This window comes from Paenibacillus camelliae (assembly GCF_023715345.1).
Classification (GTDB): Bacteria; Bacillota; Bacilli; order Paenibacillales; family Paenibacillaceae; genus Pristimantibacillus; species Pristimantibacillus camelliae.
This window is the reverse complement of record NZ_JAMBNY010000018.1, coordinates 1-57,671: the sequence shown is the minus strand read 5'-3', so window position 1 is coordinate 57,671 and position 57,671 is coordinate 1. Positions and strand designations below refer to the sequence as shown.

The following is a 57,671-nucleotide window of genomic DNA, read 5'->3' as shown; positions in this document are numbered from 1 at the left end:
GATCAGGTTTTCATTGTACACCGACAGCGCATATGGCTGCAGGAACGAGTGAGCGGGGGGCGGTTAGAGCTAGTGTAGGCTACAATACGACAGATGAAGAAGTGGATGCATTAGTTTTGGCTGTAAAGGAAATTATAGAACAATACTAATAATAAATTGCTTAACATGGCCTGAAGGAGAGAAACATTTTGGTTACTGAGTACATTGAAATCATAATCATGGCACTTGCAATTGTCATTGTCGTACAGGCTATTATAATGCTCGGAATGAGTAGAAAGTTGAAAAAAATAACCCGTTCCTACCGGTCAATGATGGATGGAACAGGGGTAGAGAACTTAGAAGGTGTTCTCGTGTCATTAAAGGAAGAACAAAGGCAGGAGCAAAAGGACTTAGCTGCGGCGTTTAGTAGAATCGAAGCATTAGAGAAGCGAGTGCCATTACAAAAAAGCAAAATGGCAATTCACCGATATAATGCTTTTTCCAATACAGGCAGCGACTTGAGCTTTTCACTTGCTATAACAAATGACGAGAAGGATGGAGTCGTCCTTACAAGCATACACAGTAGAGAGGGTATGTATTTATACGGAAAACCATTACAAAAAGGTGAATCCAGTTATTCATTAACACCAGAGGAACGTAAAGTGATCGATGAAGCAAAATAGTACAACTACAGCGAGTAGCGTACGTGAAAGGCTAATGAATGCCAGTAGACTGCTCGCTGTTCATATTCATCGAACGTATATGCTTTGATGTAGCGTAGTAAAGACATTGTGATATAATTTCAGACATTGACATAACCAGATGAAGACGTGTGTTTTGCAAAACAAAATACTCCATGAATCCACCGACATTTACGATACCGGTAATATGGATATCTCCTACAGGAGGTAAATCCTTGTTCACTCCTGCTCCAGGACGAACGGGACCTTGCCCTGCTTGAATACAGCCAACACTTGAAGCTTGACCTAAGCATGCATCAATTCCAATAATAAATGGATGGGTGAATTGTTTATGAATCGATGCTAAGGTGTCAGCTAAGTTAAGCGCATGCACAGGCTCAGCAATTGTTCCGAAAACATGCATAAAGCTCGAACGGTATTTAGCTAGGGAAGATCCTACTAACGGCCCCAATGAATCTCCAGTTGAACGATCTGTGCCAATGCATATAACGACGATTGGTTGGTGAGGGAGAGCCAATCCCAACAGGTTCGAAAGCTCTTGCTGCAGCAAACTTCGAATCATTGGAGAGTTATAGGGTAATTTAATAGGTGAGTTCGTTTCCATTGTTTCTTGTAAGTTTCCTTTCTTGAAACAAAATATTAGTATCAGTATGTTACTGAATTGTTTAATTTATACTTCTAGGTGAGAAAGGAGCAGCTTTCATGAACATGCTTATTGCATTTGATTCGACGCAGCAGGCGCTGCGAGCAGAGATGTTATTAGAATATGCAGAGATTGATATTGATATATGTCCTACACCGAAGGAAATTACAGCGGGCTGCGCATTGTCTATACATTTTCCAGCAGCTGAACTTGAGCAAGTGAAGGACATACTAACGAGTGAGCATGTGGATATTCGCGGAATATTTGAACATACTGCTGAAGGATATGAGCAAAGACTATAATGTAAGCGAGATAATAATGTATATGCGGTTGAGCTCAGGAGAATAGCCGTGCTTTCGATTTATTTAGTATAGTAGTACATAAGATGGATGATTTCTTTGTATATAGCATCGTTTCATGAGGCAGGTCAGAAGCGCCTAGAAGAGACAGCAACAAAAGGCAGTAGGTTCTAGGTAAAGAGGAAGAGGATTCTTTTATAAGTGGGACTCGAGGAACACGAAGCTCAACATTATTCTTGTTGAGAGATAAGCTATGAACAGGTGTCTACGACGGATAAGCTATTCCATTGATTAAATGAAGTGTCTATAACTGTGGATACTTTCTGCTATAGGAAGATAAAGATCCACATGAATAAAAATGCGAGGTGATTTCGATATGGAGCGTAAGCAATTCGAGCTTGGGGATATTGTTCAGATGAAGAAGCTACACCCATGTGGATCAAACGAAATGATAGTTATCCGCATGGGGATGGATATTCGAATGAAGTGTGTTGGTTGTGGACACAGTATCTTACTGCCGCGCGCAAAATTCGAAAAAAACATGCGTAAAGTAGTGGGAAAATCAGAGGTATCAGAAGAATAGAATTGGAGAAGCACTGGTTAAGAAATAAAGTTGAATACTGATAGTCATTTATGATATATTAATTTCGTGCAAAAGGAGAAGTACCCAAGTGGTTATAAGGGGACTGACTCGAAATCAGTTAGGCGTCGCAAGGCGTGCGTGGGTTCGAATCCCACCTTCTCCGCCATTCATTCGTCAATAACATTTAGAGGCTCTTAATAAGGAGCCTCTTTTTGTTGTTTAAATATATGGCTTGAATAGTAGTAGTAGCATGTTGTACATGCACTATTACTAAGCTATATGCTGTTCTTCTGTCCAACAATGTTCAATAAATCCACGCTATATTGTTGCCCCGATAAACTCCGCGAGCTCATCATTAGATCGTACTAGAATCGTTATATGTTCATTAAAGGTTTTGCCATCATTGATCCAATAGGTCACACCTATGCGTATGAATGCTTACCAATCATGGAATACAGCACAAAACAGGATAAGGATGACAGCATAGTTGACACCCTCCCTCTGTCGTTATTTCGAGTTTCGCGGCTTCCCGGCTATTAATGACGTTATCACTGAAAAATAGACAAAATTCTGAGTGTTTTATGTCACTTTATAAAACATAAGCTGCAATTTATCAATTTCTTAAGGAAGCGATCATTATACAGCGATATTGTTACAAGTTACGGGAGAAAGGTAAGGAAAAGGATGGCAGAGCTTCAATTTGAATCGTAACTATGAAGCGATATGACATGCACAGACCTACATTTTAAAGTAAGTCGCAATAACAAATTTGCAATTAAAAATTTCAAATAGAGCAGTCCTAACATAGAGCACAGCTCACAGCTGTGTGATTAAACATTAACATTATTACTGTGGAAACCGTCATTGTGGAGTTGTTAAGATTGTTAATAACATTAAAATTTGACTATCCACAGCTATTGATGGCAGCTCTTATTTTTTGAGGGATAACTTTTTCAATTCATTTTGTGTTTTGAGCAGGTTGCCATGAATACCGTGGTAAGCGCTTAAAATGTCATAACACATATTTCCAGGGAAATGATTAAAAGCAGCAACCTTTAAAAAGCGAAGGGATAAATAAGAAGCAGTAAGAAAGTAGAAAAGCCCCATCCCGTCGTCATATGACAAAGGGATGAGGCTTTTTGACGGTGGTTGATTAGTTAGCAAATTCATTCTAGACAAAGAACTGACTTACGAAAACAACTCAGCGTAGGCTAAGGAATAACTCGTATTCATTCAGCTCAATACTTTTTTAAGGTAAAGAGCACACTTCTTTGTCGCAATTAACTGCAAGAATAAGCTTTTTTGAATCTGTTGAACTTAAGCTAGTGAAGTACAACGGAACCACACCTCTCTTCACCGTCAATAATATAGTGCCACATTGTATTTCGTTTTATACATCATAAATAAAAAAAATGAGTTATTTGGTTAGCTATCCGTTTTAGCGGTCCAGAGAGTGAACAGTACAAAGCTTTACGATTGAATTTCATAATAACGCGAATAGTAAACTCAACTGTCATCTCGAATGACTAATAAATGACTTATATAGAATATAGAAGTAATGCTGACTAAAATTCACTTGGTCGTGCACTATTCTCATATTTACTTGCTTATATATGATGCCTAAGATCATTACATGCGTGATTAGTGTTAAGTTATGTAGGGAAATAATTGAAAGTTGATGCAACAGCACCGTTTTATCTTGCCATCGCCCAATTGATTTAGTATAATATACAGATGCGAGCTTAATTGTTCGCTCCTTGCTCCACTTCGTGGGGCCGTTAGTCCAAAAGGAGGTGAAATGTAATGCGCAAATATGAAGTGATGTACATCATCCGTCCGGATGTTGAACAGGAAGCTGTTCAAGCTCTAGTTGAAAAATTCAACAGTGTCATCTCTAACGGCGGTGAGGTTATTAAATCTGATATCCTTGGCAAACGTCGTCTTGCGTATGAAATCAACAAACTTCGTGAAGGTTATTTTGTTCTTACACAGTTCTCGGCAACAGCTGAAATTGTTAGCGAGCTTGACCGCGTGATGAAGATTGCGGATGAAGTTATCCGTGTGTTGATCGTAAGAGATGTAGCTTAAGAAGTGTGAAGGTTTGATTGGGAGGTCATATAGATGTTGAACCGCGTAATATTGATCGGTAGATTAACTAGAGATCCTGAGCTTCGTTATACCCCCGCTGGTGTTGCTGTAACTCAATTTACGATTGCTGTTGATCGTCCGTTTTCTGGTAGTAACGGCGAACGTGAAGCGGATTTTATTCCGGTTGTCACTTGGCGCCAACTGGCAGAAACATGTGCAAATTACTTGCGCAAAGGTCGTTTAACCGCAGTTGAAGGCCGTATTCAGGTAAGAAATTACGAGAATAATGAGGGCAAGCGTGTGTATGTTACGGAAGTAATTGCAGACAATGTTCGCTTCTTGGAATCTAATCGTGATGGCAATCAACAACGTGAAGAGGGTAGCTATGGTAGTGGTGATGGTTATAATGCAGGTGGCAGCTCTAATCGACCAGCTCAACCATCACGCAGTAGCAACGTCGATCCTTTTAAGGATGATGGACGCCCAATTGATATTTCAGAAGATGACTTGCCGTTCTAATATGAACACGAAATTGAATTTTTAATGAAAGGATGGGTTCAAATGAGCTTCAAAAAAGAAGGCGGAGAAGAGCGCAGCGAGCGTAAATTCTCTCGTAAAGGCGGACGCAACAAACGTCGTAAAGTTTGTTACTTCACAGTAAACAAAATTACGCACATTGACTATAAAGATACTGATTTGCTTAAAAAGTTCATCAGCGAGCGTGGTAAAATTCTACCTCGTCGTGTAACTGGTACAAGCGCTAAGTATCAACGTCTATTGACAATTGCGGTTAAACGTTCTCGTCAAATCGCTTTGCTACCATACACTACTGAATAGTAGTTATATATGCAAGAATAGGAGGAGCCTGTCACTACAGGCTCCTCCTATTTATTTTTTGGAGAGTCCGTAGTTTGCGGACTCTTTTTTCGTGATGTAAACTACCTGCTACAATAGAGATGAATGGATAGGAGAACTCATATGGAATATATATTAGCACTAGTCATTATTGTTATATTTACGAAGGTTGCAGGACATCTAGCTGTTATGATTGGTCAGCCTTCTGTGCTTGGAAAGCTGATAGCAGGAATATTGGTTGGACCTGCCGTTCTTGGCTGGGTCGAGCCTAACGAGTTCATTGGTCACTTCGCCGAAATCGGAGTGCTGCTGCTGATGTTTATCGCAGGGCTGGAAACGGATCTTGAGCAATTAAAGGCTAACTGGAAATCAGCGGTTGCTGTTGCACTCGGTGGCATAGTTTTACCGCTAATTGGTGGGTACGGTGTTGCTATCGCTTTAGGGCTTTCACAGACGGAAGCATTATTTATGGGCTTGCTGCTATGTGCGACAAGCGTTAGTATCTCTGTACAAGCTTTGAAGGAGATGGATAAGCTTAGCTCACGTGAGGGTACTACCATACTAGGTGCGGCAGTTGTTGATGATATCGTCGTAGTTATTTTACTTGCAATCATGATGAGCTTCTTAGGTACGGGAGGAGAAAGTGTATCTATTCCGTTGTTGATAGGGAAGAAAGTTATCTTCTTTGCCGTCATTGCTGTAGCAAGTATATGGTTGGTTCCGCTTATTATGAAGCTGGCAGCTAAGCTTAAAGTAACAGAGGCGATTATGAGTGGTGCGATTGTGCTTTGTCTTGGGTTTGCTTACTTCGCAGAATGGTTAGGAGTAGCCGGCATCATTGGTTCCTTTGCAGCTGGGATCGCAATTAGTCAGACGAAATTCCGCAAGGAAGTAGAGCACCGAGTTGAACCAATTACGTATACATTGTTCGTTCCTGTGTTTTTTGTCAGCATCGGATTAAACATTACATTTGACGGGCTAGGCGAGCAGGTTTGGTTTATGGTATTGCTTAGCATTGTTGCGATTATAACAAAGCTGATTGGGTGCGGCTTCGGAGCACGGATAACCGGCTTTTCCATGAAATCATCGCTCGTCATTGGCGCAGGTATGATCTCTCGTGGTGAGGTTGCTTTAATTATTGCGTCTTCCGGTCTTGCGTCAGGCTTATTGCCGCAGCAATACTTTACATCAGTGGTGCTAGTTGTCATTGTGACAACCTTAGTGACACCGCCATTGCTTAAGATGCTGTTCTCAGGTTCATCTAATGAGCCAGTGAAAGCACAGCAAGGCACAACACTGAATCAATAATCATAAAAAAGCACCAGTGCAAAGAGTAGGTTCAGATGTTGATCCCCATATCTCCTTGCGCTGGTGCTTTTCATATATATTCCTATATTCATCTGCTTACGACTACGGACGCTTTGGTGATATAGCTACCGTGCAGCGAGAAACACATAGAAGTCGATCCTGCTCATCGGTAATTTTTATATCCCATACGGCGCTTTTTCGGCCTTTATGAAGCGGGACACCAACGGCAGTTACGATGCCCTCGCGAACGCTACGGACATGATTGGCGTTAATTTCCATGCCCATGGCAACTTCATTCTCTTGGTCGATCGAAGCCCATGCGCCAATGCTAGCTACTGTCTCGGCTAGGACGAGCGATGCTCCGCCGTGTAGAAACCCAAAGGGCTGCCGTGTACGCTCATTAACGGGCATGGTGCATATCACCTTTTCAGGTGTTAGTAATACTGTCTCGATCTGTAGTGCTTCTATAATCGTTCCTGTAGTGTCCATCATGTTCATAAGTAACAACTACCTTTTCATAGAAATTGTTCGACAAGGTATCCAATAATGAAGCTAAACGTCAGCAGTACGCCGAACATTGTGTTGAGCTTACCGGTTGCCTTCATGGCAGGCATCATTTCAAAGGCTACTGTTTTTCCGATGAATTGCTTATAAGCGCTTATCGCTTGTGGTACACTAATCAATACAAGCATTGCCCATGGCGTGACATGCTTCATAAAAACTAAGACGATGATCCAGGCAAAGGCGATCGCAAAAATGGCACCAAGCAGCTGAATTGAAGCAGGTCTTCCAAGCAAAACTGCGATGGTACGTCGACCGTGCTCCTTATCTCCATCCATATCACGAATATTGTTGGATAAATTAAGTGCACCGATTAAAAAGCCAACGCTGATCGACACAAAGAGATGACTCCAGTTTAGATCGCCAGTTTGAATGAAATACGTAATCATAATGATGACTGGGCCCATAAATAAGCCGGAAAACAGCTCGCCAAACGGTGTATACGCTATTGGAAAGGGACCAGCGGTATAAAAGTATCCAACCGCCATAGATAGTAGTCCAATGACCGCGATCCACCAAGAGCTGGAGTAACAAATATATATCCCAATCAGCAACGATATAAAGTAAAATAAAAAGGCGAGATTACGAACAAATTTAGGAGCGACGCCATCTCGGACGATGGTGCCACCAATTCCTACAGAGTTTTCATTGTCCAAGCCTCTGACGTAATCATAGTACTCATTAAACATATTGGTTGCAGCTTGTATTAGCAGTGACGCAATAAGCATAAGCATAAAAAGTATAAGTTGTACGCTGCCATCGTACAATGCCATGGCGGTACCTGTGAAGACGGGTACAAACGAAGCTGTAAGTGTATGTGGCCGCATTAGCCGCCACCAAACATTGCTATTAGCAGCTTGTAGTTGGGTTTGCATATTCACGCATCCTTACTATATAAATTATGTTGTCCTAAAATGTGCTGAAAACCGAACTTTATGAACTTGCACTATAAGTTTAGGGGAATGAACCTATTGTGTCAACGCATGAAACTTGGCAGAAAGTTGACGTTATTCAGGCAGGGGTGTATTCTTGAAACAGATAAAACGGCAAGGTTATGACAAGGGTGAAGAACGTGACTTATAGTATGTTAAGCACGAGCATGAATGCATTAGTGAAAGAAGGAAAGGCCAAGGCCGAACGCCTAGGCAAGCAAGTGTTGGTTAGCTCCGTTATTGAAATCAATCAGACGGATTTGCCAGCCTTTTTTTCTTATCAAGAGCATATGTATCGTGGTAATCGATTTTATTGGTCAGAGCCGGGTCGTGCACTAACCTATGTAGGATTAGGTGCAGTATTAACGATCGAGGCTGATGATAAACAGAATCGTTTTAAATATGTAGATAGCAAGTGGAAGGCTATAGTAGACGATGCGATTGTCGATAAGCCATCTCCATATACAGGTCCTATATTGTTTGGCGGGTTTTCCTTTGATCCGCAGATCGAACAGTCAGAGAAGTGGAGTGATTTTGCTCATACTAGCTTTGCTGTGCCTAAATTTATGATTACCGCACATGATGGACGTTATTATATGACAAGCAATCAGCTCATTGCACCTAACGAAGAACGAGCAGAGGATGCTGAGCTGGATAGGCTGCTTAGCGAGTTGCCTCCGCTGGTTGACAGTGAGGTACTCGATGCACCTCATGATTCCATGATTCATGAGGAAATTGCACCCTCTGATTGGATGACTGCGGTTGAGCAGGCTGCTGCTTCTATACGTGAGGGGAATTTAGAGAAGGTCGTACTTGCACGAACTGTCATGCTCCAGTCTGATGAAGCATTTCGCACGGAGGCTGTATTACGAAGCTTGCTTAAGGAGCAGCTGAATACGTACGTATTTGCAATTGATAAACCGAATAGCTGCTTTGTAGGGGCAACACCTGAGCGTCTTATTAGACGTGAGGGACAGCAGCTGCTTACACTTTCGTTAGCTGGATCGGTGGCACGTGGGCAAACGTCACAAGAGGACGAGGAGCTCGCGAGCTTTTTGCGTCACGATCTTAAGAATCTACATGAGCACCGCTTAGCTGTAGATATGATTGTAGCAGCAATGCAGCAGCTTTGTGTCCATGTCGATGCACCGGATGCGCCTATTATTCGTAAGCTGAAGGATATCCAGCATCTTGCAACACCGATCAAGGGCAAAGTAAAGGAAGGCGTGTCGCTGCTGCAGGCAGTAGAAGCGCTTCATCCGACTCCAGCACTTGGCGGTATGCCGAGAGAGCGAGCGCTTGAAGCTATTCGAACACTCGAGCAGATGGATCGTGGCTGGTATGCCGCTCCGATTGGGTGGATGAATACTGATTCCGATGGAGAGTTTGCAGCAGCCATTCGTTCAGCATTGCTGCGCGAGGAGCTTGCTTATTTATTTGCAGGCTGCGGGATCGTAGGAGATTCTGAGCCGCTGAGCGAGTATAAGGAAACATCACTTAAATTCACACCGATGCTTAAAGCATTGGATGCGCTTCATACAAGCAGCAAGCAATAATCGCATCATAATAGAAGTATGGATCGTATGATTATGATGAATGAATAGAACATGCAATGAGGAGGAGCGAGATGACCAACGAGGGTACAACCTTATATTTAGGCGCGTTTGTAGATGAGCTGGTACGTTCGGGACTGAAGCATATTGTCGTAAGCCCTGGATCACGCTCAACTCCAATTGCGATATTAGCAGCAGAGCACCCTGAGCTGAAGGTATGGATTCAGATCGACGAACGCTCTGCTGCGTTTTTTGCGCTAGGACTTGCTAAGAGCAGCAGACAGGCTGTTGCTCTGCTATGCACGTCCGGTACGGCTGCAGCAAATTATTATCCTGCGATAGCTGAGGCTAACCTATCACGTGTTCCACTTATCGTACTAACCGCTGATCGTCCGCATGAGCTAAGGGATGTAGGAGCACCACAAACGATCGATCAGCTGGGGATGTACGGTAGTCATGTCAAATGGTTTATGGAGATGCCTCTCCCAGAGAAGTCGCCAGCGATGCTGCGACATGCGCGTGTAATGGCTTCACGTGCTGTGATGACATCTCAGAGTGCACCACGCGGCGTTGTGCATCTTAATTTTCCGCTACGAGAGCCATTATTGCCTGATATTGAGCATCCTCAGCTGTATAATAGTGAGCGGACAAGCGGGACAAGCTACACATCAATCTATGCTGCGAAAGCTGGGCTTGATGCTCATGAGCTCAATAAGCTAGCTGATGCGTTGATCGAAGCAGAGCGTGGCCTTATCATATGCGGACCGCACGATGATCCTGCACTAGCACCGCTCATTGTGGAGCTAGCAGAACGACTGGGCTATCCAATAGTAGCTGACCCTTTGTCGCAGCTTAGAAATGGCGCTCACAGCAAGCAGCTTGTCATAGACAGCTACGATTCCTTCTTGCGCGTGGAGGCGGTGAAGGAGGAGCTGGTACCAGACGTATTGCTGCGCTTTGGAGCGATGCCTGTATCGAAACCGCTCCTACAATATATGAATAAGCATACGGAGGCTCGTCATATCGTCATTGACGAAGCGGGCTGGCGCGACCCAACGCTGCTTATATCCGATCGTGTACTAGCTGAGCCGATAACGTTGTGTGAGCAGCTTAATGATTGGCTGACGCAGCATGACACTAATCGTAGAGCTGCTGATTCCAGCTGGCTGAAGCGCTGGCAGCAGGTTCAGCTGACAACAGCGCAGGTGCTTAGTGAAGCAGCAGAGAAGGAATATAATTCAGAGCTGTTCGAAGGGACAGCTGTTGCAGAGCTTCAGCAGCTGATGCAGGATGGAAGCACGCTATTCGTCGGCAACTCGATGCCGATTAGAGATGTCGATAGCTTCTGGCGTAATGATGCTCGAAGCATTCGAGTTATGGCTAATCGTGGGGCGAACGGAATTGACGGACTCGTCTCGACGGCGATGGGAATTAGCGCGCTTGAGGAAGGAACGGTGCTGCTGCTCGGTGACTTGTCATTCTATCATGATCTGAACGGATTGCTAGGGGCAAAGCTGCATCAGCTGAACATTACAATCGTCGTTATTAACAATGATGGCGGAGGTATATTCTCCTTCCTTCCGCAGGCTGGAATGGATAAGCATTTTGAGCTACTATTTGGCACTCCGATTGGGCTGGACTACGAGCATGCGGCAAAGCTATATGATGGTGCATTTACACGTGCAGGCAGCTGGGAGCAGTTCAGAGCTGCATTTATCGAAGCACAGCAAGCCGGCGGACTTCATATTATTGAGATTCCAACAACGCGTGCTATGAATGTTACCCACCATCGCGGCATATGGCCAGTGCTGGAGCAGCGACTTCAGCAGCTGAAGGGCTAGGTGATGGCATGAAGTCAGACGTTCAAGGAACAGATCAAGGAACAACGAATGGAACCATCTATAGCATTCGTGGTGTAAGCTATAACGTACGGTGCATCGGAAGCGGTGAGCCACTGCTGCTTATTCATGGCTTTACTGGCTCAATTGCGCAGTGGGAGCCGCTCGCAGCAAGCTTATCTCGAACATATCAGTTAATTATGGTAGATATGCTTGGACACGGCAGCTCTGATGCACCGCTACAGGTAGAGCGATACTCTACCTTTGAAGTAGTCGAGGATTTGGCTGAGCTGCTGCAGATGCTCGGGCATAAGCAGGTTCATGTGCTGGGCTATTCGATGGGCGGAAGAATTGCGCTTTCCTTTGCGATGCAAAAAAGGGAACTGGTGCGCTCACTAATTATGGAGAGCAGCTCGCCTGGACTTGCAAGTGAAGAGGAGCGGCTGGCACGTACCAAGAGCGATCAGGCGTTAGCCAAGCGAATAGAGCAGCAAGGCATTGAATGGTTTGCAGACTATTGGGGTAAGCTTCCATTGTTTAGCTCCATGCTGCAGCTGCCAGAAGCGAGGCAGAAGCAGCTACATGAGTTAAGACTGCGCAATCGTCCATTCGGTCTTGCCCAAAGCCTGCGAGGGATAGGGACAGGCGTGCAGCCCTCGTGGTGGCAGCAGCTTGATGAGCTGATGATACCTGTGCTGCTCATTGCAGGTGAACTTGATACAAAGTATTGTCATATTGCAAAGCAGATGCAAGGCAGGCTGCCACAAGCACAGCTGGAAATTGTGCCAGGTGCAGGTCATAATGTACATGTGGAACAGCCGCATTTATTTGATACAATAATAAAGAGGTTTCTAGATAAGAAAGGGATGGTGTAGGCATGGCAGTAGTACCTTGGGTTAAGCAAGGCGAGTATGAGGATATTATTTATGAAACATATGAAGGCATGGCCAAAATTACGATCAATCGTCCAGAGGTGCGCAACGCATTTCGTCCAAAGACAGTTTCGGAGCTAATCGATGCTTTTGCATGGGCGCGCGATGACGCCAGTATTGGTGTTATCATTCTGACAGGTGCAGGCGATCTCGCATTCTGCTCAGGCGGCGATCAGAAGGTTCGTGGTCATGGTGGCTATGTTGGTGAGGACCAAATTCCTCGATTGAATGTGCTTGATCTTCAGCGCTTGATTCGCACAATTCCTAAACCAGTTGTAGCTATGGTTGCTGGCTACGCGATTGGTGGAGGTCATGTATTACATATTGTATGTGACTTGACGATTGCAGCAGATAACGCTCGTTTTGGACAAACAGGTCCAACCGTAGGTAGCTTTGACGGTGGCTACGGTGCAGGCTATCTTGCACGCATTGTTGGTCATAAGAAGGCAAGAGAAATCTGGTACCTATGTCGTCAGTACAATGCTCAGGAAGCACTGGACATGGGTCTTGTAAATACAGTAGTGCCGCTAGATCAGCTGGAAGCTGAAACGGTGAAATGGTGTCAGGAAATGCTAACGAAAAGCCCTACGGCGCTTCGCTTCTTGAAGGCAGCATTTAACGCAGATACGGATGGTCTTGCGGGAATTCAGCAGCTAGCTGGTGACGCAACGCTGCTTTACTACACAACAGAAGAGGCGAAGGAAGGCCGTGACGCGTTTAAGGAAAAGCGTACACCGGACTTTAAGCAGTTCCCAAGATTCCCATAATGTATAATATGTGATCATTAAGTCCTCGAGTTCAAGCTTCGAAGCCTGCCGAATGAAACGTTCAGCATGACAAGAGTGATCCTGGGGACTTTTTGAACTACCTCTTCAAATAAGGGTTCATTAAGCTCGGCCGAATTCAAGATTCGATGACGAATAAAGTCTCAGTACTGCTTCGTGACCAAAGCCAGACTTAATGAATTACCTCTAGAGGGAATGATGAAAAAGGGGGGTTACTATGCAAATACCCATCTGGCTGGAAAAGCGAGCTTATCTAACCCCTGATCGAATAGCTGTTGAAGCTGCAGAAGGAACAATCAGCTTCGCCGAGCTGCGCTTGCAGGCAAGAAATGCTGCAGCGAATCTGCTGGAGCATGTACAGGCTGGAGATGTTGTCGCTTGCTTAAGCGAGAGCAGTATGGCTTTTGTTACGCTTGTGCACAGCATACCTTATACGGGTGCACAGCTGATGCCGCTTAATACTCGCTTAACAGAGCATGAGCTGCTGTATCAGCTGCGAGACAGCCGTTGCCGCCTGCTTGTATATAGTGAAAGCTATGCAAACATAGCAGAAGCGCTTCAGCAGGAGCTCGAGCAGCTTCATATCGTATCGATAACTGAATTGCAATCCGATGCAGCAGCTGCCCCAACGCAGCTGCTGCATGACGTTGAGGAGCAAGCAGTTTATACGATTATGTATACATCAGGTACGACGGGCTATGCGAAGGGTGTGCTGCAAAGCTATGACAACCACTTTAGCTCGGCTATCGGTTCGATGCTCAATCTTGGTTTGTCAGAGCAAGACAAATGGCTAGCTGCTGTGCCTTTATTCCATATAAGCGGTCTATCGATTCTGCTGCGCAGTGTGATTTACGGCATTCCAATTGTGATACAGGAGAGGTTTTCGCCTAAGTCAGCGAATGCAGCCATTATGCATCAAGGGGTAACGGTCATGTCAGTCGTTAGTAATATGCTGCTTCGTATGCTAGAGGAGCTGGGAGAGCAAAGCTATCCAGCAAACTTTCGCTGCATGCTGCTTGGTGGAGGTCCAGCACCATTACCTCTGCTTGAAGCCTGTGTTGCTAAGCAAATTCCAGTCGTACAAACGTACGGAATGACGGAGACCTGCTCGCAGTTCGCAACGCTTCATCCTGAGTATATGCTGACGAAGCTGGGCTCAGCTGGTAAGCCATTGTTTCAAGGAGACCTTCGTATCGTACAGAATGGTAACGTTCAGCCGGCTGGTGAAGCAGGTGAAATTATCGTGAAGGGGCCTAACGTAACAAGAGGCTATCTGAATGGTGCCGCAGCGGACAGCTTTGATGAAGGCTGGCTATATACAGGAGATATCGGATATGTTGACGAGGAAGGCTTTTTATTCGTGCTGGATCGGCGTAAGGACATGCTGATCTCTGGCGGTGAAAACGTATATCCTGCAGAAATCGAGTCTGTATTAATCGGTCATCCCGATGTACTAGAGGCAGGGGTTACTGGAGCGGAGCATGAGGTATGGGGGCAATGTCCGATTGCCTTTGTCGTTATGCGGCCAGGTAAGATGCTGAATGAAGAAGAGCTGCTAAGCTATTGCCGCGCTCGTCTAGCTAAGTATAAGCTGCCTACAGCCATCTATGCGGTAGAGGAGCTGCCGAGAAATGCTTCCAACAAGCTGCTCCGTAGAGAGCTGAGCAAGCTGCTGCCGATGAATTAAACAAGGCTGCAGAAGCAACGAGTAGGATGTGATGGAATGAAGATTGATTCGGTCATACTGCATCGCCTCCGGATGGAGCTGGTGTCACCGTTCGTAACGTCATATGGCGCCTATACAGATCGTGAGACGATTATTGTTCAAGTCATAGATTCAGATGGTCATGTCGGCTGGGGTGAATGTGTCGCTTTTGCTACCCCTTGGTATACCGAGGAAACGGTGCAAGGTGCCTGGCATATGCTCCAGCAATTTATTATACCGCCCTTACTACAGCAAGAGATTAAGCATCCTCGTGAGCTCACGCAGCTGTGGAGCGGGATTAAGCGTAACGCAATGGCGAAGGCAGCTGTTGATATGGCTGTATGGGATGCCTATGCAAAGCGCCAAAACAAGCCTCTGTATCAGCTAATTGGTGGTACTCGTCATGAGATAAAGGTTGGCGTAGCTATCGGTTTGCAGCCTACCATCGATCATTATTATGAGCTTATCGATCAATATCTTGAGCAGGGCTATGAACGGATAAAAGTAAAAATTAAGCCGGGGCAGGACCTTTCGTTAGTTGCCGCACTTCGAGAGCGATATCCGCAGCTGCCACTAATGGCTGATGCGAACTCAGCCTACACGCTCGAACAGACGGAAGAGCTGATGCAGCTAGATCCATACAATCTGATGATGATCGAGCAGCCGCTTGCAGCCGACGACATAATTGATCATGCACAGCTGCAGCAGCACTTGCAAACACCAATCTGTCTCGATGAGAGCATATTGCACGCAGAGGATGTGCGCAAAGCGATACAGCTAGGCAGCTGCAAGGTTGTAAATGTGAAGCTTGGTCGTGTTGGCGGCTGGAATGAAGCCTTACGTATTCATCAGCTATGCCGTGATCATGATGTACCGTTATGGTGTGGCGGGATGCTGGAGACAGGCATTGGCCGAGCGCATAATATGGCGCTCGCTACGCTGCCAGGGTTTACAATACCGGGAGATATATCTGCTTCCTCGAGGTACTGGCAGCGCGACATCATTACACCAGAAGTGACTGTGGATCAAGGTAGCGTACGCTTACCAGATCAGCCAGGTATAGGCTTTGAGGTTGATGAGCAGTATGCTGAGAGCCTGTCACTAGATAAGCTAGTGATGCGTTGAACATAAAAGTCAGGTAAGAGAAAAACAATACAGGTACAGTATGAGACAGGTACAGTATGAGCAATTTGCAATTTGCAGTATTAGCGGAATTAATAGAATTAGCAGCAAAAAACAAGAGCAAGCAGACTCACTGTAGCATGACAGTGGCTGCTTGCTCTTGCTTTTGTTAACCAATAAGAATATTGTCTTCTGGATAGCTGATACGTGATTGCTGCTTGCGTGTAGCGAGTGCATAAGCGAGAGTTAATGGACCGAGTCTGCCGATAAACATCGTGATGCTCACAATGATTTTACCGGGTAACGATAAATCCTTCGTTAACCCCATCGATAGACCTGTGGTGCTGAAGGCTGACGTTGCTTCGAATAGCACCTCGAGAAAGTGATCCTCTAGCAGATCCTCGGTAATCGTAAGCGCCAGAGCTACAAGCAGTACGACCATAATCGAGCTCATTACGACCGCAAGTGCGCGAAGGATCGAGCCATCTGGGACGCGTCTGCCAAAAGCATGTACTTTGCCTCCGCCTCTGAAGGTCGTTATGGTGGCAAGGATTAGCACGACGACTGTGTTAATCTTTACACCGCCGCCCGTACCACCAGAGGCTGCACCGATGAACATAAAGATAATAAGTAAAAACTGAGATGCAGGCAGCATGCTTGTAATATCTATGGTATTAAAGCCCGAGCTGCGGGGCACAAGGGTTTGGAACCAAGCCGCCTGAAAGCGTTCGTTACCATTCAATAACCCGAACGTGGAAGGATTCATCGATTCGAGTAAGAAGAGAATGCTGAAACCAATGATCGATATAATGAGAGATGAGGAAAGCACAATTTTCGTGTGCAAAGAAAATTTGCGCCATCTTCTTTTTTGAACAAGCTCAATTATAACGATGTACCCCAGACCACCGGCAACAAACAGGGTAATGACAACGAAATTGACAATCGGATCACCGACATAAGCTACAAGTCCTTCAGACCATAAGGCAAAGCCTGCATTGTTAAAGGCAGATATCGAGTGAAACAGACCGTAGTAAAATGCATTTCCCCAGCCCATGCTCGGCTGCCAATGTACAGTCAGAATAAGCGTCGCAATGGATTCAAATGCGAATACGATGATCATAATATAAATACAGAGCCGGACAAGCCCTTGAGCGCTTGTCGATTGAGTCGTTTGCTGAATGAGCAGACGATCCTTTAACCCAATGCGCTTTCTCATAATAATCGCAATAATTACGCTGATGGTCATAAAGCCGAGACCACCGATCTGAACAAGAATCATGACGATTGTTTGTCCTGCCACAGTGAAGTCGTCACTTAGATCAAGCACACTTAAGCCATTTACGCATACAGCGGATATGGCAGTAAACAGTGCATTAATAAACCCAATGGAATGACCAGATGTAGAGGAAAAGGGCATCATAAGCAGCAGCGTACCGCACCCGATCAGTAGTGCAAATATAACAATGATCATTTGCGGAGGGTTTAGCTGGTATCGGAATGCTAACAGCCCTGCTTTTTGGTTTAATTTATTTTTTTCGTTCATAATACTTCTCCAGCTGCAGCACTTGCTCCTGGCTACCGATAACGAGTAGAATGTTGCCAGCCTCGATCTTATCATCGGCGCTTGGTGCAATGTTCATGCGCTGCTCCGTTTTAATGGCGAGAATGGTGCAGCCGAAGCGGGCGCGAATATTAAGCTTTTGAAGTGAAAGTCCGATCATGGCAGCTGGCGCGAGCATCTCGACAATATTATATTCATCGGATAGCTCAATATAGTCGATAATGCTGTTCGAGCTAAGCTGATTCGCAAGCCGCACCGCCATATCGCGTTCAGGGTAAATGATCTTGTCAGCGCCTATTTTTCGAAGCACATTGCCATGCATCTCATCGCGCGCTTTTGTAATAACGATCGGAATATTCATTTCCTTAAGCATCAACGTCGTTAAAATACTTGCCTGCAGATCATCGCCTATAGCTACGATGGCATGAGTAAAATTACTTACGCCGAGCTGCTTAAGCACAACCTCATCTGTACAATCCGCTTGGACAGCATGGGTCGCATAAGGGGCTATATCCTGTACTAGCTCAGCATCCTTGTCCACAGCAAGCACCTCGTGACCGTTATCAACTAAGGTACGCGTCATGCTGCTGCCGAATCTTCCGAGTCCAACGACTAGAAATTGTTTTTTCTTCATCCATGGTCACTTCCTAATAATATTCCAAATAATAACTGCCTACGAAGAATGATAAACATCGAAAAACGATAATGCAATAACAATATTCAATCACGATTATGTACCAAGTGATTCCTAATGCGGCATCGTCCGACAGGGTATAATTTATGTTATAATATAATATAGTGTAAATCACGTGATACTGACTTCTCAGAGGTGAATTTTTTGAAAACGGGAAAGAAGCCGATACTATGGAGCTTGATTGCTCTAGTGCTTCCATTATTAATGGTTATACCGGGGTTGAACATTGCGGCATTACTGCTTATGTTGGTTCCATATACAGTACTTTATACGCTGCTAAATCGAAATTCGAGCATTGTTCATACGCTGGCCGTGCTCGTTATCGGAAGTTTAATTTTAGATCCGATCCTTTATTTAAGCTTTAGTTGTATGGCTATCATTCCGAGCATTGTTCTAGCTAACTATTATAAAAAAGGTCTAGCTTCGAGCTCTATTGTTCCGAAAATGATCGGCCTTGTTGTCGTCATGTTTATGCTAGGCTTGTTGATGCTTGAAAACATACTGAACATTTCGATCATATCGGATATGAGCAATTACATGACAACAATGCTCAACGATGTTGCCGCACAGGGCATGTCGCCTATCGCATGGAGCTCCGAGATGACAGATAGCTTCGTCACCATTATGACGAGCATGATTCCTTTAGTATTCTTTATTATGGCGCTGCTTGTCGTCGCATGCTCCCACACCATCGCTCGCAGAGTGGTTCACGCCGAGGGACTGCAAGTGACAGCCTACCCGAAGGCTAAGGATTGGAGGCTGCCACGCTTTCTAGTTTTTGTGTATTTTATTGCCTATTTACTCGAGCTAACGATTGACCCTACAGATGGTTCGTTTATGACACTGGCGATTATGAACCTTGTACCAGCATTAAGCATCATCTTTGCAATACAAGCTGTAGGCTTCTTTTACTATATTGCCGACAATCGCGGCTGGGCGAAGGTTATACCATTCCTGATTGCTTTTCCGGTACTTTTGCTACCACCAGCAAGCATTATTGGTCTTTTGGATGTAGCTTTTCCACTTAGAAAAATGTTTTCTAAGCAACAATAGGCACAGGAGCGATAATCATTATGCCAAATTTTTTATCTAAACGCTGGCATGGGCTTCACAGTGTATTGGCCCTGCTTATCGTGCTATTACTATCAGCGCTGCTTAGCTATTTTTCATGGATAGCAGGACTTGTAGGACTGCTGCTTGCTATTGGTACAGCGATCTATATGTATATCGCTGAGCGTGCCTTTCGCAAGGACTTCAAGCAGTATGTTCAGACGCTGTCCTACCGTTTAAAGACTAGCGGTACCGATATTATTCAACAGCTGCCATTCGGCATTATCATATATAATGATGAGCAGCTCGTTGAGTGGCACAATCCGTATATTGGCCAAATATTCAAGGAGGATAACTTAGTCGGTGAGTCAATTAGCAAACTATTTCCGGCGTTATCTCAATTGAAGGAGCCTGACACTGTAGCAGAGGTTATGCTGCATCAGCACATGTATCGTTTAACCTTCAGGGAAAAAGCACAGGTTGTCTATGTGGAGGATATTACAGAATCATGGGCATTGCATAAAAAGTACGATGAAGAGCGTCTGTCGCTAGGAATTGTCATGATCGACAATCTCGAAGAGGTGACGCAGGGCTTAGATGATCATCAACGAAGCTCACTGCTATCCAAGGTGACGGGGCTGATTACGGACTGGGCTCAGCGGCATGAGGTGCTGATCAAGCGGCTTACCTCTGATCGTTTTATGCTCATTACTGATGTGCATACCCTTCGTATATTGGAGCAAACACGCTTTGATATATTAGATGATGTGCGAGAGATGACTAGCGATCAGAAGATTCCGATTACACTAAGCATTGGCTTTGCTGCGGGTGCTGAGCATATTGTAGAGCTTGGTCAATGGGTGAATCGAAGCTTAGATATTGCGCTAGGCCGAGGAGGCGACCAGGCAACGGTTAAGCTTGGAACGCGCCAAACCTTCTACGGCGGCAAAACGAATGCAGTAGAGAAGCGGACAAAGGTCCGTGCACGTGTCGTCGCACACACACTGCGTGATCTCATTAAGGAAAGCTACAATGTCATCATTATGGGACATCGTACACCTGATACGGATTCAATTGGCGCCGCAGTAGGTATACTGAAGGCCGCACGCATGCTCGGCAAGGAAAGCTATATCGTGCTAGAAGGTGTGAACCCGTCGATCGACCGTATGATGGAGCTGCTGCGCGAGGACGAGAAAATTGCGCAACGATTTATTACGCCTGATCAAGCGATTGCACTTATGAACAGCCATACGCTGGCTGTTGTTGTAGACACGCATAAGGCATCGATGGTTGCAGAACCGAAGCTGCTTAGCATGACGGAGCGCATTGCGGTCATCGACCACCATCGTCGCAGCGAGGAGTTTTTAAGTCATGCGACGCTCATGTATCTTGAGCCTTATGCCTCGTCAACGTGTGAGCTCGTGACAGAGCTGCTTCAATACATTCATGATCGTATCTCACTCGACGTGCGTGAAGCAACATCTCTGCTGGCTGGTATTACTGTTGATACAAAAAGCTTTTCGCTGCGGACTGGTGCAAGAACGTTCGAAGCGGCATCGTTCCTTAGACGCAACGGCGCTGACTCGTCTATGATTCAGCGGATGCTGCAAGAGGATCTGAATGGCTATATTACGAAATCCGAAATTATTAAGCATGCAACGATACTGTACGACCATATTGCGGTTGCAGTTGTTGCACAGGGAGAAGTTAAACCGCAGCTGCTTATCGCGCAATCGGCTGATACACTGCTTAACATGTCCAATATATATGCCTCCTTCGTTATTGCAGAACGACCAGACGGGATCGTCGCGATCAGTGCACGCTCGTTCGGTCAGATTAATGTACAGGTCATTATGGAGCGTATGGGTGGCGGTGGACATTTAACGAATGCAGCAGCACAGCTCGAGTGTACGGTAGATGAAGCAGCTGATAAACTAAAAGCAATACTGAAACAAATTGATGAAGAAGAGGGGTTATTTGAATGAAGGTAATTTTTTTACAAGATGTAAAGGGCCAAGGTAAAAAAGGTGAAATTAAAGACTTGTCTGAGGGCTATGTTCGTAATTTTCTACTTCCAAAAAACCTGGTTAAAATTGCTTCTGAAGGTAACGTAAAAACTCTTGATATGCAAAAGGCTTCCGAAGATAAGCGCAAGCAGCAAGAGAAGGAAAATGCGATTGCTCTAGGCAAAAAGCTAGAGGAGCTTGTCGTTATCGTAAAAGCAAAAGCCGGCGAAGGCGGGCGTTTGTTCGGTGCGATTACAAGCAAGCAAATCGCTGATTCACTTGCTAAGCTAGGCTATAAAATTGATAAGCGTAAAATTGAGCTTGATGAGCCGATTCGTTCGCTAGGAACAACACAGGTACCCGTAAAGCTTCATCCAGAAGTGAAAGGTACACTAAAGGTGCAAACTGTCGAAGAATAATTAATATGCAGCAAAGTAACGAGAGGAGTGTGCTAGGGCGATGAACCCAGAAGCTATTTTCGACCGTGTACCACCGCAAAACATGGAAGCAGAGCAGGCAGTTATAGGTGCAGCATTGCTTCAGTCGGAAGCGTTAATTACTGCGATGGAACGGGTTAAAAGTGAAGATTTCTACAGCACCGCCCACCAATTGATCTTTGAAGCAATGATCGAGCTGGGGGAAAATAATCAGCCGATTGACCTCGTTACGCTTACTGCTCATTTGCAGGATAAGGGTTCACTGGAGGAAATTGGCGGTGTAAGTTATTTGGCAAAGCTGGCCAATTCCGTTCCTACAGCTGCCAATGTAGAATACTATGCTCAAATCGTTGAAGAAAAATCGATGCTGCGTAGACTTATACGTACAGCAACGAACATTGTCTCTGACGGCTATGCAAGTGCAGATGATGTGACCAGCTTACTGAGTGATGCAGAGAAAAATATACTGGAAATCTCCAATCGCCGTTCCAGCAGCGGCTTTGTCTCGATTCGTGATGCATTGATGGAGGTTTTCGAGAAGGTTGAGTTTTTATATGCCAATCGAGGTGGGACCTCGGGTATTCCGTCTGGGTTCGTTGATCTGGATCGGATGACCGCAGGCTTTCAGCGCAGTGACCTCATCATCGTTGCTGCACGTCCATCGGTAGGTAAAACAGCCTTCGCCTTGAATATCGCACAGAATGTAGGCGTGCGTGCAAAGGAAACGGTAGCGATCTTCTCACTGGAGATGTCCGCCGCACAGCTCGTTCAGCGTATGATCTGTGCAGAGGCCAACGTTGATGCGACACGTCTGCGTACCGGTAATCTGGAGGCAGACGATTGGGAGAAGCTGACGATGGCGATTGGTTCGCTATCGGAGGCGAACATTTTTATCGATGATACTCCGGGGATTATGGTAGCTGATATCCGTGCGAAGTGCCGCCGCTTGAAGAAGGAAAAGGGGCTAGGTATGATTCTTATTGATTACTTGCAGCTCATATCTGGACGCGGTAAAGCAGGGGAAAACCGCCAACAGGAAGTATCTGAGATCTCTCGTACGCTAAAGCAAATTGCTCGTGAGCTTGATGTACCTGTTATTGCACTGTCCCAGCTTAGTCGTGGTGTCGAGCAGCGTCAGGACAAGCGTCCAATGATGTCCGACCTTCGTGAATCTGGATCGATTGAGCAGGATGCCGACATTGTATCGTTCCTGTATCGTGACGATTACTATGATAAGGAATCCGAAAAGAAGAATATCATCGAGATTATTATTGCCAAGCAGCGTAACGGACCAGTTGGTACCGTCGAGCTAGTGTTCCTGAAAAACTTCAATAAGTTCGTAAATTTAGATAGAAATCATCAAGATCCATCACAGGCCTCATAAATAACCGAACGATCACCAAGCGAACAATTTTATTGTTCGCTTTTTTGTTTGACTTTTAATGGGTCGATTGCTAAAATAATTATGCTGTTTTTGTGGAAGCTTAATCGGTATATGGTTTCATTGAATGATAAATTTTTCGATGGTTTACATCGAATGGAGGTATGGTTATGTCAACAGTAGTAGTTGTTGGAACACAATGGGGAGATGAAGGGAAAGGTAAAATAACTGACTATCTTGCAGAAGGTGCGGATGTCGTTGCACGCTACCAAGGCGGTAACAACGCTGGTCACACGATTCTGATCGAGAATAAGAAGTACAAGTTAACGATGATTCCTTCCGGCATATTCAATCATAACAAAACATGTGTAATTGGTAACGGAATGGTCATTAATCCAGAGGCTCTAATTGAGGAAATCAACTATATTCACGAGAATGGCTTTTCAACGGACAATCTCGTTATAAGTGATCGTGCCCATGTCATTATGCCATACCATATTAAGCTTGATGAGCTAGAAGAGGATCGCAAAGGCGATCAAAAAATCGGAACGACTCGCAAAGGGATTGGCCCTTGCTATATGGATAAAGCATCTCGTAACGGTATTCGTATCGTAGACTTAATGGATGCAGAAGAATTTGAAGCACGTGTTCGTGCAATCGTATTAGAGAAAAACAAGCTTATTCAACAAGTATACGGTGCAGATCCAGTTGATGCGGATCAGATCATTAACGATTACCTACGTTTTGCGGAAGTACTGCGTCCGTATGTAACCGATACGTCTGTTGTGCTGAACGACGCAATCGACAGCAATAAAAATGTATTGTTTGAGGGTGCACAGGGCGTGATGCTGGACATCGATCAAGGTACTTACCCGTATGTTACATCGTCAAACCCATCTGCAGGTGGAGTATGCATCGGCTCAGGTGTTGGTCCATCTCGCATTCAGCAGGTTATTGGTGTTGCTAAAGCGTATACGACTCGTGTAGGTGATGGTCCATTCCCTACGGAGCAGGACAATGAGATTGGACAGCTTATTCGCGATAAAGGCCATGAGTATGGTACGGTTACTGGTCGTCCGCGTCGTGTGGGCTGGTTCGATACAGTCGTTGTTCGTCACGCACGTCGCGTAAGCGGCATTACAGGCTTATCTCTCAACTCCATCGACGTACTGACAGGGCTTGAGACGGTTAAGATCTGCACAGGTTATAAATACCGCGGTGAAGTGATCTACAACTATCCAGCAAGCTTGAAGGCGGTTGGCGAGTGTGAAGCGATCTATGAAGAGCTTCCAGGCTGGAGCGAGGATGTTTCTGGCGTTAAGCGTTTAGAGGAGCTTCCGACGAATGCGCTGAATTATGTTCGCCGCATCGAAGAGCTAACAGGCATACCGATTGCTATCTTCTCTGTTGGCCGCAACCGTGAGCAAACTAATCAAGTTTTACCTATCTATGTATAGGCAGCTCTATCTCTAGAGCAGCTAGCTTTATAAGGCTTCGCGCGGACCGCTATCGGCGGCACGGCGAAGCCTTATTTTATTGTTTTCACCCTATAGGAAGAATGGGTCTCTTTTTTTCTGTCCATAATGATAGAGAAGGGGTGAGAGAGAATGGCTTGGAAGATTGGATTATGGATGACAAGAATTGTAGCTATTGTTGTTATTGCAGCCTTATTGTCGATATGGACGACGGGATATGTTGTGACGAGTTACGTTTCAGCACTGCTAAAGCAGTATGAGATTCCGATAGAGGTAGAGCCGATGGCTCTATCAGATGTTTGGAGTATGATATGGGGTACGAATAAGTCCGCGGCGATCGCAGCTAATACGCCTGATGATAGACAGCAGCAGGATCAGATAGATAAGGTAGATCACGATGATATTCGGCAGGGGCAAGTGTCGGGCGAAATAGATGGTACAGATGAACAAACAGATATAGAGCAATCAGATACGGAGCAATTAGACGAGCTTACAGAGGGAACAACAGGGCAGCAGGAGGAAGAGGATATCTGGGAGCAGGATACGCTGGACGTGCTTGCACCTGTAGAAACAGGGGGCCAATCAACGATTACACCTGAGGATATTGACGCCTCGAAGGAGTTGTTAGCAACGGAGGATAAGGAGCGGCTGTTCGAGCTGTTAATGCTCAAGCTACCTTCCGAATCGTGGCAAATGTTCTCGACCTACATAGAGGATGGCCTTACAGAGCGGGAGCTTACCGACATTCAGCAGGTCATGGCGCAGCATTTATCGAAGGAAGAATATGAAGAATTAATGGTAATTCTAAAAAAATATTAATGTGTCATAGTTTTGGCAAAGGTTGCCCGTATTTATGACCGTGTGTTAAAGTAAAAGGCAGGTGATCCGACAGGAGCATGTGTCTTTTTTCCTGTTCCGACACCGACACTAACAGCAAAAGTGCGAAAAGGAGAATATCATGGCCGGATTCGGGGACATGAGTCGTTTGAAGGCGTATGCTTCAAGCTTAGTCAATAAGCTAAAAGGTAGCTCTTCATCAAAGGACTCAGACAACGAGCATGTACAACAAAACGATGCAACCGATGCAGTGATACGTACAACACCACTTTGGCGTAAAAAATCCACAATCATTGGTGGAGCCATTATTGCAGTAACCGCTTCAGTTATTATTGGTGTTCAACAATATCAACAATATATTAAAACGAATACTTTTGAAATTTTTCATGTATATCAAAACGGTGAATACGTAGGTACGGTTAATCATAAAGATGAGGTTCAGCAATTCATCGAGGAAGAGGAACTGGAGCTTGCTAACAACAATCCTGGCGTCTCGATGGAGCTTGAAACAGGCGAGCTTACATACGAATCAGAGGTAGGATTTAAGATCGCAGCAGATTCTGAAGCAACATTAAGCAAGCTAGAGCAATCTTTCGCTTCACATGCAGTAGGGGTTGCGATCGTTGTAGATGGGAAGACACTTGGCTATGTCAAGGATGAGGTTGCAGCTACGAATATATTGAATCGACTGCAGAGTCAATATGCACCACAGGCAGCATCGGTGCAGGAATCAAGACAAATTCAATCCCTTTCCTATAATGCGAATGAGGAAGCAGCAGATGATAAGGCTTCTTCAGAAGCTAATGCATCATCAGAGGATGAATCGCTTACGATTAAAGATGTTGGATTTGTAGAGAAAGTCGATATTACGTTGGATCAGATCGAGCCAACAGCTATACTAGAAGAAGAAGATTTATATAAGAAAATAGTAGATGGCAGCACGAAGCCTACGAAATACGTTGTGCAAAAGGGCGATTGCATCGGCTGTATTGCACAAAAATTTGGTATCTCAGAGCAGGTTATTTATGAAAACAATCCTTCGATTGAAGGAGATAGAATTACAGCAGGCGATGAGTTAGATTTAACTGTACGTATGCCTGATATTACTGTTCGTTCCGTAGAGGAGCTTGTAGAGATTGAAGAAATTGCAATTCCGATTCAATACGTAGAGAACGATGAAATGCGTGAAGGTGAGCAAAAGACGATTCAAAACGGTTCACCAGGCAGTCAGCGCCTCGTATACGAGGTAACGAAGGAAAACGGATATATTCTATCCGAGGAGCTTGTCGCTCAGGAAGTGATTGAGGAAGCAGTGCCAACGATTATTGAGAAGGGCACGATGATTATCGCAGGAACTGGATCAGGCTCGTTTGCTTATCCGGTATCTAATTACCGAATCTCCAGTAAGTTCGGCAAGCGTTGGGGACGACTGCATGCTGGTGTAGACTTTACGGGGAATAAATCAATTAAAGCGTCTGACGCTGGTGTCGTTGAATTTGTTGGCAATAAGAACGGCTACGGCAAAACGATCATTATCGACCATAAAAATGGCTATAAAACATTGTACGGACATTTAAGCTCGTATGATGTAAGCAAAGGCGATAAGGTTGCAAAAGGCGATAAGATTGGTGTAATGGGCAACACGGGACGTTCGACCGGCGTTCATTTACACTTTGAAATTTTGAAAAACGGCGAGGCGGTTAATCCGCTAAGTTATCTATAAAACAAAGGCTGAATTAGTAGGAGTAAGAGCTCCTAACTGATTCAGCCTTTTATTATGAAACGAGTAAGGTACAAGCGACTCGCCTATGGTAAAATAGAAGTACGATGATTAAAGGCGGTGTTGACACATGTACGGAAAAGTTTTAGTAGTAGATGACGAGCAGCCTATTGCAGATATATTGAAATTCAGCCTTGAAAAGGAAGGCTATGAGGTGATATGCGCATTTGATGGAGCGGAAGCTGTATCATTGGCATTTTCGGAGCAGCCCGATCTTATTCTGCTGGATCTGATGCTGCCTGTGAAGGATGGAATGGACGTGTGCCGCGAGGTCCGTACAAAGCTGAATATGCCGATTATTATGCTAACTGCGAAGGATAATGAAATCGATAAGGTGCTCGGACTTGAGCTCGGAGCGGATGATTATGTTACGAAGCCATTCAGCACAAGAGAGCTGCTTGCACGTGTGAAGGCACATCTGCGGAGACAGAAAAAGTCTAGCCAAGAGCAACAGCAGGTTGTCGAGGCAGGACAGATTGAGCATGAGCCGGAGCAGCAGGGCTTCAAGCTGTTTAATCTATTTATCGATACCGATATGTATGTGCTCTACAAGGACGGTGAGCCTGTTGAGCTGACGCACCGAGAGTTCGAGCTTGTACATTATATGGCTCGCAATAGCGGCAAGGTGATGACACGCGAGCATCTACTGCAGGCCGTATGGGGCTTTGAATATTTTGGAGATGTGCGCACGGTAGATGTTACAATCAGGCGCCTGCGTGAAAAGATTGAGGATGATCCTAGTCGTCCTGAATATATTCTTACGCGCCGTGGCTTAGGCTATATGATGCGCAATCCGAAATTCGGGAGTTTAGGATGAAGCTGAGGTGGAAGGTGAAGCCGTTCTTCCAGACGGTGCAGGTTAAGCTTGTTATCATCTATGTCCTGCTTATTTTAGTAGCGATGCAGCTCATCGGGGTTTATTTTATTAGCACGGTGAAAACATCGCTCATTAACAACTTCACGAATAATTTAAAGGAGCAGGCTGATATTTTGGCTAAATTCGCCGCGCCTAGCTTATCGCCGACGATGGATAGTGATGGGGATGCGACAGAAAGCACGAATGAGGATCTCAATCTTGTCGTGCGTAATTTGTTCAGTATAAGCGGAGCAGAGGTGCAGGTGCTCGATAACAACGGTAAAATCGTGGCCACCTCTCTGCAGCTTCATCAGTCATATATTGGGCAGAAGAATAAATCGCTGGCGGTCAGCCGTGCGCTGCAAAATATATCTGACAATGAAGAAGAGTTTATTGATGAGGACGGAACGCGCAAGAAAATGATTGCTGTTCCCGTCACCTATAATGAGAAGGTCGTCGGAGCCGTTCATATCGTTGCATCGATGACTGAAGTATATAACACGATGGACCGCGTCAATCAGATCTTCTTCTCAGGTACAATTATTGCATTATGCTTAACGGGTGTGCTTGGCGTTGTGCTCGCCCATACCATTACTCATCCGATTCAAGGCTTGACGCGTCAGGCTGAGCTTGTTGCAGAGGGGCACTTTGATATGAAGGCACCTGTACTCGGCAACGATGAGATTGGACGGCTAAGCATGGCATTTAACGATATGACAATTCGTCTAAAGGAAGCATTGTCTGCTAACGAAGAGGAGAATGAGAAGCTAATCTCCGTTCTATCTAATATGAGTGACGGTGTACTTGCTGCAGACGAAAGCAATACGGTTATCGTCTGGAATAAACGCGCACTTGAGCTGCTAGAGCTAGGTACGCTGCAGAATACTCAGCTTCCAGCAGTGCTTGGCCTTAGTGAGGAGCAGCTTGCTGAGCTGCAGCAGGGTCGCACGCAAATCTTCATTATGAGCAAGGAGCATTATGATGAAGCGGATATGGATGAAGAGGAAACAATTCTAAAGGTGACTTTATCACCTATTCATCGACGTGACCGCGGCATCACTGGCTCGATTGCGGTGCTGCAGGATGTTACCGATCAGGAGAAGCTGGAGTATTCACGCCGGCAGTTTGTTGCCAACGTATCGCACGAGCTTCGCACACCGCTTACGACGATAAAAAGCTATGCAGAGGCGCTTAACGAAGGGGCGCTTGACGAAAGAGAGCTGTCGGAACGCTTTGTCGGTGTTATACGCAATGAGACGGAGCGCATGATTCGCTTAGTTAGTGACCTGCTGCATTTGTCGCGACTCGACTCGAATCAGGCACCGCTGCGTCGTCAGAAGACGAACATTCAGGACATGCTGGATGAGGTAGCGGATCGTTTTTCATTCCAGCTGCGGCAGAAGGCTATTACTGCTAAAGTGAAGGTCGATCGCAGCGTGAAGCAGGTATTGCTTGATCGGGATCAAATCGATCAAGTGCTAGATAATTTAGTATCCAATGCGGTTAAATATACGACGGATGGTGGCAGTATTATCATTACAGCGATGCGCTCCAAGGATAAAGCCTATGTGGATATTAGCGTACAGGATACCGGGATTGGTATTCCGGGCAAGGACCTATCACGAATATTTGATCGTTTCTATCGCGTAGATAAGGCGCGATCACGTAATCTGGGCGGTACGGGACTTGGCTTGTCTATTGCCCGGGAAATCGTTAAGCATCACGGTGGTAAGATTACACTGGAGTCAGAGCTGAATGTGGGAACGACGGTTACATTTAGTCTGCCGCTGCTGTTGGAAGGGGGCAAAGCTAAATGATCGAGCGAGCAAAAACAGGCATATTGATTCTGCTGGTGGCGCTTAGTCTTGTGCAAACCTATTTTCTTGCCTATCGGATGCCATGGCTTGGCACAACGACACGCTCTGATCAGGATTATGTGAACACGGAGCTGCTAGGTCAAGGCAGCAACGTCGAGCAGGTAGTTTTTCCAGAGGAGCTTATTCTTCATCTTGGCAGCGATGAGCACGCGATGATCTATCCGAACACGCAGTTTTACGAGCTAATTGTGCGACAGCGTCTAGCAAGCCGTGAATTCAAGGGCTTTCAGGTGCTTGTTAACCCAGGGCTAAACTGGGAGGAGATCAGGCGTGAGCATAAGGGAATTGAGCTTTCCTTTACGAAAGGGATTTCCTTCGAGCTGTTGAAAAAGTTAATGAAGCTTGATACAGAAGGCGGCGTTCAGGACAGCGTTATGCTGAGCGGTGTACTGATCTTTGCACAGGAAGAATCGGAGGAAGTGCTTGCCTATTTCTTCGATCAGAACGGATCAACCGTATATCAGGCACTTCATGTTGATTTGACGGTGAAGGATATTGGCGATTATATAGGGTTCGGCCAGTATTTGCCGCGCTTTACGTATATGCATGGTCAGCTGTACGTCGCGAATGAGCCCATTCAAGCGACGGAGTATCTATATAGCTATGAGGTGTTTACGCCTGAGCAGATGCAGCGCAGCTTATTCTTTGATTCGAGTACGACACGGGCCATCGTCAATCGATCTGGCTCGCAAATCTATACCGATGGTAAACGCGGCTTAAAGGTGGAGCAGAACGGACTATGGATTAGCTACACGAACTCTGTCGCTTCACAATCTAGCAGTGCAGCGTTTAATGAGAATGTGTACTTGGCTGTTGACTTCGTTAATCAGCATGGTGGTTGGGATACGACGTACCAGCTTGTGAACATTCCGACGGTGGAAGAGCGCTATGTTCGTTTTCGTAAATATATTGACCAGTATCCGGTTATTGATATTAGTCCATTCCATTATGGATATGTTCATCTAGGTGTGCAGCAGGGGGTAGTCGTTGAGTATGAACGCTCACTCATTAAGCTGCCACAGCAGGAGGAACGTAAGGAAATACGCTGGCTCTATGGCGGTAATCTGTTGCAAAACCAGCTGGAAACGTATGGTCGAACGGATGAGATCGTGACGATCTATCCTGCGCTTAAGGTTGTTCCACAGCAGGAGCAACGGATAGAATTTCTGCCAGTGTGGGCCGTGTTATTAGAGGATGGCAGTGAGGAAGTGCTCATGGACGCTATGCCAGCGGGATATGAGCCAAAGCATACGGTAACGACAGAGACGAAGAAAGAGACAGAGGACCAAGAGCAGCAAGAGAAACAAGAGCAGGAAGAGCAACAGCAGTAGCAAGCAGTAGCAACATTAGTAACTGTAATAACAAAAACAGTAGTAACAGTGGCGGTTGTAATAGCAACAGAATGAGCATGTCCTTAATGGCTAAGTGCGTGGTAGGTGCTATGGATCATAAGAAAAAGAGAGGTGAAGCGAGTTGGACTGGAGTAGAGCAAAGACCGTAATGATTATTTCGTTTCTGCTGTTGAATATATTGCTAGGCTATCAGCTATGGAGTAATGTCAGGGCTCAGCTTAATGCGAATGCCAACTCTGCTGAGCTTCCTGCCGACAAGCTGCAGCTGATGCAGCAGAAGCGGATTACGCTGAATACGAATCTACCGTCCGAAACACCGATGATGGGTGACTTAACGTATTTGCTAGAATCAGATAGTATGGAAAACCGTAAGCCTACCCTAATCGTGCCGGCGGTAGATAGTGCTGTTGTCTTTAATGAAAAGCAGCTGGAGCGTACGCTTGGCACATTTATTCCTGATCTAAGTGAATATGTATACGATCTGCATAGCAGCAATAGCACCGAGGGTGTATTCGTTATGCATCGGGTCGTTGACGGACGGCCAATGTTCCATACGAAGCTTGAGCTGTACAATAGCAACTTAAAAATTACGGCCTATCTGCAGGATCGCGTAGAAATTACGCGCACAGGTGAAAAGCAGCAGGTGCTGGCTTCTTCCAAGATCGTATCGAGCTTAATCGAGACGTATTTGGAGCCAGGTGCTGTCATTATAGATATTCAGCTCGGCTATTACGGGCAGATCTTTGACTCGGAGGTGCAGGTGGCAACGCCTGCATGGCGAGTGATGCTGGATGACAGCAAGGTATACTATGTGGATGCAATTAGTGGAGAGGTATTAACTGACAATACGGAGGACAAGCTATAACAGCTCCTGTCAGCCAGGAGAAGGGAATTTAGAAGAATGGGATTACGTTTTACAGTTTTAGCAAGTGGATCTACGGGGAATGCAACAATTATACAAGGTAATGATCAGACGATTATGATTGATGCGGGACTAAGCGCTAAGAAGCTGGATGAGCTGATGAAGCAGCAGGGGATATCGGGACATGAGCTCGACGCGCTGCTCGTCACACATGAGCATTCAGATCATATTAAAGGCTTAGGCGCCTTCGCACGCAAATATAACTTACCGATCTACGCGAATGAGCCGACATGGGATGCACTAGAGCGGCATGTCGGCACGATCAGTCAGGACAAGCGTATGGTGTTCCAAAGCGGGGAAGACCTATCATTCGGTACGATGCGCGTATCAACATTCCATATCTCGCATGATGCTGCAGAGCCAGTAGGGTACACCTTCGAGCAGGATGGCCGCAAGCTGGGGGTAGCAACAGATCTAGGCTATATGAGTGAAAAAGTAAAAGGCCATATTATCGATTGTGATGCACTTATACTAGAATCGAACCATGATACGGAGATGCTGCGCATGGGTCGCTATCCTTGGAACATTAAGCGGCGCATATTAAGCGACATTGGACATCTATCCAATGTTGCTGCAGGGGAAGCACTCATCGAGCTAATGACGGATCGCACGAAGCGGGTCTACCTCGCTCATCTGAGTCAGGACCATAATCAAATGGATCTAGCGATGCTAACCGTTAATTCTATATTGGAGAACAACGGAATATTTTATAAGCGAGAGGAGTTTCCGCTTCGTCCTACTTTCGCTGATCGGCCAACGCCTTGGGATGAGCTAGGTCGGCAATAAGCTCTTCAAGTGTACGATCAATTCGCTGCATCATACGAGTCAGCTCACCATCATTGACGATGCCTTTACTTGTGAGGATCGCGAGCAATCCATTCAAGGTAAGCAGGGTCTGGTAATGCTCCTGTTTTAAATCAGCGAGCTGTGCGGCGAGCTGCACATGCTCATACGTGCGGGAAGTTGTCATATAAATAAAGCCTCCTATATGTAATTTATGGTAAAATACAAATGAAGTAATTGAATGCTATTACTAGTTTAGTCTAATCTCGCAAAAACATTCCTAATTTTGTATATCAATATAGAAGAAAGATGAAGGGGGTCGCAGTTCATGAGCTTATTCGATGATGATTTTTATTCCTCGAAGGTGTCTCGCAAGGCAAAAAGAGATCTTCAAAGCGGTCACAGTCGGGGGAACAAATGGTTTTCGGGTGTAAGAAATCAGAAGCACCTACAGCTTGTTATACTTTCATCAGTAACGACCGTTATCGTCATGACCGTATTATATGGACTCATTTTTGGCTTTAACCCTTCATCTAAATCGTCAAATCTAGATCTTTCTGCGCGTGCTGTGCAAGCAAGCGACCATATTCGCCCCGCAGTCGTCAGCATCATTAATGAACAAAAGTTCTCACTTGGCCTTAATGGTGGTGTGCTGGAGCAGGATAGTGACGAAGGCGGCATATATCGCGAAACAGGTGTTGGCTCTGGCGTTATTGTGCAGAAGGATAAGGAGTATGCTTATATTGTGACCAACTATCATGTGGTCGCGTCAGCACATCGCGTGAAGGCGGTGCTGACGACCGGCGAGCAGCGTGAGGCTGAGGTCGTTGGACTTGATCAGATTACCGATCTTGCTGTATTGAAGATGAAAGCTGCCGGTATCGATCAGGTAGCAGAGATCGGAGATTCCTCCAGTCTGCGAGCAGCGGAGTTCGTCATGGCGATGGGCAATCCACTCGGTATGGGCGAATCAATTACCTTCGGTGTAGTGAGCGTCATTCGCGAAACTGTGCCGGTGTCGCTTGGGCAGAACGGCATGCTGGACTGGGAGCAGGAGGTTATTCGTGTAGATGCTGCGATTAACCAAGGTAACAGCGGAGGCCCGCTCGTTGATCTGAATGGTCGGGTAGTAGGCATCAACAGCATGAAGATTAGCAACTTCGGTGTGGAAAGCATTGGCTATGCAATTCCGATCAATAATGTTATGCCCATCGTCGGTGAGCTTATTGAGCAGGGCTATGTATCACGCGCTTACCTAGGCGTCTATATGCTCGATCTGCAGCAGTACTGGAATAGGCAGGAGCTTGATGCGGATGGCTCAGACGGTGAAGGCTCACTAAGCTTGCCGAAGGAAGTGTACGAGGGCATTATTGTACTGGAGGCACTTGGGCCTGCGAAGGAAGCGGGTCTGCAGTATAACGATGTTATCGTTAAGCTGGACGATACGAAGGTAGGAAGCACACGCGAGCTGCGGAAGTATCTGTACAATCATAAGCGCATCGGAGACAGCATCGTCGTGCATTACTATCGTGGCAACGAGCTGCGTGAAGCGACTGTTACGCTGGGCGAGAATATACCGGAAGAGTAAGGCTGGATCATATAGATGGTGAATGGGGAGCCGCAGAAAGCGAGAATGAAAAGTTACTCGCTGATCCTGCGGCTTTTGCTGTATCGAATAACGAATTGTGATATGCTAACACTATAAAAAATATGACACTCTAATGATAAAGGAAGAGACATTATGTATTGTGTATGTAAAAGCTGTATTGAGCATGCGATAGAGCGCTTTGTTGATGAATATGAGGATGCACCGGATATGGTTGATTTGAAAGAAACGGAATTCGCCGACTGGGACCCGCCGCGTAAGTGTGATCTATGCGAGGATGCTGCGGAAGTATTGGTGGTCTAGATGCATATCGGCATTGTAGCTGTAGGCAAGCTGAAGGAAAAGTATCTTGTGATGGGTATGGCTGAGTATGCAAAGCGCCTCGGCCCGTACATAAAGCTGACGATGAACGAGGTGCCAGATGAAAAGGCACCAGAGACGATGAGTGAAGCGGAAGAAGAGCAGGTGCGAGATCGCGAGGGCGAGAAGATACTTGCTCATATTAAACCGGAAGCGCATGTGATCGCCCTAGCGATCGACGGCCAGCTATGGTCGAGCGAGGAGCTGGCCGAGCAGCTGGACAAGCTCGCGACGTATGGCAAGAGCCATGTCGTGTTTGTGATTGGCGGCAGTAACGGACTGTCGCAGGCAGTGCTGAAGCGGGCGAATCAACGCCTAAGCTTCGGCCGTATGACACTGCCGCATCAGTTGATGCGGCTTGTGCTTATTGAGCAGGTGTATCGTGCGGTGAAGATAAATCGGGGGGAACCTTATCATAAGTAAAGGAGAAATTTAAAAGATAGTAACATTTTATAAATAATATTCAAAAATAACTTTTATATGGTAATATGTATATAAACGACAACGTTCTATGACGGCTGTCGTTTTCTAGTTTATATGTGGTTGTCGAATTAGGTCACTTTTTGAAATCTGAGAGGAAAGGATGTGGTTGGGATTATGTATTTTAAAGAAACCCCCTGCTTTATTGAAGGAAATGTAAAACTTCGCAAGCCTCAATTGGAGGCTTACTTAAAAATTCAATCTCATTTTCTATCAAGTCCACAGGAAGAAGCATTAGTTGTACTTCCAACTGGTACAGGGAAAAGTGGATTAATCGCCATAGCTCCTTTTGGTGTTTGTGAGGGAAGAGTACTAATTATTACACCGGGGCATGTAACAAAGAAAAGTATTGCGAAGACTATGGAGGCGCTAGACGAAAATTTTTGGATTAATACAAATGTTCTGTTTGATATTCAAGATAATCCTGTTCTAGTTTCATTTGAGAATGAAATTTTAGATAGTGAGTTAAGTAGTGCCAACATTGTTTATACTAATGTTCAACGGATAAACTCTACTAACGGTTTGTTAAACAGAGTACAAAGAGACCATTTTGATATGATAATTATTGACGAGGCACACCATGCACCTGCAGAGTCATGGCAGACTGCATTAAACTATTTTTCAAATGCTAAGGTATTGCATGTGACTGGTACACCATATCGTGGGGATGGTGTCGCTGTTCCTGGGAAGAAAATACACGAAACAAAATTATCTGAAGTAATGGAGAGTAGATATGTAAAGTGGCTTAGAAACAAAACTATAGAGACTAAGGAAATAACGTTTTATCTAGAAGATGGAAGTATACTTTCTCTTAATGAGGCTAAGGAATTAAAAGACGAAGCATGGGTGCAGAAGTCAGTTGCGATGTCGGATGCTTGTTCATTAGAAATAGTAAAAAAAAGTATTGATGAATTAGATCAACTAAAGAGAATATCTCCTCAAGTACCTCATAAAATTATGGCTTCTGCCTGTAGCATAAAACATGCAGAAAAATTGGAGGAGTTGTATAATTCAGAGGGCGTGAGTGCTGTGTTGATTCACAGTAAAATGTCGCGTGAAGAACAGGACATTAAGTTTCAACAAATTGAGCACCACAAATATAACGTAGTAGTAAATGTAGATATGATGGGTGAAGGGTATGATCATAGATACTTGACTATTGCTGCATTGTTTCGTCCATATAAAAGTTTAAATAGATTCGCACAGGTAATTGGAAGAGTATTAAGGGCGATACCTGATAACGAGATAACGCGTTACGAGGTTGATAACAATGCACTAGTAATTTACCATGATGAGCTAGGGTTAGATGAACTATGGGAGTTCTTCAAAAAAGAAGTTGATGATATTAGTCGATATAAAAAAGTTCGAGAGATTGAAATTGGTGATAATGAATATGAAAAGAGAGAAACTATTTATGGACAAGCTGTAATACGTGGAGAGTCTATTGAGCAAATTGACTCATATAGTGGACTTATTGATTTTCATAATGAATTCGAAATAGCGAGGAATTTAATTTTAGAAGAAACTGAAGCTAAGAGACAAGAGTTAAAATCCATAGGTTTAGATGATGAGCTTATCGAAGAAACACTTGAAAAAATGTTTAGAAAAAAAATCAGGGATAAAACTGACGAATTTAACCATATTTACAATGAAAAAAGACCTCTTGAAAGAAGAAAAATGATCAGAAAAATACTCACTGAAAGAATTCAGTTAGTAGCGGTTGATTTGCTTGAACAGTTTAACATTGAGCCAAAGGAAAACACACTCTATTCAAAGTTAAAACGTCTACTACCTAAATTTACTAAACCAACTACAAATAATGATGGTGTACTGGTTATTTTTATTAATACAAAAATCAAAATAAAGTTTGCAGGAAGAGACGTAATGGAAATTGAAGATTTAATAAGAGCACAGGAGTATCTGGATGATAATTTAAAACCAGAACTGGAGAGGATATTACATGGAATTTGTTAATGAATTAAAAATAAAAGTGGAGGAACTAGTTCATTTCGAATTGAATCAAGGAGTATCCCCTATTGAGTTGGCAGCTAGCATTTATGACGAAGACTATACGGAAATAAAGATAAAAAAACTATTTGAATGTATTCAATGTACTGTTCAATTTATCGATAGAGAATTTTTTAGTGAGAAAAAAGTAAAACATGAGTATCGGTACATTTATGACCGTAATAACTATCTTCAAGAAATTCATCATGATATTAATAAAGGAAGCAGTCTACTCTGGTCTAGAGCTATTGAAAGAGAAAAGTTACTTAATGATATAGCTAGAATTGCAAGCCAAACTGATAAAGTACAATTAGCTAATTTCTCAATAGAGAAACTTTCTAAAGAAGCCAGAGATTATTTAAAAAGTGTTATGTGAGAAAATCATAAATATGGAGAGTTTAGTTTTTTAATTCTAAAAAAGATCAGGGATTTTTGAGAGAGAATTGTAATACATTTCAGGTAGGAACTTCCACTTATTTTACTGATCTTAGCGTTTTATGAGTTGTATAAAAATGGATAAGAAATGTCTTTTTTATAGTTTTAAATATTGAATATTTTTCTAGTAGTAAAAAGAATATTATAATGGCTCAATAGGGAAAGTTTAATTCTGTTGAAGCATGTCCCTCATAACAAGAAGCGTTATTGAAGGGGAGTATCTTACGAAAAAACATAGTATGAGATGCAGGTCTTCCATAGTTTATGTATTATATTTATTTGTTATATATGTAAATTAACAAAATTCTCTTCATGGGGGTATTCAAATGATATTTTTTGAAGAGCTTGACCTACTACGTAGTATAAATGATCCAATACACGGAGTAATCCGAGTGTCAATGAATGAGATGCAAGTTATCCAAGACCCACTTTTTCGCAGGTTACATCATGTCAGACAGAACTCATTTTTATATAAGGTCTTTCCTTCAGCTAAACATACTAGATTTGAGCACTCTATCGGAGTAATGAATTATGCACATCAAATGTTTCTCGCTATTTTAGAAAATGGATATACAGCAAGAATACGCGGAGATATTGCAGAAAGCAGTGAGTTTTATGGTGCTCTGGATTTGGGAGTTGGTGTTGATTTAAGCCAATCACTATCTCAGAATGGAGATACATTAAAACAGACATTTATTGAGCTTCGATTAGCGGCATTACTACATGATATCGGGCATGGGCCGTTATCTCATTTGTTTGATGCATTTGCTCCTAATATTGAAGAATTTATGTTAATTTTACGAAGTGATGAAATGATAAATAAAGATACCAAATTTATTCAGAGAATGGAAGTTCTACTTGAAAAATATGTAGAAAAGCAACTTGAAAAAGGTAATAAAGATATTAGGATAGAGCATGAGCATGTATCATCTTATTTTACATATAAAGTTTTAAATAGGACTGTAGGAGTCACAAAGGAACAGATTTATAATATTTTAACTATTTTAAAGCCTGAATTAAGTTTAGGTAAGCGCTTAATATCTATTTTTGATAGAGAGTTTGATGTGCTTCCTATATTGAATGATATTGTAGCGAGTGCACCGATTGATTGCGATCGAATGGATTATCTTAAGCGAGACAGTTATTTCGCTGGTGTACCATATGGTAATTACTCTGAATCAAGAGTATTAAAATCTATGTTAGCGTATGCTAAGAATGATGGAAAAATCAGGTTAGGCCTTAAACGAAGTGGGTTACATGCAATTGAAAATTTTTTACAAGCTAGATATGAAATGTACGTCCAGGTTTACGGTCATAAAACTAACGAGGCATGCAGGGCAATGTTGAATTTTGTAACAGAGGAGAACGGACTAAATTTCGTTAAATGGTCTAAGAAGTCGTTAACAGCTAATGATTTTGAAGAACTATACACTTCATTAACTGATGAAGAATTCGTTAACCACCTAATGAGTGAGTTGGGAGAAGAACGTAGAAGTGCTCTTCGGGATATAAAAGACAGAAACTTATGGAAGAGGGTATACGAGGTAGAAGAGTTTATTGATCAGAAAGACAAAAAGACTCTCTTAAGCGAATGCTTTTCAGAGAGTTTTGATAAAATGAAGGAAGAATTCGGTGAAGAAAAATTCAAGATATATACAGACGAGAGATTTCCTTTAAAGGATATGGATGCTGGTGCTCAGCTTTTGGAGAAATCAACAAGGGGATTCTATGTTATTTCTCCAGTTAAAATTCGAGAAAGTTCCCAGATAATTAGTTCTCTTAATAATGGTCTTCGGATAATGAGACTTTATAGTGTAGATAAAGAAAATGCCACCGAGTACAAGAAATATGCTGTTCAAAATATAATGCCATTGCTAAATGATGTGGCGAATAAGAGAGAAAAATATGTTCCGAACTAAAGTGAAAAAAAGTTAGTATTTGAAAGTGAGATGGAGTTTAAGTTGTAAAATCTAAGGGAGATGATTTCATGGCAATTACAGAAAAGGAATTAAAACTTTTACTTGAGCATGATTCCTTTACTAAAATACTTAATTATGCTCCAAAATGTCCTAATCCAATACGCCAGACTAATTACTATTTTGACACTCTTGATTTTAGGTTGGATAAGGCTGGAATTACATTGAGAATCCGTAATGAAGATGGACAATGGTTACTCTGTCTAAAAATAAAATCAAAAAGTGAGAGTCGCTTTATTTCATCTTTGGAGATAGAAAGGCAAATATCTAATAAAGAATTCGAATACTTTAAATCAAATCCTTCAGAGATACTTGGAACGATTGCTGAAAAAAAACACGACTTGAAGATGATTATTGATTCTTCTGAAATTTGTTTTTTAGGGTATATACAAAATGAACGATTGAAAGTAAGACTGTTTAATGAATACACTTTTGAATTAGATCATTCATTTTTTCCAGGGGGAAATGAATCTTTTGAGCTCGAGGTTGAAGGAGTCAACTCTGAATTAGAGTGTGAATATATATTAAGTGAATTAAAAGGGTTGGGGATTAATTATCATATAAACAAAAAAAGTAAATATAAAAGATTCGTAGAGTATATTAGTTCAAATAATAATGTCTCTATAGCTTTAAAGTAGCACAAGATTTGTTCACGAACTAGTGCTTTGAATTCGAGAAAATTAATAATTTCATTTCAGACTAATTGGGAACCAAAGATGCTTCTGTAAGAGTTTCGTATAATTTCGCCCTACTCATGTTAAGGAGAACCATACTATAAATAGGCAAACTAAAAACAAAGTATAATAACCGCACAATCTGCAGAAATATATACGTTTATTTTACCGAGCTTAAAAACTTCACTGACGGAAAGTGTCAGTGAAGTTTTTTTATATTAGAGATATCGACGAGATGGAATAATGATAAAAGGAGTGCAAGCTATGTATACAAAGAACGTGTATCTTTATGTATTTGATACGATGTCAGACTGGGAGGTAGGCTATTTAATTGCGGAGCTAAACTCGGGTAGGTATTTTAAGAAGGATTTGGCACCTATAACGTTGGTTACAGTAGGGGCTCATAAACAACCTGTGACTACAATGGGTGGATTGAAAGTAATTCCTAATATGTCTGTTGATGAGTGTATGTTGGATAGCAATGATGTTGTCATTCTTCCAGGGGGAAATACGTGGATGGATGAAATTCACGAACCGATATTAAAAAAACTTGCCACAGCTTTAGAAGAAGGTACGGTTGTTGCGGCCATCTGTGGGGCAACAGTAGCAATGGCCAGGATGGGATTGCTAGATTCAAGAGCGCATACAAGCAACAATCTAGAATATATGAAAATGATTTGTCCTCAATACAATGGAGAAAACTATTATCAGGATAAACCAGCAGTAACGGATGGCAATCTCATTACGGCAACTGGAATAGCCCCGTTGGAATTTGCAATGCATGTATTGAAGGTAATGGAAGTATTGGATGCAGAAACATTAGACGCGTGGTTCAATCTTTACAAGACGTACGATTCAAAATATTTCTTCGAATTAATGAATGCTATAAATAGCAGATAAGCAGATTAATAAGTATATAATGATATAGAACTGGAATGCTTATTGGATATTTTTTCGGGTGGAGAGAAGGTGCTTCTATGGCTAAATGGGACAACATGCTGTCTGTGCTTTGGATGCTGAGATACGGAAGGAAGCTTACTGCCGCACAAATCGCGGATAATTTGGAGATTAGTGTGCGAACGGTATACCGATATATTGACGCATTATGTGCCAGCGGCGTGCCGATTGTCTCAGAATCAGGTCACGATGGAGGCATTCACATTCTTGAAAGCTTCAAGGAGACACCATTGTTCTTCGACTCTGTAGAGTTAAAGGCACTTGTTGATGCATCGAAATTCGCAGAAGGTGCTGGTTACCCGTATACGGAAGAACTGAAAATAGCGTTAAAGAAAGTGGAGGTTGGACTGCACGAAGAGCAACGGCATAATTTGTACCGTCAAACGAGTGGTTTAGATGTGATTTCTCCTGTACGCGCCTCTTTCACCATTCCGTTGCTTAGAGATCTGGAGGAAGCGGCTAATAAGGGACAAACGGTTCGAATCGCCTATCGTAAAGCGAATGCGGAGCAGGCCGACGAACGAGAAGTTAATCCATATGGGCTAGTTTACAACCGAAATCAGTGGTATGCTATCGCGCATTGCCAACGGTCGAAGGCGATGCGGACGTTCCGAGTAGACCGAATCGAACGTTTAGAGATGACTGAATTTCATTTCGAAAAACCCGAGTTTTTCTCTGCATCCCAATACTTCCGCGACGAGTCTGAAGAGGGACTAGAGGCGGATGGACCGCTAATGGTTATCCGCATTGAGGGAGAGCCCGATATATTGAATACGATTGGTGGACACTGGCATCTGCGTCACTATGTGACGGAGAGAAACGATCGGGAGGTAACCTTTCTGCTTGATGTCCAAACCATGAATAAGTATCTTCCTAAGTATCTGATTACGTTTGGCACAGCCATTCATATACGTGAGCCACAAGAGCTGAGGCACCAGTTACAGGAAATGGCGTATCGCATTGCCAAGCACTATGAAGATAAACCAAATTGAACATGAAATTCGCTCTTCAGATATAAGGTGAACAACCATAAGTAAAACATGCCCTGTTCGCAAACGGACAGGGCATGTTTTATTTTGAGCTTACAATAGTATTAACTCCAACATAAGTCAGTTAAGAGAAACGATAAAGCTGCTCGGCCTGTCGTTTCTTCACGCTAGATGGAATGCGTTTCGGACTGGATCTCAACCATTATTTTAATTAAAATTCAAAAGTAATCGTACCATTATCGTTCAATTCAAACGGACCAGGTGTGACATCTGCATCAGGTCTCTTCGTTCCGAAAAAGTCGGAGTCCAATCGGTATGGAGTACTGTCTGGTTCCTCGTACTTCATATCGGCGTGATAAGTCTTGCCAAGCAGGTCGGTCGTTACCACCAATGAAGAGGCTCCCGCAAGCAGTGCGGGCTCATTCATTTGAATGTTTACCTTACCTTGTGCAGAATCAACCTCAACGTTTATGCCCTTCTGCGTATAGATTCTCGCATTGGATTCATGACTACTTGGTACCGCATCGTTAAGATATACATTTCCACCCATAGCTACAGGAAGAACAGCATTTCCTATAAAGAAATCCTTTGCGGCATCGCCCAGCTCGACAAGCTCTTCTTTCGTGTACTCCCACCATTTCTTATCTTTAAAGTTAGGATGCTTGTCGTATCCGCCCAGCCCCACATTATGCAGATAGCAAATAGAATTGTCCGGAACGCCATCCATAACGGTCTTTCCGTCCTCTCCAACCTCATCCCTTGGCTTGAGTGGAAGATGCTCAAAAAAGGTTATTGGAACAGGCGCTTTATAAGCCTCATTATCCCCTAAAAAGATATTGTTATAGTATCTGTCATCGCCTCCGGTAATATTGGAGTATCCGGCCATTGCCGTTTCGTGAGGGAAGTGATACGGTGTAATTCGAGTGATCTCCGAACGAACGACAAATTTACCAGCAAACAAGTTATGTGCAAATGCTCCGCCCTGCGCCATATTCCTAAAATTCATAGGGGAGAGGAACAGATTGTGATCAACTAGATACGGGCCATGGCAAACCTCAACGAAGAGGTCTTCAGAAAGGTTGTCAAAAAATACGTTACGGCTGATGCGAGTACCCTGTGCCTGCCAGTCAAGCCAAAGTCCACGGTAGCAGTTATAGATTATATTTTCATTAATTTGTGTATCTAGTGCTGCATGCAGTTTGATCCCAGCCACCTCGGCACCGTGTCTAAGCCGCTTGTGGTGAATATTGTAAATACGGTTCTGATAAATCTGGCTAAAGGCTGCCCCCATATGACCTACAATAGCTGCCTGCTCACAATCGTGAATGACATTGCCGCGAACGATGTGACTGCCCACGCTATCCTTATGCCAGCCTGAGCGTAACGCCCGTAAAATAACCTCCTGCTCGCGTTGAGTACCGCCTTTACTATGCTTCCCATTGGACTTCGCGTGACCTGTACCGATCTCGGTACCTAGACTGATCCCAACACATTTGGATTCACTAATTATATTATTTTCAATAACCCAGCCCTTGCTCCAGTGAGGTCCGATTAGGCCTTCCTGGTAGTCTGTAGGTGGCGCCCATTGCGGAGAGGCTTGACGAAGTGTGAATCCGCTTACAGTTATGTAATTAAGCCCTGGTTTTTCAGGCCAGAAACAATAAGGACGCACATTGATTTCTACATTTTCCTTACGAGGATCTTTTCCTCCAAAGTTAGCCCATATCTTCGTTGTTACAGAGCCAACTTCCGCATACCATTGTAATAGCGAGTCCTGGGGATACTTGGCTTCAGACCACACTTCGGGATTGCGAACCTTTTCGAGACGATCGGTCTCATACAGAGATTTATGATCCAAATAAACATCACCGAGATGAACCGAGTACGCTCCGTCAAATAGCCAGTCTCCACTCAACTCTACTTCAAAGGGATTACGAACGGAAAACATCGAATTGGGTACCTCAGTGCTCCAAACATTGTCTCCTTCAGATATCCAGTCGGTAATTCGTTCAGCTCCTGTAATAACGACTTCCCCATCTCCTGCGGAGCGATAAATGATTCGATGATCAGCTGTTCCTCCGTTAGCCGGGTTAACCCATTCCCTGTATACTCCCGCATGAACAATAACCGTATCACCAGCTATGGCAAGAGCCGCAGCTCGTGATATTGTACGAAAGGGTTGATCAGCTGTTCCTTGTGCCTGATCATTCCCATGTATGGATACATGATATTCCATAAAAACTCTCCTTTATCCTATAGTATTAAAGCGGTAGCCATTGCTTACCTTAATGATAAATTACTATAATCATACTATATTTTGTTAATATTCGTACATGGATACAATCTCTCTTGCATTCACTAAGCTGAACCGTATTCTAAGTAAAGAAGATTAGTTAAATTTATTTAGTGAACGAAAAATTATCATGTATTTGATGAGTAATTTTTGAAATCGATTTCAATTTAATATTACAACCAAATTAAATAGATATTTGCGAATTTGTGTCATTTTAATTTTATTATTGTGAGAAACTCGAAAAAGAACTATAATTATCTACAGTTTAGGTATACTAATGTTGTTTGCAATAGATTGTAAGCGTTATTGCTTTATTAGCTAGAGTAACGAATGTTGATGATTGATTTATTGATTCTGTTGAAATCGATTTCAAGTATTTTCAAACAAACAATCCTCTCAGTCATATTGCAGCTCAGAGAATTAATTAAAAATTATTGGAGGATTCAGAATGGCAACTCAATCTGATCAAGTAAGTAGTACTAACACGATGAGACAATTACCTAAGCTTCCAATCAGTATCATTTGGATGATTAGCTTTGGATTTTTAGGTGTCCAAATGGCTTTTGCTTTGCAAAGCTCGAACATGGGTCGTATCTTTCAGACCATTGGTGCTGATCCCAATTCCTTAGGATTTTTCTTTATTTTGCCCCCACTAGCGGGCTTAATTGTCCAACCCATTGTAGGTTATCTTTCCGATCGAACATGGATACCTAAACTAGGAAGACGCGTTCCTTATTTAATTGTTGGTGCTTTAGTCGCCGTTATCGTCATGTGCTTACTACCTAATTCAGGTAGTTTTGGTTTTACTGCAGTCGTTGCGTTAACCTTTGCATCTGTAACGATTTTGTTTATGGATGTGGCTTCTAATGTAGCAATGCAACCGTTTAAAATGATGGTTGGTGATATGGTAAATGAGGAGCAAAAGGGCTTTGCTTATTCCATACAGAGCTTTCTTTCTAATAGTGGTGCTGTATTAGCAAGTATCTTTCCCTTTGTGCTTACGTTATTAGGCGTCTCTAACACAGCACCAGAGGGAGTTGTACCAAGATCGGTTGTTGTGTCTTTCTATGTTGGTGCCGTTATTTTAGTAATTTGTTGCTTATTTACAGTGCTTAAGGTTAAAGAATATTCGCCTGCTGAATATGCTGCCTACCATGGAATTAAGCTTAATGCGAAGAAAGAGAAAGTAAGCATGTTTGCTTTACTTCGTAAAGCACCGAAAATCTTCTGGACCATCTCATTAGTTCAATTATTCTGTTGGATGGGTTTTCAATATCTGTGGACGTATGGTACAGGTGCAATTGCAGATAATGTTTGGAGTACGACTAATGCAGCTAGTGCAGAGTACCAAACAGCAGGGAACTGGTTCGGTATTCTTTCTGCAGTACAAGCTATTGCAGCGGTAATTTGGTCCCTTGTGTTATCGCGTATTTCAAATAATCATCATAAACCTTGGTATGCCATAAGTTTATTAATTGGTGCAATTGGATTTGGTTCTATATTCTTTGTAGAAAGCCAAAATCTATTGCTTGTTTCATTCTTCTGTATAGGGATTGCATGGGCAAGTATGATGATGTTCCCATTCACAATGCTAACGAATGCCTTGTCAGGTGAAAATATGGGTACGTATTTAGGTTTGTTTAACAGTAGTATTTGTATTCCACAAATTATTGCTTCCTGTGCAAGCTTTGCATTGTTCCCATTGTTAGGCTCTTCAATGCCAGCGATGCTTTTAGTATCAGGTGTTTTACTTGTGCTTGGAGCATTATCCGTATCAGTTGTTAAAGAGACGTATATACGATAATAATCAATTGATCAATACGTATGCGTAATTTCATTGCACATTATAGGCTCAATCACTAGTAAGATGCGTCATTGACATTCATGCCTGATGTTTCTTTTTATACTTTTTGGATATATCAATATGAGTTCACTAAAAAGATGTAGTATGGAGTGAAAGATATGCCTAATATTAACGATGTTGTTCGGTTATCAGGTGTTTCCAAATCAACAGTATCTAGAGTGATTAATAACTATCCACATATTGCCCCTGAAAAAAGAGAACGAGTAATAAAAGTGATGAAAGAAATTGGATACACACCTAACGTTTCTGCTCAAAAATTAAGGGGATTGGCCGGAAAAATAATTGGAGTTATTGTCCCAAGAATTGTAAATCCTTTTTTTTCATACCTGGTGGAATCAATAGAAAAAGAAGGGTATAGAAGAGGATATCAGACGGTGATTTTCCAAAGTAATGAGGATAGTAAGCGGGAAGTAGATTTCCTTAATTTATTGAAGCGTAAGCAAGTAGATGGAGTTATTATGACCGCCTATGAAAATGATTGGGATACAATAAAGAAATATTTGAAATTTGGACCTATTGTGCTGTGTAATGAGTATTTACCAGAGCCTTTTGTACCAATAGTAAAGGTTGATCAATTTACCGCATCATACGAAGGTGTGAAGCACTTAGTGCAGCAAGGATATCGAAAAATAGCGTATTGCACGGGTGGATTATTTAATGATTCTGGGAAATATAAGGATCGAAATCATGGGTATGAGAAAGCATTAGCTGAGGCTGATATCGAGATTAATCCGAGTTGGCTTTTTATAAAGCGACATACGATTGAAGATGGAAGAAAGGTATTGCACCAAATATACAATATGCAAGATAGACCCGATGCTATCTTTACAGGTAGTGATGAGGTTGCTGCAGGAATTATAATGGAAGCGCGAAAAGTAGGATTACGTATTCCAGAGGAACTTGCGGTCATAGGCTTTGACGATCAGCCATTGGCAGAAATGCTAATGCCAGAACTGACAACGATTAAGCAGCCTGTAAGTGATATCGGATATCAAGCAATGGACCTAATTATTAATCGTTTGGAAGGTAATGAGGTTGAGGTTGAGGATAAAATCTATACATTACCGTTTAAATTAGTCATTAGAAAGTCAACCTAATGTTAACAGGAAACATTGTGCTGGATTAACTACAGTATTTTTTAGTTGATTATATATAAAAGTGAGGTCAATAAAATGAAAAAAACGTGGTGGAAAGAAGCAGTCGCATATCAAATATATCCCCGCAGCTTTGCTGATACAAATGGTGATGGTATTGGTGATATAAGAGGGATTATTACAAAACTCGATTATCTCAAGGATTTAGGAATAGATGTCATTTGGATTTGTCCAATGTATAAGTCGCCTAACGATGATAATGGCTATGATATTTCTGATTATAAAGACATTATGGATGATTTCGGTACAATGGCTGATTTCGACGAATTGCTAGAGCAAGTGCATGCACGTGGTATGAAGTTGACATTAGATCTTGTTATTAATCACACATCCGACGAGCACCCTTGGTTTATTGAGTCAAGAAAAAGCAAGGATAACCCGTATCGTGACTATTATATCTGGAGAGATGGTAAAGACGGTAAGGAACCAAATAACTGGGAAAGTATTTTTCATGGCTCAGCTTGGAAGTATGATGAATTAACGGATCAATACTTCATGCATATTTTTTCTTCCAAGCAGCCTGATCTTAACTGGGAAAATCCTGTTGTGCGCAAGGAACTGTATGAAACTGTTAATTGGTGGCTTGATAAAGGTGTTGATGGCTATCGTGTCGATGCCATTTCGCATATTAAAAAGGCACCTGGATTCCCAGATTTACCGAACCCAGATGGCTTAGACTACGTATCGTCCTTCCCATATCATCTTAACCAGCCTGGTATTCAGACATTTTTGGAAGAGCTTCATCGTGAGACATTTGCCAAGTATGATATTATGACAGTTGGTGAAGCGAATGGAGTAACCACTGCAGATGCTGATGAGTGGGTCGGTGAGAAAAACGGAAAATTTAATATGATCTTTCAGTTTGAAGCAAATGGGCTCTGGGGCCAAGATACTGATGGAAAACTGGATTTATTAACTCTAAAAAAAGTGTACACTCGCTGGCAACATGCATTAGAGGGTACAGGTTGGAATGCTTTATTTCTTGAAAACCATGACTTACCACGTTCTGTATCCGTATGGGGGGATGACAAAAATTATTGGTTAGAGTCATCAAAAGCACTAGCTACATTATTCTTCTTCATGCAGGGGACACCGTTTATTTATCAAGGTCAAGAAATAGGTATGACGAATACGAAGTTTGATTCCATAGAAGATTACGACGATGTATCTGCAAAAAATGCGTATCGAATTGGATTAGCTAACGGAAAGACGCATGAGGAACTAATGGCACCAATCTGGATCAATGGTCGAGATAACTCTCGTACACCGATGCAGTGGAGTGCTGAGGAGGGTGCAGGCTTTACAACAGGTTCACCTTGGCTCAAGATAAATCCAAACTATAAGACGATTAACGTTGCTGCTGCCCAGCAGGATGAGAGCTCGATTCTAAACTATTACAAAAAGATGATTAAGCTGCGTAAAGCTGACGAGCTGCTCATTTATGGAAAATACGATTTGATCCTGCCTGAAGATGAGCAGGTTTACGCCTATACACGCGAATGGAATGGCGAAAAAGCTGTGATTATAGTAAATATGTTTGGTCAAGAAGCACAGATTACATTACCTGAGGAGTTAAACAGCTATCGCTTTGAATTAGTGCTAAGCAGTATTCATACATCAGCTTCATATGAACAGCATATGACGCTAGCACCGTATGAAGCGAGAATTTATCGTTCAAAATAATGTTGAGTCATTGACTTTATTCTAGAAGAGCTGTAGAGACCGGACTAAAAGCTGATTGCTTTGTCCGGTCTTTTGTATGTTACGCATAGAAGGATAGAGCACCTATGTACAATTTTAGTACAAAACTGATGACAAGCTGGATATCCGTTTGAAAATCTAAACCTTGGATTACTCAATAAAATTTGAGTGTTCGGAATTTTACTTGTCTCACTTACATCCACCACGGTGTTATGAGTACACCTCTACTTTTATAGAAGAAGAGTGGTAGCCATTACCTGCACTTTCTTCATTAGGACATGCTGAAATGGCAATAATTAAGTCCATTTCCGCACAGAGCTCTACATAGTCTCCTGGGGAAGACAGAGATGTTCTAATCTCAATTTGATTATTCTTTTCAATGATGGTATTCATAAAGATATTAAAAGGATAATGCTGACTTGGTGCTGGAACATTGTAATGTGAAAGCGCCTTATTTAAAATACAGTAACAATTTTCTAACGGTTTTTCTTTATTGTACAACAACTTATACATTTCAGGTCGACATGCAGGTGATAGTAAATCATGTTTTCCTACAGTGTCTTTTAGTAACGTTAGCATCGGTCTATATAAATTGGAATACAATTTGTCGTTTACTTTAATATCAGTGGACTGTAAAGCATCCCTTGTTGCAACTGGGTCTAGTCTTTCTTCATAATTTTTTTCATGGTATGCAACAAAGTCTGCAATTTGTTGTCCTTCCAGATCAATTACTTTAATAATTTGACCTTTGGATAATTTAAGACTATATCCTGTTTTCCCTTCTATAAGATACTCTTCCATTAAACAACACCCCTATGGAATTATTTGATATGTGTAAACGATCTGACTTGCTTTAGCATCATTCATTGTTTAGAGGAGAATTAGGTCTTAATAAAATGGCTGGAATAAGATTGTTCTTATATCCAGCCCGTTTTTTTAATGAGGCATATTTATATTTCCTTGTTGAGGAACCTTTGAATAGCTTGTAAGCATGATGTTCATATCTTGATCCATCAGTTGAGGAACTTGATAATACCTATGTTTGTTTTGGTAAAGGAATATTTCATAGCTCATCTCAATAAAATTCGGTACACTATCTGCAATAACACGGCGAAGCACGGGGTTTGTCATCTCTAGGGCTGTCATCGCTAACAGAGTGGCTAATGATTTTGTGTTTCCTAACATGTAAGCGGACAGGCCTTGATCTGAAAGCTCATTTATGGACTGATTAGGTTTTTTAGGTTGCCCTGGCATCATTCCATATAGAACATTGTTGTTTTGGGTCATTTTATATTGCTGGGTAGGGATGGTTGGATCTTGTCCCGTTTGAAAACTTTCGACAACTGTATTGTACATTTGTGTAACAAAAGAAGATTGCCGTTGTAAAATAGACTTTAATTCGGGATCCTGAACATATTGATCATACATTTGATATTGATCATACATTTGATATTGATCTAACATATTGATTAAACCAGCAATGACTTCGTGAGCATCAAATAACTCATGACCACCGTGATTTTTAATATGTTGTTGATTGGGGCTGTTTGTTGCAAATTGATTTTCGGTTTGGTTCTGATTTTGCAAAATGTTTCCCTCCTGTTTAATTTAAGTACACAAATAATATCTCCTTTTGAAGTAAATTTATTTACTAGCATAGAAGGGATTATATTATAGGAGCTTTAATTGAATAGGATGTAATCAACAGTTTTCTATGAGTGACTACATATCTATATTAAGAAAGCTTGATAATTTATTTTCATTCTCATAAAGGGACATTTAGATGGACTACTATCATCGTCACTTAAAAAATATTGTTTCCATTCATGATTGTCTTTATTTCCATACCAATTCAAATTAGGATGGACAGGAACTCTATCATAATCTACAAGCCTTTTTCGAATCAGCTTTTTCATATTACGTCCAAATGCTGTAGAATCGTTTATTTCCTCAAACACCCATCGAGGTTGAAACGCAATGAACAGGCTTGGAAAATAACGGCTCTTGCGTATAACATGAGCTGGTGTAGCACAAAAAGTAAAGTAAGGCTCTCCATCAAAACAAAATTCCCATTTATGGTCAGATGGATCTGAGGGGATATGTTCAGGCCATTCCGATTCATCAAATGTGGTTACATTGTTCAAGATAGTCCAAAATAACTCACGGAAATACTCTATATCATCGTTCTCAAGAAGAACTTTAGATGTTTCAAAGAAGACAACCAAAGAGGCATATTTTCCTGTATCACGTGAACATTTTCCATACACCCTTAAGGCTTCTGCGAGTTCTTTTGCTGAATTTAGCTCACGCGGATCTCCTATAAAACTGAACCGAAGATTATTGGTAAGAAACCCTTGTCTTCCTGGGATACATGGATACTTATTATGATCATCCGCTACCATGGAAGTGAAAGAGTTATAGGCTATTTGTTGCCATAAGGGGAGTGTTTCAAGCTGTTTGTCTATCCAAATCTTTTCTAAAAGTACTCCCACTTAACTCTCCTCCTTTTCCACTAATACACTATTAATAATGGACTAATGTATATTGTGATAAGTACCAGTAGGCTCTAATCATATGTATAAAGTATATTTACATAAAAATTTAAGGGAGGAGGCAGGAGCTTGAAGGAGTTTTTTGTCGATTTACACATTCATATTGGACGAACGGCAAGTGGAAAACCAGTGAAAATAACAGGGAGTAGAAACTTAACCTTGCAGGCTATTCTTCAATATGCAAATAGTCAAAAAGGGCTTGATATGATAGGGATCATTGACTGTCATGTACCTGAAGTATTATTAGAAATTGAACAGTTAGTCAACCTAGGAGCTATGGAGGAGCTAGCAGAAGGGGGACTACAATTTCAAAATACGACCCTAATATTAGGCTCTGAAATTGAAGTATATGACACAAACTGTCATGGACCAATTCATGTTTTAACCTACTTTCCAACAGTGGAGAAGATGAAAGGTTTTTCGCAATGGATGAGTCAGCATGTTAAAAATATTTCACTGAGTACGCAGCGTATTTATGTAGAAGGTCGAATTCTACAACAAAGGGTACATGAATATGGTGGATTGTTTATTCCTGCACATGTATTTACACCGTTTAAAAGTTTATATGGGAAAGGCGTTCAACGGAGCTTAACAGAAGTATTTGATGCCCAGCTTATTGATGGAATTGAGCTGGGCCTAAGTTCAGATACCCAAATGGTCGAGCGTATACATGAACTTCATCCATATCCGTTCTTAACAAACTCCGATGCACATTCGCTAGGTAAGATGGGGCGTGAATACGGAAAGTTTTTAATGGAGGAGTCAAGCTTTCATGAGCTTCGAAAAGCGCTTCGACATGAAGAAGGACGCTTGATACGTGCGAATTATGGTTTAAATCCATTGCTTGGTAAGTATTACGAGTCAATTTGTTTCCATTGTGGTGAGCAGGTAAGCATGGAAATGGAGGTATGCTCAGCGTGTGGAAGCACAGATTTCATTAAAGGTGTATCGACTCGTATTAAGGAGTTATCAGACGAAGACGTAACTCCTGTTAACAGACCACCGTACGTCCATCAGGTACCGCTTGATTTCATACCAGGTTTAGGACCTAAAACAATGAAGCGACTATTACAAGTGTTTGGAACGGAGATGAACATTTTACACCATGTAACAAAGGAGCAGCTTCTAGAAGTAGTACCAGAAAAATTAGTGGAATTGATTCATAGGGCAAGATTAGGCCAATTAAACATTGTACATGGTGGCGGCGGTAAGTATGGTAAAGTGTTAGGTGAGAAATAGATAACAACATCAGAAGGGCTTCTCAGAGTTGGTATACATTATGGTATAATATGGGGTATTCGGAGAATCTAATATATTTGTAAAAGGGGTCCTATATTGTGAATCTTATTTATACAGGTAAGACAAAGGATGTCTATGAGTTAGACAATGGGAATTACTTACTGAAGTTCAAGGATGATGTGACCGGAGAGAATGGTGTGTTCGATCCTGGTGCAAACACCGTAGGCTTAGTGATGGAAGGTGCTGGGCGTGCAGGATTAAGCTTAACGAAGTTCTTCTTCGAGAAATTGAAAGCAGCCAATATTCCGACTCACTACATAGATGCTGATATTAAGGAAGCAACTATGACTGTGTTGCCTGCTACGGTATTCGGAAAAGGACTTGAGGTAATATGTCGTTATCGCGCGGTCGGCAGCTTCCTTCGTCGTTATGGCTTGTATGCACAGGAAGGACAAGCATTGGATGCTTTTGTGGAAGTAACGTTGAAGGACGATCAGCGTCAGGACCCACCCATTAGTATGTCTGCTCTGGAGATGCTTGGTATATTGTCAGCAGAGGAGTATGCTACACTCGAGAACCTGACGAAGCAAATTTGCCAGATCGTGAAGGATGAGCTCTTTAAGAAAGGTATTGAGCTTTATGATATTAAGCTAGAATTTGGTCGCGTTAAGGATGGGCAGGTTGCTCTTATCGATGAGATATCTGGCGGTAATATGAGGGCTTACAAGGACGGAGTGTATATTGAACCTCTTGAACTAGAGAAGATTATGCTGTCTTCCGAATAAACCTATGTTGTATTGATCTAAGTGAAGGTGAGAGTTGTATAGAAACCGTTCGACGCCATGATGTTTGTGGATCGAACGGTTTTTTATTGGGAAACCTCAAGATAGCCAAACTTCTACCTCAATTATTATGGAAATACTAAAGGTAGGATTACATGCGATAAGCATGAATGCAGTTACTAATTATAGCGTGAGGGATGTTCATGTCAGTAGTGAATCGTTTAGCCTCTCAACTCCATCGAGACGATGAAGCACCTAATATTGAGTTGGCGCATGAATTAGCGAAAGATAAAAATCATTCTGCAATCGAAGAAATTATTGAACATCTAGCAAGTAAAGATAAAAAAATTCAATCCGATTGCATTAAAGTAGCATACGAAATAGGGCAAGTTAATCCAGAGCTCATCAGTATGTATGCATTAACTTTTATTGAACTGCTAAAAAGCCGTAATAATCGTTTAGTGTGGGGAGCGATGCAGGCATTATCAACGATTGCTGAGGTAGCAGCTGAAACCATTGTGCCTCATATCCAAACAATAAAACATGTCATGGAAACTGGGTCTGTAATCACAATGGATAAAGGGGTTTTAACTCTCGCCAAGCTAGCAACCGTAAGTGAGGAAAACAATGAAGAAATTTTCCCTTATTTACTTAATCACCTTGAAAAGTGCAGATCTAAGGAAGTACCTCAGCATGCTGAAAGTATTCTGTTAGCTGTAGCTGATGAAAATAAACAGCAATTTTTGAATGTGCTACAAAAAAGAGCACAATATTTAACAGCTGCACAATTAAAAAGGGTTCAAAAAATCTATAAAGTTTTGGATGCCAAATAATGTCCAGATCATATGCTGAGTGAAGAAGATACGAAAAAGTCAGCGAGAGTCCTCAAAAAAGAAAGGTTGGGCAAGAAAACACATCATGTTTTCTGTCCAACCTTTTTGTATGCTTGCACGTTTCCTTCGCTATAGTTTATTACAGAACGTCGAGTGTTATAAATACTTCCTCAGATAAAAACGATACTTTAATTGTAGTGCTACCCGATTTAAGCGCCGTAACAAAGTAGTTTTCATCAATTGATACTACGTCAGGATCTGCAATTTCAATCGTCACCCAATCGAGCGCATCAAACGCTTCATCTTTCCCTAATCCATCGATAAAGATTGTAGTGACGATGAAATTAGTGGTCTCCCCTACTCGCATTGGATTTGATGCTAGAAAGGCGTCAAGGAGATCCAATTGGAGCGTTGTTGACACGGTCACGGTTACAGTCTTTGTTAAGCCGCCATAGGTAACGGTAATGCTCGCCGTTCCGCTTCCGACCGCTGTCACAACGCCTGCAGCGCTGACTGTCGCGATAGACTCATTGTTGCTCACATATTGTGCTTCTGCGGTTACGTCGCGAGATGTGTAGTTATCGAAGTTGGCAGTAATGGCAAGCTTGTGAGTAAGTCCTGCTGTCGGCAGCGTAACAGTTGTCTGACTGGAATACAGAGCCGTCACTGTCGGTGGAATTTGCTGATCAATGGTTAATATATATTGCATAGACGCCGTTACCGGAGTTGTTGCCGAATCCGTCACACTAATCATGAAACTATAAGTACCGCTAGCGGCTGGAGTACCGGTAATTTCTCCCGTATTCGGATCTAATGCTAGTCCCGGTGGTAGTTGGCCAGCCGTAATTGAATAAGTAAGGGCACCTGTTCCACCAGAAGCTGTTATGAAACCATAGTAGACCGCTCCTACCATTGAAGATGAAGGGGATTCTATCAACTCAGGTAATACGATAGGTATGATCACGGTATATTCAAAACTCGCTACTGGGCTATTCATCCAGCCGGACTTAACAGCAATTGCTTTAATCGTTACTGCTTCTGTAATCGAAATTGGAGCAGTATAAAGTGTGCTGCTTGTACTAGGTACACTACCGTCAGTTGTATAGTAGATACTTGCACCATCTGCTGCACTAAGTGATACTAGCGTGCCATCATCAACCGCACCACTTGCTACATTAGCAGTTGGGATCGCCGCTTGTGGCTTAATCGTATAGCTCAAGGAAAGTACGCTGCTGTTAGTCATTCCGCTTTTAACAGCAATGGCTTTAATCGTTACTGCTTCTGTAATGGAGATCGGAGCAGTATAAAGTGTGCTGCTTGCACTTGGCGTACTACCGTCAGTTGTATAGTAGATACTTGCACCATCTGCTGCGCTAAGTGATACTAGCGTGCCAGGATCAACCGCACCGCTTGCTACATTAGCAGTAGGAATTGCTGCTTGTGGTTTAATGGTATAGCTTAGGGTAAGTACGCTGCTGTTAGTCATGCCACTTTTAACAGCAATTGCTTTAATCGTTACTGCTTCTGTAATGGAGATCGGAGCAGTATAAAGCGAGCTGCTAGAGTCAGGCGTACTACCGTCAGTCGTATAGTAGATACTTGCACCATCTGCTGCGCTAAGCGATACTAGCGTGCCAGGATCAACCGCACCGCTTGCTACATTGGCAGTAGGAATTGCCGCTTGTGGCTTAATCGTATAGCTTAGGGTAAGTACGCTGCTGTTAGTCATGCCGCTTTTAACAGCAATTGCTTTGATCGTTACTGCTTCTGTAATGGAGATTGGAGCAGTATAAAGTGTGCTGATTGTACTAGGTACACTACCGTCAGTCGTATAGTAGATACTTGCGCCATCTGTTGAGCTAAGCGATACTAGCGTGCCAGGATCAACCGCACCGCTTGCTACATTAGCAGTTGGGATCGCCGCTTGTGGCTTAATCGTATAGCTTAGGGTAAGTACGCTGCTATTAGTCATGCCGCTTTTAACAGCAATTGCTTTGATTGTTACTGCTTCTGTAATGGAGATCGGAGCAGTATAAAGTGTGCTGCTTGTACTAGGTACACTACCGTCAGTCGTATAGTAGATACTTGCGCCATCTGCTGCGCTAAGTGATACTAGCGTGCCAGGATCAACCGCACCGCTTGCCACGTTGGCAGTCGGGATCGCCGCTTGTGGCTTAATCGTATAGCTTAGGGTAAGTAAGCTGCTGTTAGTCATGCCACTTTTAACAGCAATGGCTTTGATTGTTACTGCCTCTGTAATGGAGATCGGAGCAGTATAAAGTGTGCTGCTTGTACTAGGCACACTACCGTCAGTTGTATAGTAGATACTCGCGCCATCTGCTGCGCTAAGTGATACTAGCGTGCCAGGATCAACCGCACCGCTTGCTACATTAGCAGTCGGAATCGTCGCTTGTGGCTTAATCGTATAGCTTAGGGTAAGTAAGCTGCTGTTAGTCATTCCACTTTTAACAGCAATTGCTTTGATCGTTACAGCTTCTGTAATGGAGATCGGAGCAGTATAAAGTGTGCTGCTAGAGTTAGGCGTACTACCATCAGTCGTATAGTAGATACTTGCACCATCTGCTGCGCTAAGTGATACTAGCGTGCCAGGATCAACCGCACCACTTGCCACATCGGCAGTAGGAATCGCCACTTGTGGCTTAATTGTATAGCTTAGGGTAAGTAAGCTGCTGTTAGTCATTCCACTTTTAACAGCGATAGCTTTAATCGTTACAGCCTCTGTAATGGAGATCGGAGCAGTATAAAGCGTGCTGCTTGCACTTGGCGTACTACCGTCAATTGTATAGTAGATACTTGCGCCATCTGCTGCGCTAAGTGATACTAGCGTGCCAGGATCAACCGCACCACTTGCTA

Annotated in this window: 52 protein-coding genes and 1 tRNA gene (1 of these 53 running past the window's edge); 42 read left to right on the top strand and 11 right to left on the bottom strand. The window is 42.9% G+C overall.

Annotated features, from left to right (window positions below; genetic code table 11):
• Together M3180_RS19965 and M3180_RS19960 are read left to right on the top strand one after the other, a co-directional pair.
• On the top strand, nt 1-149 hold the 3' end of the coding sequence (locus M3180_RS19965; RefSeq protein WP_251670784.1) for an aminotransferase class V-fold PLP-dependent enzyme. It extends 1,006 nt beyond the left edge of the window; 149 of the gene's 1,155 nt are visible here — the last part of the coding sequence; its start codon lies off the left edge, out of view; its stop codon occupies nt 147-149.
• A 39-nt stretch (nt 150-188) separates the two neighbouring features.
• Complete coding sequence (locus M3180_RS19960) at nt 189-662, top strand: DUF4446 family protein (RefSeq protein WP_251670782.1); 474 nt, start codon at nt 189-191, stop codon at nt 660-662.
• A gap of 31 nt (nt 663-693) precedes the next feature.
• Here the strand turns inward: M3180_RS19960 and yyaC are convergent, their stop codons facing one another.
• Nucleotides 694-1,284: a spore protease YyaC gene (yyaC, locus tag M3180_RS19955; protein WP_432806963.1), complete on the bottom strand. Its 591-nt coding sequence runs from the start codon at nt 1,282-1,284 to the stop codon at nt 694-696.
• A 104-nt stretch (nt 1,285-1,388) separates the two neighbouring features.
• Here yyaC and M3180_RS19950 point away from each other — a divergent pair, with 104 nt between their 5' ends.
• From M3180_RS19950 to M3180_RS19920, 7 genes are all read left to right on the top strand, one after another.
• Entirely contained in the window at nt 1,389-1,625 is a 237-nt protein-coding gene (locus M3180_RS19950; RefSeq protein ID WP_251670820.1) for a putative Se/S carrier protein, read from the top strand.
• Nucleotides 1,626-1,998: 373 nt separating this feature from the next.
• A complete protein-coding gene (locus tag M3180_RS19945; RefSeq protein ID WP_251670780.1) occupies nt 1,999-2,205 on the top strand; it encodes a DUF951 domain-containing protein in 207 nt (68 codons plus the stop codon).
• 74 nt (nt 2,206-2,279) lie between these two features.
• Nucleotides 2,280-2,371: transfer RNA gene (locus tag M3180_RS19940), tRNA-Ser, on the top strand.
• Between the two features lie 1,637 nt (nt 2,372-4,008).
• On the top strand, nt 4,009-4,293 hold the full coding sequence (gene rpsF / locus M3180_RS19935; protein WP_251670778.1) for a 30S ribosomal protein S6: 285 nt from the start codon (nt 4,009-4,011) through the stop codon (nt 4,291-4,293).
• Nucleotides 4,294-4,326: 33 nt separating this feature from the next.
• The gene (ssb, locus tag M3180_RS19930; protein ID WP_251670777.1) at nt 4,327-4,812 is read left to right on the top strand and encodes a single-stranded DNA-binding protein; all 486 of its coding nucleotides are present in this window, start codon (nt 4,327-4,329) and stop codon (nt 4,810-4,812) included.
• Between the two features lie 42 nt (nt 4,813-4,854).
• Nucleotides 4,855-5,130, top strand: coding sequence for a 30S ribosomal protein S18 (gene rpsR / locus M3180_RS19925; RefSeq protein WP_251670775.1), 276 nt, complete (start codon nt 4,855-4,857; stop codon nt 5,128-5,130).
• A 141-nt stretch (nt 5,131-5,271) separates the two neighbouring features.
• Entirely contained in the window at nt 5,272-6,456 is a 1,185-nt protein-coding gene (locus M3180_RS19920; RefSeq protein WP_251670773.1) for a cation:proton antiporter, read from the top strand.
• A gap of 102 nt (nt 6,457-6,558) precedes the next feature.
• Here the strand turns inward: M3180_RS19920 and M3180_RS19915 are convergent, their stop codons facing one another.
• Together M3180_RS19915 and M3180_RS19910 are read right to left on the bottom strand one after the other, a co-directional pair.
• Nucleotides 6,559-6,945, bottom strand: a complete 387-nt coding sequence (locus tag M3180_RS19915) for a hotdog fold thioesterase (RefSeq protein ID WP_432806965.1) — start codon at nt 6,943-6,945, stop codon at nt 6,559-6,561.
• A 26-nt stretch (nt 6,946-6,971) separates the two neighbouring features.
• A complete protein-coding gene (locus M3180_RS19910) occupies nt 6,972-7,892 on the bottom strand; it encodes a 1,4-dihydroxy-2-naphthoate polyprenyltransferase (protein WP_251670770.1) in 921 nt (306 codons plus the stop codon).
• 197 nt (nt 7,893-8,089) lie between these two features.
• Here M3180_RS19910 and M3180_RS19905 point away from each other — a divergent pair, with 197 nt between their 5' ends.
• The 6 genes from M3180_RS19905 (at nt 8,090) to menC (ending at nt 15,887) form a co-directional block, all read left to right on the top strand.
• On the top strand, nt 8,090-9,505 hold the full coding sequence (locus M3180_RS19905) for an isochorismate synthase (protein WP_251670768.1): 1,416 nt from the start codon (nt 8,090-8,092) through the stop codon (nt 9,503-9,505).
• Nucleotides 9,506-9,576: 71 nt separating this feature from the next.
• Entirely contained in the window at nt 9,577-11,343 is a 1,767-nt protein-coding gene (gene menD, locus M3180_RS19900; RefSeq protein WP_251670766.1) for a 2-succinyl-5-enolpyruvyl-6-hydroxy-3-cyclohexene-1-carboxylic-acid synthase, read from the top strand.
• Nucleotides 11,344-11,351: 8 nt separating this feature from the next.
• Nucleotides 11,352-12,215, top strand: coding sequence for a 2-succinyl-6-hydroxy-2,4-cyclohexadiene-1-carboxylate synthase (gene menH, locus M3180_RS19895; RefSeq protein WP_251670764.1), 864 nt, complete (start codon nt 11,352-11,354; stop codon nt 12,213-12,215).
• 2 nt (nt 12,216-12,217) lie between these two features.
• Nucleotides 12,218-13,039, top strand: a complete 822-nt coding sequence (menB, locus tag M3180_RS19890; RefSeq protein ID WP_251670763.1) for a 1,4-dihydroxy-2-naphthoyl-CoA synthase — start codon at nt 12,218-12,220, stop codon at nt 13,037-13,039.
• Nucleotides 13,040-13,274: 235 nt separating this feature from the next.
• Nucleotides 13,275-14,744, top strand: coding sequence for an o-succinylbenzoate--CoA ligase (locus tag M3180_RS19885; protein ID WP_251670762.1), 1,470 nt, complete (start codon nt 13,275-13,277; stop codon nt 14,742-14,744).
• Between the two features lie 36 nt (nt 14,745-14,780).
• The gene (menC, locus tag M3180_RS19880; protein ID WP_251670761.1) at nt 14,781-15,887 is read left to right on the top strand and encodes an o-succinylbenzoate synthase; all 1,107 of its coding nucleotides are present in this window, start codon (nt 14,781-14,783) and stop codon (nt 15,885-15,887) included.
• Between the two features lie 166 nt (nt 15,888-16,053).
• Here the strand turns inward: menC and M3180_RS19875 are convergent, their stop codons facing one another.
• Together M3180_RS19875 and M3180_RS19870 are read right to left on the bottom strand one after the other, a co-directional pair.
• The gene (locus M3180_RS19875; RefSeq protein WP_251670760.1) at nt 16,054-17,427 is read right to left on the bottom strand and encodes a TrkH family potassium uptake protein; all 1,374 of its coding nucleotides are present in this window, start codon (nt 17,425-17,427) and stop codon (nt 16,054-16,056) included.
• Complete coding sequence (locus tag M3180_RS19870) at nt 17,411-18,079, bottom strand: potassium channel family protein (RefSeq protein ID WP_251670759.1); 669 nt, start codon at nt 18,077-18,079, stop codon at nt 17,411-17,413. The genes M3180_RS19875 and M3180_RS19870 overlap by 17 nt, the downstream gene beginning before the upstream one ends.
• Before the next feature lie 204 nt (nt 18,080-18,283).
• Here M3180_RS19870 and M3180_RS19865 point away from each other — a divergent pair, with 204 nt between their 5' ends.
• The 12 genes from M3180_RS19865 to M3180_RS19810 all read left to right on the top strand — a co-directional run bounded on the left by M3180_RS19865 (nt 18,284) and on the right by M3180_RS19810 (nt 32,898).
• A complete protein-coding gene (locus M3180_RS19865; RefSeq protein ID WP_251670758.1) occupies nt 18,284-19,192 on the top strand; it encodes a DUF2232 domain-containing protein in 909 nt (302 codons plus the stop codon).
• 20 nt (nt 19,193-19,212) lie between these two features.
• Nucleotides 19,213-21,174: a DHH family phosphoesterase gene (locus M3180_RS19860; protein WP_251670757.1), complete on the top strand. Its 1,962-nt coding sequence runs from the start codon at nt 19,213-19,215 to the stop codon at nt 21,172-21,174.
• Nucleotides 21,171-21,614, top strand: coding sequence for a 50S ribosomal protein L9 (rplI, locus tag M3180_RS19855; protein ID WP_251670755.1), 444 nt, complete (start codon nt 21,171-21,173; stop codon nt 21,612-21,614). The genes M3180_RS19860 and rplI overlap by 4 nt, the downstream gene beginning before the upstream one ends.
• A 40-nt stretch (nt 21,615-21,654) precedes the next feature.
• Nucleotides 21,655-23,016, top strand: a complete 1,362-nt coding sequence (gene dnaB / locus M3180_RS19850) for a replicative DNA helicase (protein WP_251670753.1) — start codon at nt 21,655-21,657, stop codon at nt 23,014-23,016.
• Between the two features lie 167 nt (nt 23,017-23,183).
• Entirely contained in the window at nt 23,184-24,470 is a 1,287-nt protein-coding gene (locus M3180_RS19845; protein ID WP_251670751.1) for an adenylosuccinate synthase, read from the top strand.
• Nucleotides 24,471-24,620: 150 nt separating this feature from the next.
• Nucleotides 24,621-25,307, top strand: coding sequence for a hypothetical protein (locus M3180_RS19840; RefSeq protein WP_251670749.1), 687 nt, complete (start codon nt 24,621-24,623; stop codon nt 25,305-25,307).
• Nucleotides 25,308-25,446: 139 nt separating this feature from the next.
• Nucleotides 25,447-27,048, top strand: a complete 1,602-nt coding sequence (locus tag M3180_RS19835) for a LysM peptidoglycan-binding domain-containing M23 family metallopeptidase (RefSeq protein ID WP_251670747.1) — start codon at nt 25,447-25,449, stop codon at nt 27,046-27,048.
• Nucleotides 27,049-27,175: 127 nt separating this feature from the next.
• On the top strand, nt 27,176-27,922 hold the full coding sequence (gene yycF / locus M3180_RS19830) for a response regulator YycF (RefSeq protein ID WP_251670745.1): 747 nt from the start codon (nt 27,176-27,178) through the stop codon (nt 27,920-27,922).
• The gene (walK, locus tag M3180_RS19825; protein ID WP_251670743.1) at nt 27,919-29,778 is read left to right on the top strand and encodes a cell wall metabolism sensor histidine kinase WalK; all 1,860 of its coding nucleotides are present in this window, start codon (nt 27,919-27,921) and stop codon (nt 29,776-29,778) included. The genes yycF and walK overlap by 4 nt, the downstream gene beginning before the upstream one ends.
• Nucleotides 29,775-31,169, top strand: coding sequence for a YycH family regulatory protein (locus tag M3180_RS19820; protein WP_251670741.1), 1,395 nt, complete (start codon nt 29,775-29,777; stop codon nt 31,167-31,169). Before walK ends, M3180_RS19820 begins: the two co-directional genes overlap by 4 nt.
• Nucleotides 31,170-31,311: 142 nt before the next feature.
• On the top strand, nt 31,312-32,055 hold the full coding sequence (gene yycI / locus M3180_RS19815; protein ID WP_251670739.1) for a two-component system regulatory protein YycI: 744 nt from the start codon (nt 31,312-31,314) through the stop codon (nt 32,053-32,055).
• Nucleotides 32,056-32,091: 36 nt separating this feature from the next.
• Nucleotides 32,092-32,898, top strand: a complete 807-nt coding sequence (locus M3180_RS19810; protein WP_251670737.1) for an MBL fold metallo-hydrolase — start codon at nt 32,092-32,094, stop codon at nt 32,896-32,898.
• On the opposite strand, the gene M3180_RS19805 is transcribed toward M3180_RS19810, so the two are convergent.
• Complete coding sequence (locus M3180_RS19805) at nt 32,849-33,082, bottom strand: hypothetical protein (RefSeq protein ID WP_251670735.1); 234 nt, start codon at nt 33,080-33,082, stop codon at nt 32,849-32,851. The genes M3180_RS19810 and M3180_RS19805 overlap by 50 nt on opposite strands.
• Before the next feature lie 141 nt (nt 33,083-33,223).
• Here M3180_RS19805 and M3180_RS19800 point away from each other — a divergent pair, with 141 nt between their 5' ends.
• The 9 genes from M3180_RS19800 to M3180_RS19760 all read left to right on the top strand — a co-directional run bounded on the left by M3180_RS19800 (nt 33,224) and on the right by M3180_RS19760 (nt 42,382).
• On the top strand, nt 33,224-34,483 hold the full coding sequence (locus M3180_RS19800) for a S1C family serine protease (RefSeq protein ID WP_251670733.1): 1,260 nt from the start codon (nt 33,224-33,226) through the stop codon (nt 34,481-34,483).
• 153 nt (nt 34,484-34,636) lie between these two features.
• Nucleotides 34,637-34,804 (top strand): CxxH/CxxC protein, encoded by a 168-nt coding sequence (locus tag M3180_RS19795; RefSeq protein ID WP_251670731.1) that lies wholly within the window; start codon nt 34,637-34,639, stop codon nt 34,802-34,804.
• Entirely contained in the window at nt 34,805-35,284 is a 480-nt protein-coding gene (gene rlmH / locus M3180_RS19790) for a 23S rRNA (pseudouridine(1915)-N(3))-methyltransferase RlmH (RefSeq protein ID WP_251670729.1), read from the top strand.
• 162 nt (nt 35,285-35,446) lie between these two features.
• Nucleotides 35,447-37,315 carry a DEAD/DEAH box helicase gene (locus tag M3180_RS19785; RefSeq protein WP_251670728.1) on the top strand — a complete coding sequence of 623 codons (1,869 nt, stop codon included), beginning with the start codon at nt 35,447-35,449 and terminating at the stop codon, nt 37,313-37,315.
• Nucleotides 37,302-37,724, top strand: a complete 423-nt coding sequence (locus M3180_RS19780) for a hypothetical protein (protein ID WP_251670726.1) — start codon at nt 37,302-37,304, stop codon at nt 37,722-37,724. The genes M3180_RS19785 and M3180_RS19780 overlap by 14 nt, the downstream gene beginning before the upstream one ends.
• Nucleotides 37,725-38,109: 385 nt before the next feature.
• Nucleotides 38,110-39,702 (top strand): HD domain-containing protein, encoded by a 1,593-nt coding sequence (locus M3180_RS19775; RefSeq protein ID WP_251670723.1) that lies wholly within the window; start codon nt 38,110-38,112, stop codon nt 39,700-39,702.
• Between the two features lie 68 nt (nt 39,703-39,770).
• Nucleotides 39,771-40,397 (top strand): CYTH domain-containing protein, encoded by a 627-nt coding sequence (locus tag M3180_RS19770; protein ID WP_251670720.1) that lies wholly within the window; start codon nt 39,771-39,773, stop codon nt 40,395-40,397.
• 300 nt (nt 40,398-40,697) lie between these two features.
• Nucleotides 40,698-41,333 (top strand): type 1 glutamine amidotransferase family protein, encoded by a 636-nt coding sequence (locus M3180_RS19765; protein WP_251670719.1) that lies wholly within the window; start codon nt 40,698-40,700, stop codon nt 41,331-41,333.
• A 77-nt stretch (nt 41,334-41,410) separates the two neighbouring features.
• Nucleotides 41,411-42,382, top strand: a complete 972-nt coding sequence (locus M3180_RS19760; RefSeq protein ID WP_251670718.1) for a helix-turn-helix transcriptional regulator — start codon at nt 41,411-41,413, stop codon at nt 42,380-42,382.
• A gap of 208 nt (nt 42,383-42,590) precedes the next feature.
• On the opposite strand, the gene M3180_RS19755 is transcribed toward M3180_RS19760, so the two are convergent.
• Nucleotides 42,591-44,615 carry a right-handed parallel beta-helix repeat-containing protein gene (locus M3180_RS19755; RefSeq protein ID WP_251670717.1) on the bottom strand — a complete coding sequence of 675 codons (2,025 nt, stop codon included), beginning with the start codon at nt 44,613-44,615 and terminating at the stop codon, nt 42,591-42,593.
• Nucleotides 44,616-45,120: 505 nt separating this feature from the next.
• Here M3180_RS19755 and M3180_RS19750 point away from each other — a divergent pair.
• The 3 genes from M3180_RS19750 to M3180_RS19740 all read left to right on the top strand — a co-directional run bounded on the left by M3180_RS19750 (nt 45,121) and on the right by M3180_RS19740 (nt 49,373).
• Entirely contained in the window at nt 45,121-46,476 is a 1,356-nt protein-coding gene (locus tag M3180_RS19750) for an SLC45 family MFS transporter (RefSeq protein ID WP_251670716.1), read from the top strand.
• A gap of 158 nt (nt 46,477-46,634) precedes the next feature.
• Nucleotides 46,635-47,633 carry a LacI family DNA-binding transcriptional regulator gene (locus M3180_RS19745; RefSeq protein WP_251670715.1) on the top strand — a complete coding sequence of 333 codons (999 nt, stop codon included), beginning with the start codon at nt 46,635-46,637 and terminating at the stop codon, nt 47,631-47,633.
• 75 nt (nt 47,634-47,708) lie between these two features.
• Nucleotides 47,709-49,373, top strand: coding sequence for a glycoside hydrolase family 13 protein (locus M3180_RS19740; RefSeq protein ID WP_251670714.1), 1,665 nt, complete (start codon nt 47,709-47,711; stop codon nt 49,371-49,373).
• Nucleotides 49,374-49,601: 228 nt separating this feature from the next.
• On the opposite strand, the gene M3180_RS19735 is transcribed toward M3180_RS19740, so the two are convergent.
• From M3180_RS19735 to M3180_RS19725, 3 genes are all read right to left on the bottom strand, one after another.
• A complete protein-coding gene (locus M3180_RS19735; protein ID WP_251670713.1) occupies nt 49,602-50,192 on the bottom strand; it encodes a DUF1989 domain-containing protein in 591 nt (196 codons plus the stop codon).
• Between the two features lie 135 nt (nt 50,193-50,327).
• Nucleotides 50,328-50,978, bottom strand: coding sequence for a spore coat protein (locus M3180_RS19730; RefSeq protein WP_251670712.1), 651 nt, complete (start codon nt 50,976-50,978; stop codon nt 50,328-50,330).
• 143 nt (nt 50,979-51,121) lie between these two features.
• Nucleotides 51,122-51,883 (bottom strand): YqcI/YcgG family protein, encoded by a 762-nt coding sequence (locus M3180_RS19725; protein ID WP_251670711.1) that lies wholly within the window; start codon nt 51,881-51,883, stop codon nt 51,122-51,124.
• A gap of 129 nt (nt 51,884-52,012) precedes the next feature.
• Here M3180_RS19725 and M3180_RS19720 point away from each other — a divergent pair, with 129 nt between their 5' ends.
• From M3180_RS19720 to M3180_RS19710, 3 genes are all read left to right on the top strand, one after another.
• Complete coding sequence (locus tag M3180_RS19720) at nt 52,013-53,182, top strand: endonuclease Q family protein (protein ID WP_251670710.1); 1,170 nt, start codon at nt 52,013-52,015, stop codon at nt 53,180-53,182.
• Nucleotides 53,183-53,280: 98 nt separating this feature from the next.
• Nucleotides 53,281-53,967, top strand: a complete 687-nt coding sequence (locus tag M3180_RS19715) for a phosphoribosylaminoimidazolesuccinocarboxamide synthase (RefSeq protein WP_251670708.1) — start codon at nt 53,281-53,283, stop codon at nt 53,965-53,967.
• Nucleotides 53,968-54,167: 200 nt separating this feature from the next.
• Complete coding sequence (locus M3180_RS19710; RefSeq protein WP_251670706.1) at nt 54,168-54,797, top strand: hypothetical protein; 630 nt, start codon at nt 54,168-54,170, stop codon at nt 54,795-54,797.
• A 139-nt stretch (nt 54,798-54,936) separates the two neighbouring features.
• Here M3180_RS19710 and M3180_RS19705 read toward each other — a convergent pair.
• Nucleotides 54,937-57,671: chitobiase/beta-hexosaminidase C-terminal domain-containing protein (locus tag M3180_RS19705; RefSeq protein ID WP_251670704.1), on the bottom strand; the 2,735-nt coding region annotated here is incomplete at its 5' end.

What these genes read in the sequence shown, in the direction of transcription:
- yyaC (WP_432806963.1), bottom strand. Translation starts at nt 1,284, where the DNA reads ATGGAAACGAACTCACCTATTAAATTACCCTATAACTCTCCAATGATT.
- M3180_RS19950 (WP_251670820.1), top strand. Translation starts at nt 1,389, where the DNA reads ATGCTTATTGCATTTGATTCGACGCAGCAGGCGCTGCGAGCAGAGATG.
- M3180_RS19945 (WP_251670780.1), top strand. Translation starts at nt 1,999, where the DNA reads ATGGAGCGTAAGCAATTCGAGCTTGGGGATATTGTTCAGATGAAGAAG.
- rpsF (WP_251670778.1), top strand. Translation starts at nt 4,009, where the DNA reads ATGCGCAAATATGAAGTGATGTACATCATCCGTCCGGATGTTGAACAG.
- ssb (WP_251670777.1), top strand. Translation starts at nt 4,327, where the DNA reads ATGTTGAACCGCGTAATATTGATCGGTAGATTAACTAGAGATCCTGAG.
- rpsR (WP_251670775.1), top strand. Translation starts at nt 4,855, where the DNA reads ATGAGCTTCAAAAAAGAAGGCGGAGAAGAGCGCAGCGAGCGTAAATTC.
- M3180_RS19920 (WP_251670773.1), top strand. Translation starts at nt 5,272, where the DNA reads ATGGAATATATATTAGCACTAGTCATTATTGTTATATTTACGAAGGTT.
- M3180_RS19915 (WP_432806965.1), bottom strand. Translation starts at nt 6,945, where the DNA reads ATGGACACTACAGGAACGATTATAGAAGCACTACAGATCGAGACAGTA.
- M3180_RS19910 (WP_251670770.1), bottom strand. Translation starts at nt 7,892, where the DNA reads ATGCAAACCCAACTACAAGCTGCTAATAGCAATGTTTGGTGGCGGCTA.
- menD (WP_251670766.1), top strand. Translation starts at nt 9,577, where the DNA reads ATGACCAACGAGGGTACAACCTTATATTTAGGCGCGTTTGTAGATGAG.
- menH (WP_251670764.1), top strand. Translation starts at nt 11,352, where the DNA reads ATGAAGTCAGACGTTCAAGGAACAGATCAAGGAACAACGAATGGAACC.
- menB (WP_251670763.1), top strand. Translation starts at nt 12,218, where the DNA reads ATGGCAGTAGTACCTTGGGTTAAGCAAGGCGAGTATGAGGATATTATT.
- M3180_RS19885 (WP_251670762.1), top strand. Translation starts at nt 13,275, where the DNA reads ATGCAAATACCCATCTGGCTGGAAAAGCGAGCTTATCTAACCCCTGAT.
- menC (WP_251670761.1), top strand. Translation starts at nt 14,781, where the DNA reads ATGAAGATTGATTCGGTCATACTGCATCGCCTCCGGATGGAGCTGGTG.
- M3180_RS19875 (WP_251670760.1), bottom strand. Translation starts at nt 17,427, where the DNA reads ATGAACGAAAAAAATAAATTAAACCAAAAAGCAGGGCTGTTAGCATTC.
- M3180_RS19870 (WP_251670759.1), bottom strand. Translation starts at nt 18,079, where the DNA reads ATGAAGAAAAAACAATTTCTAGTCGTTGGACTCGGAAGATTCGGCAGC.
- M3180_RS19860 (WP_251670757.1), top strand. Translation starts at nt 19,213, where the DNA reads ATGCCAAATTTTTTATCTAAACGCTGGCATGGGCTTCACAGTGTATTG.
- rplI (WP_251670755.1), top strand. Translation starts at nt 21,171, where the DNA reads ATGAAGGTAATTTTTTTACAAGATGTAAAGGGCCAAGGTAAAAAAGGT.
- dnaB (WP_251670753.1), top strand. Translation starts at nt 21,655, where the DNA reads ATGAACCCAGAAGCTATTTTCGACCGTGTACCACCGCAAAACATGGAA.
- M3180_RS19845 (WP_251670751.1), top strand. Translation starts at nt 23,184, where the DNA reads ATGTCAACAGTAGTAGTTGTTGGAACACAATGGGGAGATGAAGGGAAA.
- M3180_RS19840 (WP_251670749.1), top strand. Translation starts at nt 24,621, where the DNA reads ATGGCTTGGAAGATTGGATTATGGATGACAAGAATTGTAGCTATTGTT.
- M3180_RS19835 (WP_251670747.1), top strand. Translation starts at nt 25,447, where the DNA reads ATGGCCGGATTCGGGGACATGAGTCGTTTGAAGGCGTATGCTTCAAGC.
- yycF (WP_251670745.1), top strand. Translation starts at nt 27,176, where the DNA reads ATGTACGGAAAAGTTTTAGTAGTAGATGACGAGCAGCCTATTGCAGAT.
- walK (WP_251670743.1), top strand. Translation starts at nt 27,919, where the DNA reads ATGAAGCTGAGGTGGAAGGTGAAGCCGTTCTTCCAGACGGTGCAGGTT.
- M3180_RS19820 (WP_251670741.1), top strand. Translation starts at nt 29,775, where the DNA reads ATGATCGAGCGAGCAAAAACAGGCATATTGATTCTGCTGGTGGCGCTT.
- M3180_RS19810 (WP_251670737.1), top strand. Translation starts at nt 32,092, where the DNA reads ATGGGATTACGTTTTACAGTTTTAGCAAGTGGATCTACGGGGAATGCA.
- M3180_RS19805 (WP_251670735.1), bottom strand. Translation starts at nt 33,082, where the DNA reads ATGACAACTTCCCGCACGTATGAGCATGTGCAGCTCGCCGCACAGCTC.
- M3180_RS19800 (WP_251670733.1), top strand. Translation starts at nt 33,224, where the DNA reads ATGAGCTTATTCGATGATGATTTTTATTCCTCGAAGGTGTCTCGCAAG.
- M3180_RS19795 (WP_251670731.1), top strand. Translation starts at nt 34,637, where the DNA reads ATGTATTGTGTATGTAAAAGCTGTATTGAGCATGCGATAGAGCGCTTT.
- rlmH (WP_251670729.1), top strand. Translation starts at nt 34,805, where the DNA reads ATGCATATCGGCATTGTAGCTGTAGGCAAGCTGAAGGAAAAGTATCTT.
- M3180_RS19780 (WP_251670726.1), top strand. Translation starts at nt 37,302, where the DNA reads ATGGAATTTGTTAATGAATTAAAAATAAAAGTGGAGGAACTAGTTCAT.
- M3180_RS19775 (WP_251670723.1), top strand. Translation starts at nt 38,110, where the DNA reads ATGATATTTTTTGAAGAGCTTGACCTACTACGTAGTATAAATGATCCA.
- M3180_RS19770 (WP_251670720.1), top strand. Translation starts at nt 39,771, where the DNA reads ATGGCAATTACAGAAAAGGAATTAAAACTTTTACTTGAGCATGATTCC.
- M3180_RS19765 (WP_251670719.1), top strand. Translation starts at nt 40,698, where the DNA reads ATGTATACAAAGAACGTGTATCTTTATGTATTTGATACGATGTCAGAC.
- M3180_RS19760 (WP_251670718.1), top strand. Translation starts at nt 41,411, where the DNA reads ATGGCTAAATGGGACAACATGCTGTCTGTGCTTTGGATGCTGAGATAC.
- M3180_RS19755 (WP_251670717.1), bottom strand. Translation starts at nt 44,615, where the DNA reads ATGGAATATCATGTATCCATACATGGGAATGATCAGGCACAAGGAACA.
- M3180_RS19750 (WP_251670716.1), top strand. Translation starts at nt 45,121, where the DNA reads ATGGCAACTCAATCTGATCAAGTAAGTAGTACTAACACGATGAGACAA.
- M3180_RS19745 (WP_251670715.1), top strand. Translation starts at nt 46,635, where the DNA reads ATGCCTAATATTAACGATGTTGTTCGGTTATCAGGTGTTTCCAAATCA.
- M3180_RS19740 (WP_251670714.1), top strand. Translation starts at nt 47,709, where the DNA reads ATGAAAAAAACGTGGTGGAAAGAAGCAGTCGCATATCAAATATATCCC.
- M3180_RS19735 (WP_251670713.1), bottom strand. Translation starts at nt 50,192, where the DNA reads ATGGAAGAGTATCTTATAGAAGGGAAAACAGGATATAGTCTTAAATTA.
- M3180_RS19710 (WP_251670706.1), top strand. Translation starts at nt 54,168, where the DNA reads ATGTCAGTAGTGAATCGTTTAGCCTCTCAACTCCATCGAGACGATGAA.